This is a genomic window from Pantoea sp. R13S299, assembly GCF_048515925.1.
GTDB lineage: Bacteria > Pseudomonadota > Gammaproteobacteria > Enterobacterales > Enterobacteriaceae > Pantoea.
The window spans coordinates 1,833,546-1,890,726 of the sequence record NZ_JBLYEF010000001.1; the positions used below are offsets into that span (position 1 = coordinate 1,833,546).

The 57,181-nt window shown below is 55.5% G+C and carries 53 protein-coding genes and 1 tRNA gene (1 of these 54 running past the window's edge); 30 read left to right on the forward strand and 24 right to left on the reverse strand.

Annotated elements, in window-relative coordinates; genetic code table 11:
- The 6 genes from metG to sanA form a co-directional block, all read left to right on the forward strand.
- A protein-coding gene (metG, locus tag ACN1CO_RS08840) for a methionine--tRNA ligase (RefSeq protein ID WP_419138650.1) crosses the window boundary here: on the forward strand, positions 1–149 show its final stretch. The gene continues 1,885 nt to the left of window position 1, outside the view; 149 of the gene's 2,034 nt are visible here — the last part of the coding sequence; the start codon falls outside the window, past its left edge; the stop codon is at positions 147–149.
- A 222-nt stretch (positions 150–371) separates the two neighbouring features.
- Positions 372–764 carry a CidA/LrgA family protein gene (locus ACN1CO_RS08845; protein ID WP_419138651.1) on the forward strand — a complete coding sequence of 131 codons (393 nt, stop codon included), beginning with the start codon at positions 372–374 and terminating at the stop codon, positions 762–764.
- Positions 757–1,449: a CidB/LrgB family autolysis modulator gene (locus ACN1CO_RS08850; protein WP_090959457.1), complete on the forward strand. Its 693-nt coding sequence runs from the start codon at positions 757–759 to the stop codon at positions 1,447–1,449. Before ACN1CO_RS08845 ends, ACN1CO_RS08850 begins: the two co-directional genes overlap by 8 nt.
- A 120-nt stretch (positions 1,450–1,569) precedes the next feature.
- The gene (cdd, locus tag ACN1CO_RS08855) at positions 1,570–2,460 is read left to right on the forward strand and encodes a cytidine deaminase (protein ID WP_419138652.1); all 891 of its coding nucleotides are present in this window, start codon (positions 1,570–1,572) and stop codon (positions 2,458–2,460) included.
- Positions 2,461–2,729: 269 nt separating this feature from the next.
- Positions 2,730–4,427, forward strand: coding sequence for an NAD-dependent malic enzyme (locus tag ACN1CO_RS08860; protein ID WP_419138653.1), 1,698 nt, complete (start codon positions 2,730–2,732; stop codon positions 4,425–4,427).
- Positions 4,428–4,562: 135 nt separating this feature from the next.
- A complete protein-coding gene (gene sanA, locus ACN1CO_RS08865; protein ID WP_419138654.1) occupies positions 4,563–5,282 on the forward strand; it encodes an outer membrane permeability protein SanA in 720 nt (239 codons plus the stop codon).
- A gap of 457 nt (positions 5,283–5,739) precedes the next feature.
- On the opposite strand, the gene mglC is transcribed toward sanA, so the two are convergent.
- The 7 genes from mglC to ACN1CO_RS08900 all read right to left on the reverse strand — a co-directional run bounded on the left by mglC (position 5,740) and on the right by ACN1CO_RS08900 (position 13,980).
- Entirely contained in the window at positions 5,740–6,750 is a 1,011-nt protein-coding gene (gene mglC / locus ACN1CO_RS08870) for a galactose/methyl galactoside ABC transporter permease MglC (protein ID WP_419138655.1), read from the reverse strand.
- A 19-nt stretch (positions 6,751–6,769) separates the two neighbouring features.
- Positions 6,770–8,290, reverse strand: a complete 1,521-nt coding sequence (gene mglA / locus ACN1CO_RS08875; RefSeq protein ID WP_419138656.1) for a galactose/methyl galactoside ABC transporter ATP-binding protein MglA — start codon at positions 8,288–8,290, stop codon at positions 6,770–6,772.
- A 68-nt stretch (positions 8,291–8,358) separates the two neighbouring features.
- Positions 8,359–9,354, reverse strand: a complete 996-nt coding sequence (gene mglB, locus ACN1CO_RS08880; RefSeq protein ID WP_419138657.1) for a galactose/glucose ABC transporter substrate-binding protein MglB — start codon at positions 9,352–9,354, stop codon at positions 8,359–8,361.
- A gap of 309 nt (positions 9,355–9,663) precedes the next feature.
- Positions 9,664–10,704, reverse strand: coding sequence for an HTH-type transcriptional regulator GalS (gene galS, locus ACN1CO_RS08885; protein ID WP_013358509.1), 1,041 nt, complete (start codon positions 10,702–10,704; stop codon positions 9,664–9,666).
- A gap of 147 nt (positions 10,705–10,851) precedes the next feature.
- A complete protein-coding gene (gene yeiB / locus ACN1CO_RS08890; RefSeq protein ID WP_419138658.1) occupies positions 10,852–12,012 on the reverse strand; it encodes a DUF418 domain-containing protein YeiB in 1,161 nt (386 codons plus the stop codon).
- 50 nt (positions 12,013–12,062) lie between these two features.
- Positions 12,063–12,728: a GTP cyclohydrolase I FolE gene (folE, locus tag ACN1CO_RS08895; RefSeq protein ID WP_061062924.1), complete on the reverse strand. Its 666-nt coding sequence runs from the start codon at positions 12,726–12,728 to the stop codon at positions 12,063–12,065.
- Positions 12,729–12,852: 124 nt separating this feature from the next.
- Positions 12,853–13,980 (reverse strand): YbfB/YjiJ family MFS transporter, encoded by a 1,128-nt coding sequence (locus ACN1CO_RS08900; RefSeq protein WP_419138659.1) that lies wholly within the window; start codon positions 13,978–13,980, stop codon positions 12,853–12,855.
- Between the two features lie 117 nt (positions 13,981–14,097).
- Between ACN1CO_RS08900 and ptrR the strand changes: the two genes are divergently transcribed.
- From ptrR to fghA, 3 genes are all read left to right on the forward strand, one after another.
- Entirely contained in the window at positions 14,098–15,009 is a 912-nt protein-coding gene (gene ptrR, locus ACN1CO_RS08905) for a putrescine utilization regulator PtrR (RefSeq protein WP_419138660.1), read from the forward strand.
- A gap of 100 nt (positions 15,010–15,109) precedes the next feature.
- Complete coding sequence (locus ACN1CO_RS08910) at positions 15,110–16,234, forward strand: S-(hydroxymethyl)glutathione dehydrogenase/class III alcohol dehydrogenase (protein ID WP_003854127.1); 1,125 nt, start codon at positions 15,110–15,112, stop codon at positions 16,232–16,234.
- Between the two features lie 12 nt (positions 16,235–16,246).
- On the forward strand, positions 16,247–17,089 hold the full coding sequence (fghA, locus tag ACN1CO_RS08915; RefSeq protein ID WP_419138661.1) for an S-formylglutathione hydrolase: 843 nt from the start codon (positions 16,247–16,249) through the stop codon (positions 17,087–17,089).
- A 90-nt stretch (positions 17,090–17,179) separates the two neighbouring features.
- On the opposite strand, the gene ACN1CO_RS08920 is transcribed toward fghA, so the two are convergent.
- From ACN1CO_RS08920 to ACN1CO_RS08940, 5 genes are all read right to left on the reverse strand, one after another.
- Positions 17,180–17,968, reverse strand: coding sequence for an ABC transporter ATP-binding protein (locus tag ACN1CO_RS08920; RefSeq protein ID WP_419139005.1), 789 nt, complete (start codon positions 17,966–17,968; stop codon positions 17,180–17,182).
- On the reverse strand, positions 17,968–19,044 hold the full coding sequence (locus ACN1CO_RS08925) for a FecCD family ABC transporter permease (RefSeq protein WP_179895265.1): 1,077 nt from the start codon (positions 19,042–19,044) through the stop codon (positions 17,968–17,970). Before ACN1CO_RS08925 ends, ACN1CO_RS08920 begins: the two co-directional genes overlap by 1 nt.
- A gap of 349 nt (positions 19,045–19,393) precedes the next feature.
- Positions 19,394–20,860: an amino acid permease gene (locus tag ACN1CO_RS08930; protein ID WP_419138662.1), complete on the reverse strand. Its 1,467-nt coding sequence runs from the start codon at positions 20,858–20,860 to the stop codon at positions 19,394–19,396.
- 116 nt (positions 20,861–20,976) lie between these two features.
- The gene (gene yieE / locus ACN1CO_RS08935; protein ID WP_419138663.1) at positions 20,977–21,843 is read right to left on the reverse strand and encodes a DNA-binding transcriptional regulator YeiE; all 867 of its coding nucleotides are present in this window, start codon (positions 21,841–21,843) and stop codon (positions 20,977–20,979) included.
- A 9-nt stretch (positions 21,844–21,852) separates the two neighbouring features.
- A complete protein-coding gene (locus ACN1CO_RS08940) occupies positions 21,853–22,227 on the reverse strand; it encodes a YkvA family protein (RefSeq protein ID WP_419138664.1) in 375 nt (124 codons plus the stop codon).
- Between the two features lie 106 nt (positions 22,228–22,333).
- Here ACN1CO_RS08940 and ACN1CO_RS08945 point away from each other — a divergent pair, with 106 nt between their 5' ends.
- Positions 22,334–23,389 (forward strand): YeiH family putative sulfate export transporter, encoded by a 1,056-nt coding sequence (locus tag ACN1CO_RS08945; protein WP_419138665.1) that lies wholly within the window; start codon positions 22,334–22,336, stop codon positions 23,387–23,389.
- Positions 23,390–23,440: 51 nt separating this feature from the next.
- Complete coding sequence (nfo, locus tag ACN1CO_RS08950; RefSeq protein WP_419138666.1) at positions 23,441–24,286, forward strand: deoxyribonuclease IV; 846 nt, start codon at positions 23,441–23,443, stop codon at positions 24,284–24,286.
- Between the two features lie 116 nt (positions 24,287–24,402).
- On the opposite strand, the gene fruA is transcribed toward nfo, so the two are convergent.
- From fruA to ACN1CO_RS08970, 4 genes are all read right to left on the reverse strand, one after another.
- Positions 24,403–26,115: a PTS fructose transporter subunit IIBC gene (gene fruA / locus ACN1CO_RS08955; protein WP_419138667.1), complete on the reverse strand. Its 1,713-nt coding sequence runs from the start codon at positions 26,113–26,115 to the stop codon at positions 24,403–24,405.
- Positions 26,116–26,131: 16 nt separating this feature from the next.
- Positions 26,132–27,070, reverse strand: coding sequence for a 1-phosphofructokinase (gene fruK, locus ACN1CO_RS08960; protein WP_090959394.1), 939 nt, complete (start codon positions 27,068–27,070; stop codon positions 26,132–26,134).
- Positions 27,067–28,197 (reverse strand): fused PTS fructose transporter subunit IIA/HPr protein, encoded by a 1,131-nt coding sequence (gene fruB / locus ACN1CO_RS08965; protein ID WP_419138668.1) that lies wholly within the window; start codon positions 28,195–28,197, stop codon positions 27,067–27,069. Before fruB ends, fruK begins: the two co-directional genes overlap by 4 nt.
- A gap of 272 nt (positions 28,198–28,469) precedes the next feature.
- Positions 28,470–28,724: a YkgJ family cysteine cluster protein gene (locus ACN1CO_RS08970; protein ID WP_419138669.1), complete on the reverse strand. Its 255-nt coding sequence runs from the start codon at positions 28,722–28,724 to the stop codon at positions 28,470–28,472.
- Between the two features lie 163 nt (positions 28,725–28,887).
- Here ACN1CO_RS08970 and yeiP point away from each other — a divergent pair, with 163 nt between their 5' ends.
- The 9 genes from yeiP to yejF all read left to right on the forward strand — a co-directional run bounded on the left by yeiP (position 28,888) and on the right by yejF (position 39,709).
- Positions 28,888–29,460, forward strand: a complete 573-nt coding sequence (gene yeiP / locus ACN1CO_RS08975; protein ID WP_003854146.1) for an elongation factor P-like protein YeiP — start codon at positions 28,888–28,890, stop codon at positions 29,458–29,460.
- Positions 29,461–29,535: 75 nt separating this feature from the next.
- Positions 29,536–30,507: a CobW family GTP-binding protein gene (locus tag ACN1CO_RS08980; protein ID WP_419138670.1), complete on the forward strand. Its 972-nt coding sequence runs from the start codon at positions 29,536–29,538 to the stop codon at positions 30,505–30,507.
- Between the two features lie 45 nt (positions 30,508–30,552).
- Positions 30,553–31,260 carry a phosphatase PAP2 family protein gene (locus ACN1CO_RS08985; protein WP_419138671.1) on the forward strand — a complete coding sequence of 236 codons (708 nt, stop codon included), beginning with the start codon at positions 30,553–30,555 and terminating at the stop codon, positions 31,258–31,260.
- A 512-nt stretch (positions 31,261–31,772) separates the two neighbouring features.
- A complete protein-coding gene (gene mepS, locus ACN1CO_RS08990) occupies positions 31,773–32,348 on the forward strand; it encodes a bifunctional murein DD-endopeptidase/murein LD-carboxypeptidase (RefSeq protein ID WP_090959377.1) in 576 nt (191 codons plus the stop codon).
- 219 nt (positions 32,349–32,567) lie between these two features.
- Complete coding sequence (locus ACN1CO_RS08995; RefSeq protein ID WP_419138672.1) at positions 32,568–34,130, forward strand: cyclic di-GMP phosphodiesterase; 1,563 nt, start codon at positions 32,568–32,570, stop codon at positions 34,128–34,130.
- A 40-nt stretch (positions 34,131–34,170) separates the two neighbouring features.
- Positions 34,171–35,979 carry an extracellular solute-binding protein gene (locus tag ACN1CO_RS09000; protein ID WP_419138673.1) on the forward strand — a complete coding sequence of 603 codons (1,809 nt, stop codon included), beginning with the start codon at positions 34,171–34,173 and terminating at the stop codon, positions 35,977–35,979.
- Between the two features lie 11 nt (positions 35,980–35,990).
- The gene (yejB, locus tag ACN1CO_RS09005; RefSeq protein WP_419138674.1) at positions 35,991–37,085 is read left to right on the forward strand and encodes a microcin C ABC transporter permease YejB; all 1,095 of its coding nucleotides are present in this window, start codon (positions 35,991–35,993) and stop codon (positions 37,083–37,085) included.
- Complete coding sequence (locus tag ACN1CO_RS09010) at positions 37,082–38,104, forward strand: ABC transporter permease (protein ID WP_419138675.1); 1,023 nt, start codon at positions 37,082–37,084, stop codon at positions 38,102–38,104. The genes yejB and ACN1CO_RS09010 overlap by 4 nt, the downstream gene beginning before the upstream one ends.
- Entirely contained in the window at positions 38,105–39,709 is a 1,605-nt protein-coding gene (yejF, locus tag ACN1CO_RS09015) for a microcin C ABC transporter ATP-binding protein YejF (RefSeq protein WP_419138676.1), read from the forward strand.
- Here the strand turns inward: yejF and ACN1CO_RS09020 are convergent.
- The 3 genes from ACN1CO_RS09020 to rsuA all read right to left on the reverse strand — a co-directional run bounded on the left by ACN1CO_RS09020 (position 39,696) and on the right by rsuA (position 42,273).
- Entirely contained in the window at positions 39,696–40,016 is a 321-nt protein-coding gene (locus tag ACN1CO_RS09020; RefSeq protein ID WP_010248336.1) for a hypothetical protein, read from the reverse strand. The two genes, yejF and ACN1CO_RS09020, sit on opposite strands and share 14 nt — an antisense overlap.
- Before the next feature lie 291 nt (positions 40,017–40,307).
- The gene (locus ACN1CO_RS09025; protein WP_419138677.1) at positions 40,308–41,504 is read right to left on the reverse strand and encodes a Bcr/CflA family multidrug efflux MFS transporter; all 1,197 of its coding nucleotides are present in this window, start codon (positions 41,502–41,504) and stop codon (positions 40,308–40,310) included.
- Positions 41,505–41,553: 49 nt separating this feature from the next.
- Positions 41,554–42,273 carry a 16S rRNA pseudouridine(516) synthase RsuA gene (rsuA, locus tag ACN1CO_RS09030; protein ID WP_419138678.1) on the reverse strand — a complete coding sequence of 240 codons (720 nt, stop codon included), beginning with the start codon at positions 42,271–42,273 and terminating at the stop codon, positions 41,554–41,556.
- Between the two features lie 155 nt (positions 42,274–42,428).
- On the opposite strand from rsuA, the gene ACN1CO_RS09035 reads away from it, so the two are divergent.
- Together ACN1CO_RS09035 and rplY are read left to right on the forward strand one after the other, a co-directional pair.
- Entirely contained in the window at positions 42,429–44,183 is a 1,755-nt protein-coding gene (locus ACN1CO_RS09035) for a DEAD/DEAH box helicase (RefSeq protein ID WP_419138679.1), read from the forward strand.
- Between the two features lie 142 nt (positions 44,184–44,325).
- Entirely contained in the window at positions 44,326–44,610 is a 285-nt protein-coding gene (gene rplY, locus ACN1CO_RS09040; RefSeq protein ID WP_179895243.1) for a 50S ribosomal protein L25, read from the forward strand.
- 119 nt (positions 44,611–44,729) lie between these two features.
- On the opposite strand, the gene yejK is transcribed toward rplY, so the two are convergent.
- Positions 44,730–45,734: a nucleoid-associated protein YejK gene (yejK, locus tag ACN1CO_RS09045; protein ID WP_419138680.1), complete on the reverse strand. Its 1,005-nt coding sequence runs from the start codon at positions 45,732–45,734 to the stop codon at positions 44,730–44,732.
- Positions 45,735–45,892: 158 nt separating this feature from the next.
- Between yejK and ACN1CO_RS09050 the strand changes: the two genes are divergently transcribed.
- The 6 genes from ACN1CO_RS09050 (at position 45,893) to ACN1CO_RS09075 (ending at position 51,494) form a co-directional block, all read left to right on the forward strand.
- Positions 45,893–46,120: a YejL family protein gene (locus ACN1CO_RS09050; protein WP_419138681.1), complete on the forward strand. Its 228-nt coding sequence runs from the start codon at positions 45,893–45,895 to the stop codon at positions 46,118–46,120.
- Positions 46,121–46,142: 22 nt separating this feature from the next.
- The gene (gene yejM, locus ACN1CO_RS09055) at positions 46,143–47,897 is read left to right on the forward strand and encodes an LPS biosynthesis-modulating metalloenzyme YejM (RefSeq protein WP_419138682.1); all 1,755 of its coding nucleotides are present in this window, start codon (positions 46,143–46,145) and stop codon (positions 47,895–47,897) included.
- Positions 47,898–47,970: 73 nt separating this feature from the next.
- Positions 47,971–48,047: transfer RNA gene (locus ACN1CO_RS09060), tRNA-Pro, on the forward strand.
- Positions 48,048–48,499: 452 nt separating this feature from the next.
- Positions 48,500–48,703 (forward strand): hypothetical protein, encoded by a 204-nt coding sequence (locus tag ACN1CO_RS09065; RefSeq protein WP_003854174.1) that lies wholly within the window; start codon positions 48,500–48,502, stop codon positions 48,701–48,703.
- A 68-nt stretch (positions 48,704–48,771) separates the two neighbouring features.
- Positions 48,772–49,488: a 4'-phosphopantetheinyl transferase family protein gene (locus tag ACN1CO_RS09070; RefSeq protein WP_419138683.1), complete on the forward strand. Its 717-nt coding sequence runs from the start codon at positions 48,772–48,774 to the stop codon at positions 49,486–49,488.
- Positions 49,489–49,829: 341 nt separating this feature from the next.
- Positions 49,830–51,494, forward strand: coding sequence for a carboxylesterase family protein (locus ACN1CO_RS09075; protein ID WP_419138684.1), 1,665 nt, complete (start codon positions 49,830–49,832; stop codon positions 51,492–51,494).
- A gap of 154 nt (positions 51,495–51,648) precedes the next feature.
- On the opposite strand, the gene ACN1CO_RS09080 is transcribed toward ACN1CO_RS09075, so the two are convergent.
- From ACN1CO_RS09080 to apbE, 3 genes are all read right to left on the reverse strand, one after another.
- Positions 51,649–53,301 (reverse strand): multidrug ABC transporter permease/ATP-binding protein, encoded by a 1,653-nt coding sequence (locus ACN1CO_RS09080; RefSeq protein WP_419138685.1) that lies wholly within the window; start codon positions 53,299–53,301, stop codon positions 51,649–51,651.
- A 96-nt stretch (positions 53,302–53,397) separates the two neighbouring features.
- A complete protein-coding gene (alkB, locus tag ACN1CO_RS09085) occupies positions 53,398–54,039 on the reverse strand; it encodes a DNA oxidative demethylase AlkB (RefSeq protein WP_419138686.1) in 642 nt (213 codons plus the stop codon).
- On the reverse strand, positions 54,039–55,088 hold the full coding sequence (apbE, locus tag ACN1CO_RS09090) for an FAD:protein FMN transferase ApbE (protein WP_419138687.1): 1,050 nt from the start codon (positions 55,086–55,088) through the stop codon (positions 54,039–54,041). Before apbE ends, alkB begins: the two co-directional genes overlap by 1 nt.
- A gap of 168 nt (positions 55,089–55,256) precedes the next feature.
- On the opposite strand from apbE, the gene ACN1CO_RS09095 reads away from it, so the two are divergent.
- Positions 55,257–55,367: a response regulator gene (locus ACN1CO_RS09095; RefSeq protein WP_207308297.1), complete on the forward strand. Its 111-nt coding sequence runs from the start codon at positions 55,257–55,259 to the stop codon at positions 55,365–55,367.
- A gap of 149 nt (positions 55,368–55,516) precedes the next feature.
- Positions 55,517–55,711, forward strand: coding sequence for a hypothetical protein (locus ACN1CO_RS09100; RefSeq protein WP_419138688.1), 195 nt, complete (start codon positions 55,517–55,519; stop codon positions 55,709–55,711).
- A gap of 17 nt (positions 55,712–55,728) precedes the next feature.
- Here the strand turns inward: ACN1CO_RS09100 and ompC are convergent, their stop codons facing one another.
- Entirely contained in the window at positions 55,729–56,841 is a 1,113-nt protein-coding gene (gene ompC, locus ACN1CO_RS09105; protein ID WP_419138689.1) for a porin OmpC, read from the reverse strand.
- Positions 56,842–57,181 lie beyond the last annotated feature (340 nt).

Consider the following 57,181-nt stretch of genomic DNA (forward strand, 5'->3'; position numbering starts at 1 on the left):
AAATGACCATTATCGTGGCCAACCTCGCGCCGCGTAAAATGCGCTTCGGTATTTCCGAAGGCATGGTGCTGTCAGCGGGTCCGGGCGGAAAAGATTTGTTCGTGCTGTCCGTCGACAGCGGTGCTGTGCCGGGTATGCCGGTTAAATAATAGCTGGCGGCTTAAACCGCTTAGCGCAGTGCTGCTGTAACCCTTCGCGCCTTCTCTCTGGCGCGAAGGGTTATCTTTCCTCCTCTGTCTTCGCACTTCCCCATCCCGCTTCGTTTCCCGCAATTGTTGGCCTGGTCCTGCCACATCGCCGCATAAATGTGATCGCTAGCACGCTAAGCGGTTAATGCGTATGATGAAGCTCAGTGAAAACAGGAGCCTGCCATGCTCACCGTGCTGTCTGTCTGCGGACGTTATCTTCGCGCCTTTATCATCATTTATCTCTGCTTATACGCCGGCATCGGCATCGCTTCGCTGCTGCCTATTAAACTGCCCGGCAGCATCCTTGGGATGTTAATTCTGTTCGCGCTGCTGGCCTCGCAGATCCTGCCGGTCAGTTGGGTGAAACCGGGCTGCCATCTGCTGATTCGCTACATGGCGCTGCTGTTTGTGCCGATTAGCGTCGGGGTGATGAGCTACACCGATATTCTTTCCGCGCAGTTTGGCCCCATCGTTGTCTCCTGCGTCGTCAGCACCCTGCTGGTCCTCTCCATTGTTGGCGTAAGCGCCCACCAGCTTCACAGCCGCCGTCCGGCCGGAGAGTCTGCCGATGAGTGAAATGTGGTGGTCACTGCCACTGACGCTGGCGGCCTTTTTTCTGGCGCGCAAGCTGGCAATACGACTAAAAATTTCGCTGCTTAATCCGCTGCTGGTCGCGATGGCGATTATTATCCCGATACTGCTACTGTTACAGCTGCCCTACTCGCGCTATTTCGCGGGTAGTGAGATTCTCAATCAGCTATTGCAACCGGCCGTGGTTGCGCTGGCCCTGCCGCTGTATGAGCAGATGCATCAGATCCGCGCCCGCTGGAAGTCGATTATTGGCGTCTGTTTTATCGGCAGCCTGACCGCCATGACGTCAGGCACCGCCATTGCCCTGTGGATGGGTGCCACGCCTGAAATTGCCGCCACTATCGTGCCTAAATCCGTCACCACGCCGATTGCAATGGCCGTCTCCGGTTCGCTGCACGGCATTCCTGCTATCAGCGCCATCTGTGTGCTGATTGCCGGGGTACTGGGTGCGGTGTTCGGACACACGGTACTGAATCTGCTGGGCGTGAAATCTAAAGCAGCGCGCGGACTAGCGATTGGTAATGCGTCACATGCCCTCGGCACGGCGCGCGCTGCCGAACTCGATTACCAGGAAGGCGCATTCAGCTCACTGGCGCTGGTGATCTGCGGCATCATCACCTCACTGCTGGCGCCGTTTATTTTTCCGCTGCTGATGCACTGGTTTGGCTGAAAGTTTGCGAGAGATCTCGCAAAGTTGAAACATGCAACACAGGTTACATTGTCAGAGCGATGTGGATCACATATAAACCGGTGACTGGCACATCGCCCTGCTGAATTTAATGAGGCTCACATGCAATCCCGTTTCCTCTCTGCTTTTGAGGCATTGCCGTCAACGCTGCAAACTGCACTTGCTCCCCTGCTCAACGATCCTGACTTCCATGCGGTGCTGAGCGCCGACCAGGTCGCCTCACTGCAACAACAGACTCAGATGGATGCCGATGCGCTGGCGCTGGCGCTGCTGCCCCTGGCGGCGTCCTGTGCCGTTGCTACCGTATCGCATTTTAACGTCGGGGCGATTGCCCGTGGCGTCAGCGGCAACTGGTACTTCGGGGCCAATATGGAATTTGTCGGCACGCCGATGCAGCAGACGGTGCACGCCGAGCAGAGCGCCATTACCCATGCGTGGCTGCGTGGCGAATGCCAGCTTGAGACCATTACCGTTAACTACACGCCATGCGGTCACTGCCGTCAGTTTATGAACGAGCTGAACAGCGGCACCAGCATTCGCATCAGCCTGCCGCAGCGTGCAATCAGCACCCTGGCCGATTATCTGCCGGACGCCTTTGGACCACGCGATCTCGACATCACGACCTTCCTGATGGACAAAGTCGATCACGGTTACATGGCTGAGGGCGATGAACTGGTACAAGCCGCAGTTGCCGCTGCCAATGCCAGCCACGCGCCTTACAGCCAGTCCCACGCGGGTGTTGCGCTGCTGACCGAAGATGGCGCGATTGTCGCCGGTCGCTATGCGGAAAACGCCGCGTTTAACCCGAGCTTCCCGCCACTGCAGGCGGCGCTGGTCCTGCTGAACATGCAGGGCGGCGATGTCCGTCAGATAAAAAAAGCGGTATTAGCGGAAGTGGAAAATGCCACGTTAAGCCAGTTCGCCGCCACGCAGGCGACGCTTGCAACATTTGGCTGCGGTGAGCTGCTGCAGGTAACGCTGTACAAAGCATAACCCGCTGTCAGAGAGGCCACAGTTTTGTGAGCTTTTATGAACAAACGCTGTACTTCTGTGGGAAATTTCATAGGATCTGGCGCCAGAATTCACGTCATCACAAATTACTCTGAATAATTCAGGTTGCAGGATGGCAGCACGGTCGTGAATGTTTCCGCAGCGGTTACCCTGCCGCTGCCGGGCCTGCAGTCTGAGCTATAACGGGTAAGAAAACTGGCGCTACCTTTCCGGCGTGACGCCAGACAACACTGCAACCGGAGCATCACTGCATGGAACTCGACTACGAAAGTAAACGCCCGCTGTATATCCCTTATGCTGGCCCGATTTTGCTGGAATTTCCCCTGCTGAACAAAGGCAGCGCCTTTAGCATCGAAGAACGTAACGAATTCAACCTCAACGGTCTGCTGCCAGAAGCGGTGGAATCGATTGAAGAGCAGGCGCAGCGTGCCTGGCGTCAGTTCCAGGACTTCAAAAACAATAACGATAAGCATGTCTACCTGCGCAACATCCAGGACACCAACGAAACGCTGTTCTACCGCCTGCTGGATAACCATCTTGAAGAGATGATGCCAATCATCTACACCCCGACCGTCGGCGCAGCCTGCGAACACTTCTCTGAAATCTACCGTCGTGCACGTGGCGTGTTCATCTCCTACCCTAACCGCGCCCACATCGAAGATATGCTGCAGAATGCCACCAAGCAGAATGTGAAGGTGATTGTGGTGACCGATGGCGAGCGCATCCTGGGCCTTGGCGATCAGGGCATCGGCGGCATGGGTATCCCGATTGGTAAGCTTTCACTTTATACCGCCTGTGGCGGCATCAGCCCGGCGTATACCCTGCCGGTGGTACTGGATGTCGGCACCAACAACCAGCAGTTGCTGAACGATCCGCTCTATATGGGCTGGCGTCATCCGCGCATTACCGGCGAAGAGTATGATGAGTTCGTGAACGAATTTATTCAGGCTGTTAAGCGCCGCTGGCCGAAAGTGCTGCTGCAGTTTGAAGATTTCGCCCAGAAGAACGCCATGCCGCTGCTGAACCGCTATCGCGATGAAGTCTGCTGCTTTAACGATGATATTCAGGGCACCGCCGCCGTAACCGTAGGCACGCTGATTGCCGCCAGCCGCGCAGCCGGAAGCCGCCTGTGCGAGCAGAAAGTGGTGTTCCTGGGTGCCGGTTCTGCGGGTTGTGGTATCGCTGAACAGATTATCGCGCAGATGAAATCAGAAGGTCTGAGTGATGATGAAGCCCGTGGCCGGGTGATGATGGTGGATCGCTTTGGTCTGTTGACGGACAAGCTGCCTAACCTGCTCGATTTCCAGAGCAAGCTGGTGCAGAAGAGCGAAAACCTGCAGCAGTGGGATATCACCAATGATTCCATTTCGCTGCTGGACGTCGTGCGCAATGCGAAGCCCGATATTCTGATTGGTGTTTCCGGCCAGCCGGGTCTGTTCACCGAAGAGATCATCCGCGAAATGCACAAGCACTGTAAGCGCCCTATCGTGATGCCACTGTCGAACCCGACATCACGCGTGGAAGCGACGCCTGCCGATATCATCGCCTGGACTGACGGTGCCGCGCTGGTCGCAACCGGTAGCCCGTTCTCGCCGGTAAGCTGGAATGGTAAGACCTACCCGATCGCGCAGTGCAACAACTCCTACATCTTCCCGGGCATTGGCCTGGGTGTGATTGCGTCGGGTGCCAGTCGCGTCACCGATACCATGCTGATGACCGCCAGCCGCGCGCTCGCTGACTGCTCACCGCTGGTGAATGAAGGTGAAGGCCCGGTGCTGCCTGAGATCAAAGACATTCAGGGTGTGTCGAAGATTATCGCGATGGAAGTGGGTAAAGCTGCTCAGCTGGCGGGTGTCGCGGTGGTGACCTCAGAAGATGTGTTGTCACAGGCAATCGCCAACAACTTCTGGCTGCCGCAGTATCGTCATTATCGTCGCACCTCGATTTAATTGTCAGACTGCCGGATCGCATCTGATCCGGTAGTGTTCAAAAAGAGCACAGCCAGCCGGCAGTAACTTGCTTCGCTGCGACAGCTCAAGTAGCCTTGTCCCATCTCAATATTCTGACATCGAGTCTCCAGGCGCATGCTGAAACGCGTTCTCATTGGTCTGCTTTTCATCATCTTACTGATGATGGCAACGGCGCTCGGCCTTGATCGCTGGATCAGCTGGAAAACTGCGCCTTTTATTTACGAAAATGTCGCTTCTTTGCCGCATCGTCAGGTGGGCGTGGTACTGGGTACGGCTAAATATTATCGTACCGGCGTCATCAATCAGTATTATCTCTATCGTATGCAGGGCGCGCTGAATGCTTACAACAGCGGCAAGGTCAATTACCTGCTGCTGAGTGGTGATAACGCGCTGCAAAGCTATAACGAGCCCATGACGATGCGCCGCGATCTGATTAAAGCCGGCGTCGATCCGGCCGATATCGTGCTCGATTATGCGGGGTTCCGCACGCTGGATTCGATAGTCCGCACCCGTAAAGTGTTTGATACCAACGATTTCATTATTATTACGCAGCGTTTTCATTGTGAGCGCGCGCTGTTTATCGCCTTACAGCTGGGTATTCAGGCGCAGTGTTATGCGGTGCCCTCACCCAAGAACATGCTGAGCGTACGTTTCCGTGAGGTTGGTGCCCGGCTGGGCGCGCTGGCGGACCTTTTCCTGCTCAAGCGCGAACCCCGTTTCTTAGGGCCTCTGGTGCCGATTCCTGCTGTACGCGATGTTCCTGAAGATGCGCAGAGTTACCCTGCGGTGACGCCGGAGCAGCTGCTGGAGCTGGAACAGAAGCTGCGGAAATAGCTGGCGCTCAACGGCTTAATGAAACTGTGCTGAAAGCTGTTATGTGCGCTGAGCTGCAGTCTGGCAGTAAGGTACAAGACTCAGGGAGCATACGCCTTTCGCAAAGACGCAAAAGACGCCATCCCTGGCAGGCTCAGCGCGGCCCATCCCTGGCCCGCTATGCTTTGCTGCAGGCGTATGCTCCCATCGTTTTAAGTGGGTGAGTCGTCTGTTTGAATTCCCTGAGGCTTAGGCGAATCTAACAGCAATAGATAAGCCTGAAGCGCAGGGAACACGGTCAGAAGAGGAAAACGTCCCGCGCCAGGGACGGCGCGGGCCGAGCATGTCATGGATGACGGCTTTTGCGTCTTTCCGATCTGACCCTGTTCCCTTCGCATACTCCTTGTCACAGCAACGGCCCCGGCACTACCCATAAAAAAAGCGACCCTAAGGTCGCTTTTTTAGCGTTGAATAAGACTTACTTCTTACGAGAATATTTCAGTGAATCCAGCGCAACGGCGAAGATGATGATGCCGCCTTTGATGATGTACTGCCAGTAAGGGTTGACGCCGATATAGGTCAGACCGTAGTTGATAACGGTGAAGATCAGCACACCGGTTACGACGCCTGCCACGCTACCCACACCACCGGCGAAGGAGACGCCGCCGACCACACAGGCCGCAATCGCATCCAGCTCATACATAAAGCCGAGGTTGTTGGTGGCAGAGCCGATACGACCCGCTTCCAGCATCCCGCCGAAGGCGTAGAACACACCTGACAGGGCATAAATCATGATCAGGTTCAGGTTAACGTTAACGCCTGAGACTTTCGCCGCTTCCGGGTTACCGCCGATAGCAAAAATGTTTTTGCCGAAGCGGGTTTTGTTCCACAGCACCCAGACGAAAATAATGGCAATCACAGCGTAGAAAGTGATGAACGAGAGTTTGAAATCGCCAAAGCGTAAGAAGCCCTGGGTAAATTTCGAGAACCCTGCATCAAAACCGGCAATCGGTGAGGCACCCACAAAGTCGTAATAGAGTGAGTTAATACCGTAAACGATAATCATGGTGCCCAGCGTGGTGATAAATGGCGTTACCTTCAGGTAAGCAATAATCACACCATTGACCAGACCAATCACACCGCCAATGATGCACACGGTCAGAATAACCAGTGGAATCGGCACGGTATCCAGCGTCGGGAAGACCTTGTTCGCGTTATCCATCGCCTGCAGCAGCGTCGCGGCGACGACCGCTGCCAGACCAACCTGACGTCCGGCTGACAGGTCAGTACCCTGGGTCACAATCAGACCCGCCACACCCAGTGCAATAATAATGCGCACCGAAGATTGGGTCAGAATATTACTCAGGTTCATTAAACTTAAGAATGATGGATCCTGGAAAATAATAATAGCCAGCAATACCAGCAGCACGACATAAATGCCGCCATCTTTTAACCAGGTTAGCGCATTCTTTTTTGTAGTCGCTTTCATGTTAACAGCCCTTGCTTCATTAAAGGTGTAATGACGCTAAACGCAATATTTCGTTCTGCGTGGTCGTTTTGGTATCAACTATGCCTGCTACCAGACCATTACTCATTACCAGAATACGATCGGTAATGCCTAACAGCTCCGGCATTTCGGATGAGATAATAATGATGCCCTTTTCTCTTTTCGCCAGCTCAGCAATCAACTGGTAAATTTCGAATTTCGCACCAACATCAATACCGCGTGTTGGTTCATCAAGCATCAGGATTTCAGGCTGGGTCAATAACCAGCGGCCAATAATCACTTTTTGCTGGTTACCGCCCGAAAGCGAACCAATTTGAGTATGGTGGCCTGGGGTTTTAACGCGCATTGAATCGATCACCCATTGGGTATCACTCTTCATGCGTTTATTATCCAGCAGTCCCATACTGTTTTTATATTTTTTGATATTGGAAATAAGCGAGTTAAAACCAATATCCAGGTAAGCATAAATACCGGTCGAACGACGCTCTTCAGTCACCAGCGCAAAACCATGGTTAATAGCTTCGTTGGCGCTGTGATTATTAATCGGTTTACCATGCAGTTTAATGGTGCCGCCCGATTTTTCGCGAATGCCAAATAGCGTTTCGACGATATCAGTACGTTTGGCGCCCACCAGCCCGGCAATGCCGAGTATCTCCCCTTTACGCAAATCAAATGAGATATCGCGAATAGACGGCTGACGCAGTGACGTCAGATTGCGAACCTCAAGAATCGTCTCGCCTGGCACGTTGGTGCGGTCAGGAAAACGCTGGTTCAGTGAACGGCCGACCATCATCGAGATGATCTTATCCATATCCAGCCCTTCCAGCGGCTGAGAGGTAATCCACTGACCATCACGCAGAATCGTGATCTCATCACACAGCTGGAAAATCTCTTCCATCTTGTGCGAAATATAAACAATGCCACAGCCGCGATCTTTCAGCTTACGAATAATCGTGAACAGGTGATTAACCTCTTTCTCGGTTAACGACGAAGTCGGCTCATCCATAATCACAATTTTCGCGTCATAGGAAAACGCTTTGGCAATTTCAATCATCTGCATCTGTGATACAGAAAGATTGGCAACTTTGTCGCGCGGATCAATATCGATATCCAGCTCGTCAAAAATCGCTTTAGTGTCCTGGTACATTTTATCCTGATCGACAAAGAAGCCTTTGCGCGGATAACGCCCCAGCCACATGTTGTCCATCACGGTACGCTGCAGTACCAGGTTTAATTCCTGGTGCACCATCGACACGCCGTTTTCCAGCGCCTCTTTGGAGCTTTTATAGTCGATCTCGTTACCCTGAAACAGGATACTGCCGGTATCTTTTTTATAAATACCAAACAGGCATTTTAATAATGTGGATTTCCCGGCACCGTTCTCGCCCATTAATGCATGAACAGAGTGAGGCCGCACTTTCAAATTAACATTATCTAACGCTTTTACGCCGGGAAATGATTTTGAGACATTCGTCATTTCCAGCAAATATTCTCGCTGCGCGGTCGTGTTATCACTGGCCATATTTTACCTGGCTAAAAAACGGTGGTGACATAAAAAAGGCGCGACAGCGGTCGCGCCCGTAATCGATCTTATTTCACGAACTGAGACAGATTTTCTTTATCAACCGGCACGTAAGGAACGCGGACGATTTTATCAACCATCTTGAAGTTAGTGCCGTCGGTTGCCGCTTTGCCGTTTGCCAGGTTGTTGGCAATATCCAGCGTCGCTTTCGCCTGGTTTTCCGCATCGTTCAGCACGGTACCGGCCAGTGCACCCGATTTAACCAGCGCCAGCGCTTCTGGCAGGGCATCGACACCGAAGACCGGGATTGAGGTCATGTTGTGCGCTTTCAGCGCTTCAACTGCACCCATCGCCATCGCATCGTTATTGGCAATCACGACTTCGATTTTCTTAGAGTTAGGACCTGACAGCCACGCATCCACTTTATCTTTGGCCTGAGCGGTATCCCACATTGCAGTATCCATCGCTAACTGCTGGGTTTTCAGACCATCTTTGTTCAGGGTGTCGATCACATATTTGGTACGGGCTTCTGCATCAGGATGGCCCGGCTCGCCTTTCAGCAGCACGAACTGAATCACGCCATCTTTGTTCAGATCCCAGGCTGGGGTCGCTTTCCAGTGTTTCTCGATCAGCTGACCCTGAATGATGCCAGACTCTTTAGAGTCGGTACCCACATAGTAAGCTTTGTCATAACCGGCCAGCACTTTGGCATTCGGTTCTTTGTTGAAGAACACAACCGGCACGTCGTTGGCACGCGCTTTGTCTACGATGACGGCAGCGGCAGCCGGGTCAACCAGGTTAATCGCCAGCGCTTTCACGCCTTTTGCCATCAGCACGTCAACCTGATCGTTCTGTTTGGACTGGTCGTTCTGCGAGTCATTCATCAGCAGCTGTACGCCACCGATCGCTTTCGCTTCTTTCTCGATGTCTTTGCGCACCATTGACATGAAGTTGTCATCATATTTGTAAATGGTCACGCCGATACGGGTGTCAGCTGCGTGAGCGGTTGCACCAAACATCATGCTGGCAACCAGTGCTGTAAGCGTGAAAACCTTCTTATTCATGGTATCTCCGGTTTTATTATGCAGGGTCTTTATAGCGCTACCGCGTAACATGCGGGAGAGCAATCGGTAAAACAGATCGGCGCGCTGGCTAACGTAATGAAGAGGTTGAGCCACTGAACGCCGTCTAAAACCTGACTTCCCTGTACCAAAATGCTTCCATGAAGAGGGGTTGAACCCTTTAACCGGCTACTGAGACCACAACTGATGCCGTTACACTGGCGTTACATAATGTTTCAGTCCGGTAAGACGCTGCCATCATAGTGAGAGCAATGTTAATTAACTGTGAATGTAATCACAGATTGAAAACGGTTACATGCCTGAATCACCTGAATTAGTGACGGACTCCACATTTTGCCGCTGCGCCACCGAATGACGCCGCACCAGGGTTGGCATAAAGATGTGTGTTGCGGTGTCATCCAGCAGTCCGGCGGCGCCCTGCAGCGCCAGTTCAGTGGCAATTTTTGCCATAGATACAATGGGATACCGAACGGTGGTTAACTGCGGGTCGGTATAACGTGAAATCGGGATGTCATCAAAGCCAATGACAGAAAAATGCTGTGGCACCTGGATGCCGTTGTCTTTCAGCGCAGTGAGTGCGCCCGCCGCCATGCCATCGTTATAGGCAAACACCGCAGTGAGGTTGAGATTGCGCCCCAGCAGCTCCACCATCGCCGCTTCGCCGCCCTGCATGTCAGGCTCTGCGCTGGCGATCCAGCTCTCCTGCGGCCGAATGCCCTGCTCTGCCATCGCCTGCATCCACCCTTCACGGCGCTGCGCCACATCCTCGATGGGATGACTGGAGCAGAGGTAGCCAATGCGGCTATGCCCTTGTTGTAACAAGGTTCTTGAGGCCATCAGCGCGCCAGTGACGTTATCCAGGCTGACGCTGCGGTGTTCGAATCCGGGGACGATGCGGTTGATGACCACCATCCCTGGAACGTGCTGCATAAAGTCCGCCAGCTCCGCGTCGGGCAGCGTTTTCGCGTGCACCACCAGAGCGCTGCAGCGCTGACGGATCAGTACTTCAATGGCATGACGCTCTTTCTCTTCCTGATGCCAGGAGTTGCTGATTAACACATGTTTGTGCACGCGCTGCGCCACGGTATCCACTGCTTTAACCAGCGCCCCGAAGAAGGGATCGGAGACATCCATCACCACCACCCCAATCGTATCGCTGACCTGCGTTGCCAGCGCCTGGGCGTTGGCGTTAGGGCGATACCCCAGCGCTTCAACCGCCTGTAACACGGCGTCGCGGGTGTCAGAGGTCACGGCGTTGCTCTGATTGAGGACGCGCGACACGGTCGCCACTGACACGCCAGCCTGACGGGCAACATCACGAATAGTTATCATGCAGCAGTTCCAGAAAGGAAAAATAGGGCATCACGCCGGGTTGTACACCGGCGCTATTCTGTCAGGGGCAGGAGGCGTACAGCGTGAATTGCGTCACATCAATGAAAACGGTTACATACAATTCTGTAACCTTTGTGATGGCGGTCATTATCTGGCGTTATCGGTAATGCGTGATTTACCGGCTGAGAGCAGCGTAAACCGCCGCCACAGCCATTCCAGTGGACCCTGTGCGAAGAAATGTAACCAGATGAGTGAAAACAGGATATTGATGAGCCACACCGCAGGCACCATCAGCACCAGTTCCAGCCGGGTGAAGTGCATATAGAAGCCAAAGCGATAGAACAGCGTGGTACAGATTAGTGACTGCAGCAGGTAGTTGGTCAGCGCCATGCGGCCCACGCACTGGATGGCGTAGCTGATGCGCCAGCGCGCGATCTGCGGCCAGTAGGCCAGACAAAGCGCAGCATAGCCCAGGCTAATCAGCGGGCTGGCGAGATCACGCGGGGCCTGCAGGTAAAACGCGGTCCAGCGGAATTCCCAATGTAACAACCATTGCGCTGCCACACCGGCCACCGCAATAGAGAATCCCATCGTCAGCAACAGCGCCGCCGCCTGACGGTAATGCTGTGCAGCAAATTCGCCCGTCAGCCAGCCGCTGCGCAGCAGTGCGCCACCAATCATCATCAGGCCTGCCAGCTGCCAGCCATACTGCGCTGCCAGCGCCATCAGCCCTGACGAGAGATGATCCAGCCGGTTCTGTATCGCTTCCCAGCCGCCGGTAAGTTTCCAGTACTGCTCATATTGCAGATCGGCTGCGCCCGGCAGCCAGGAATTAGTCGGTTCAGGCGCGGAGATCGACCCAAATACCAGCAGCACGCCGCAGCCCACCAGGTAGAGCAGAATGCCGGTATTCATCAGGCTACGGGTGGAAGGGACATCGCGCAGTACCCGCCACACCACCAGTCCGATGATGCCGTAATCCAGCAGGATGTCGCCTTCCCAGAGAAAAATTCCATGCACAAAACCGATCAAAACCAGAATGGAAAGACGTGCGGTGAGCCAGCGACTGCCGCGCGGCAACTGCATTTGCAGACCCGCACCAAACAACAGCGCAAACAGGGTGAGAAATTTGAGCTGAGCAAAAGCGTCAGAGAGCGCCCAGGTCCAGGCATCGGAGAGGCTGACGCTGCCCTGCCAGGCGGGATTCAGATAAGCGGCAGAAGGCAGGCCAAAGCCGACAATATTGAGCAGGAGAATGCCGAGAATGGCACATCCACGAATGAAATCCAGCGCGTGATAGCGTTGCATGCGGCACCCTGCATTGATGAGGCGGGCAACATTATGCGCCCGCCGTTGACTCAACTATGGCGCACCGCGCGCAAAAATTCCTGACGGGTATTCTGACTGGACTTAAACAGGCCGCCCAGCGACGTCGTGGTGGTGGCGCTGGTGGCATCTTTAACGCCACGGGCTTTGACACAGTAGTGCACCGCATCAATCGAGACAGCCACATTATTGGTGCCCAGCAGCGTTTGCAGAGCGACCAGAACCTGCTGCGTCAGACGCTCCTGCACCTGCGGACGCTGGGCGAAGAACTGCACGATGCGGTTGATTTTCGACAGACCAATCACCTTTTCTTTGGGAATATAGGCGACGGTGGCTTTGCCATCGATAATCACAAAGTGGTGTTCACAGGTGCTGGTCAGGGTGATATCACGCACGGTCACCATCTCATCAACCTTCATCTTGTTCTCAATGACGGTGATTTTCGGGAAGTTGGCATAGTCGAGACCGGAAAAAACTTCATCCACATACATTTTGGCGATGCGATGCGGCGTTTCCATCAGGCTGTCATCTTCAAGATCCAGATTCAGCAGCTGCATAATCTCGGTCATGTGCCCGGCAATCAGGCTCTTACGCGTTTCGTCATCTATGTCGCGCGTCGGTGCACGTAACGGCGTTTCCAGTCCACGTGCAAGCAGCGCTTCGTGAACCAGGGCAGCTTCCTGACTTAGGGTGCTCATCTACTCTTCTCCGGCTGGTGTTGCGCCCGCATGCTTTTGCCCGCGGGCCCTGTAATCAGGCGCGTATTGTGAAACTTTCTTTGCAGGGAATCCAGCAATCAATCAGATTGGTGATGAAAGCTTTTCACTCAATTCTTCGCCAGACCAGCAGGCCTGCCCAGACCAGGCTGACCCCGGCCACCCACAGGGCTGGCTCCAGCCGATGTAACAGGGCCGTGGAGAGAAAAGAGAGCAGCGGGCCGACCAGCTGTCCGACCGCGTAGCCGGTAGTCAGCAGGCCAGCCATGTAACGCAGATGATTGGGCGCCAGTTCACGGGCGCAGAGCAGCGACAGCTGAACCACGCTCAGGAAACCGCCTCCCACCAGCAGCGCACCGGCCAGCAGGCCACTGAAACCTGGCAGCAGTGCCGCAGCAAATACGCCCAGTGCCTGTGCCCAGAGCACTACTGCCAGGCGGACGTGGCTGCGTCCCCAGCGCCGCGTCAGGATACCCAGCACGATGCCGATCATCGCCGCGCCGCCAAATATCGGCCAGACAAACTGCGCGAAGATGCCATCAGGGAAACGCGTCGCGGCCATCTGCGACAAAAAGGTGGCAGGCAGAATGTAGCCAAAGCCCGCCAGACTGTAACTCAGCACCAGACGTTTAAGGTTGCGATTCAGCACCAGCGGTTCTGGGGCCTGCTCCGGGCGATGCAGTTCGCCTCGTCGCGGCAGGTTACGGGTAATGAGCGCAATCAGCAGCAGCGCCAGCGCACCGTAGGCCGCCCAGGCCAGACCGGCAGAGACCTGAAATGTGTGCAGCGCTACCCCCAGCAGACCGCTGACAAAAATGCCGCAGCCCGGCCCGGCAAACACGGCTGCCGACAGCCCTGCCCGGCCATGGCGATGCAACTGTTCATTACTCCAGGCCGCCACCAGCACCATCGCCCAGCCGCTGGCCCAGCCAATCAGAAAGCGGATGGCGCCATGCAGCCAGGGGCCGGTTGCCAGTGCCGAGAGCAGCGTCAGGATTACTGCGCCCCATACGCCCGCCTGCAGCCGTAGCTCGACCCGCCGGTGCGCACGCATCGCATCAAACGATCCACACAGGTAGCCAAGATAGTTGAGCGCAGCCACCAGGCTGGCACTGGTGAGTGTCAGCTGGTGTGCCTGAATCATCAGCGGCACCTGCGGCGTAAAGGCAAAACGCCCAATGCCCATCGCCACGAATAAAGTTAAAAACGCGCTGAGCGCGACACGTAACGCCATTGCTGAACTCCTGTTGTTCTGCCCTGAGATCTCTTCTGACTTGCTAACAGCATGCAGGATGACTAAACTCACGGAAAGTGAATAATATTAACCAACTTGCTTACGGGAAGAGAAGATATGGATTTAGTTCAGCTGCGTATGTTCTGTTCCGTCGCCGAAACAGGGTCTCTGGCGCGCGCAGCAGAACAGCTGCATCGCGTCCCCTCTAATCTCACCACGCGGCTGCGCCAGCTGGAAGAAGAATTGGGTGTGGATCTCTTTATTCGTGAGAAGCAGCGCATTCGCCTGTCGCCGATGGGCCATAATTTCCTGAATTATGCGCAGCGTATTCTGGCCTTAAGCGAAGAAGCGATGAGCATGACCCGCACAGGCGAACCGGCGGGCAACTTTGCGCTCGGCTCCATGGAGAGCACCGCTGCGACCCGCCTGCCTGGTCTGCTCGCCGCCTATCACCAGCGCTTTCCTAAAGTCGCACTGTCGCTGATCACCGGCACCTCGGGCGAAATCATCGATCGGGTCCGCGAAGGCACCCTGGCCGCCGCGCTGGTGGATGGCCCGGTGTCCCATGACGATCTCAATGGCTGCATCGCCTTTCGCGAAGAGATGATACTGATCACCGGCCTCGATCATGCGCCAATCGCCACCGCGCGCGACGTGCAGGACGATACCCTGTTTGCCTTTCGCAACAGCTGCTCTTACCGGGTGAAGCTGGAGAGCTGGTATCGGGACAGCCAGACCGCACCCGATAATGTGATGGAGATTCAGTCCTATCACGCCATGCTGGCCTGCGTGGCAGGCGGTGCGGGCGTAGCGATGATCCCGGCCTCGGTGCTGAAGCAGATGGCGGATCGGTCACGGGTGCAGGCGCATACGTTACCTCCCGCTTATCGCGACACCGCCACCTGGCTGATGTGGCGACGCGACGCCTTTACGCCGAATGTTGAAGCACTGAAATACCTGATTATTGAACAATTTGACGATCGTCCGCTCAACGATGAGCTGATTTACCCATTACAGGCGGCGGAATAAGCGTTCCACGCTATGTTTAAGAGCCTGACCCACCAGGCTTTGAATCATCACGACCACCCGGCGCCACCGCGCGTCACAATCTGACTGGAAGAGGGATTGCATGAATATGATCAAAACCCGTGCCGCTGTTGCCTGGGCTGCTGGCGAACCGCTGAAAATCGAAGAAGTTGATTTAATGCCACCGCAGAAAGGTGAAGTGCTGGTGCGTATCGTCGCGACCGGCGTCTGTCATACCGACGCCTACACCCTGTCCGGCACCGACCCGGAAGGCGTTTTCCCGGCGATTCTTGGCCATGAAGGCGGCGGCATCGTCGAAGCCGTGGGCGAAGGCGTGACCAGCGTTGAAGTGGGTGACCACGTCATTCCGCTCTACACGCCGGAGTGTGGCAAATGTAAGTACTGTCTGTCAGGCAAAACGAACCTCTGCCAGGCCATCCGTGCCACCCAGGGTAAAGGCCTGATGCCGGACGGCACCACCCGCTTCTTCAAAGATGGCAAGCCGATTTTCCACTATATGGGTACGTCGACCTTCTCTGAGTACACCGTCATCCCGGAGATCTCACTGGCGAAAATCAGTAAAGAAGCCCCGCTGGAAGAAGTTTGTCTGCTGGGCTGTGGCGTCACTACCGGCATGGGCGCGGTCATGAACACCGCCAAAGTGAAAGAAGGCGATACCGTTGCGATCTTCGGTCTTGGCGGAATCGGTCTTTCTGCGGTCATCGGCGCGAAAATGGCGAAAGCCGGCCGCATCATCGCGATCGACCTCAACACCAGCAAATTCGATCTGGCTCGCAAGCTGGGTGCCACCGATCTGATTAACCCGAAAGATTACGATAAGCCGATTCAGGATGTGATTGTCGAGCTGACCGACGGTGGCGTGGACTTCTCGTTTGAGTGTATCGGTAACGTTAACGTGATGCGTTCCGCGCTGGAGTGCTGCCACAAAGGCTGGGGCGAGTCTGTGATTATCGGCGTCGCGGGTGCCGGTGAAGAGATCTCCACCCGTCCATTCCAGCTGGTAACCGGTCGCGTCTGGCGCGGTTCCGCCTTTGGCGGCGTGAAAGGCCGTTCACAGCTGCCTGGCATCGTGCAGGATTACCTCGACGGTAAATTTGCCCTGAACGACTTCATCACCCACACCATGCCACTGGAAGAGATCAACGACGCCTTTGATTTGATGCACGAAGGAAAATCGATTCGCTCGGTCGTGCACTTTAACAAGTAATCAGGAGGCGTTATGGCATCCACTCTGGAGCTACTGGAAGAACACCGTATTTTTGGCGGCTGGCAGCAGCGCTGGCGTCATCAGTCAGCCGTACTGAACTGCCCGATGACCTTCAGCATCTATCTGCCGACCCCGCACGGTGATGCACCGCCGCCGGTGGTCTGGTTTCTGGCCGGGCTGACCTGCAACGATGAGAACTTCACCAGCAAAGCGGGCGCGCAGCGTGTTGCGGCGGAACTGGGTCTGGTGCTGATTATGCCGGACACCAGCCCGCGCGGTGACGGCGTGGCGAACGATGAGGGATACGATCTGGGCCAGGGCGCGGGATTTTATCTCAATGCCACCCAGCAGCCCTGGGCCAGCCATTTCCGCATGTTCGACTATCTGAGCAGCGAGTTGCCCGCCCTGATTGCGGATAACTTCAAGGTCAGTGAACGTCAGTCGATTATGGGTCACTCCATGGGCGGGCACGGCGCGCTGATGCTGGCGCTGCGTCTGAGTAATCGCTTTGCCTCGGCGTCTGCCTTTGCGCCAATTGTGAACCCGATGCAGGTGCCGTGGGGCCAGAAAGCGTTTCAGGCCTATCTGGGCGACGATCGTGCGGCGTGGCGGGAATATGACAGCTGCCATCTGATGACGCAGGTGTCGCATCGGCTGCCGATGCTGATCGATCAGGGTGACAACGATCAGTTCCTGGCCGATCAGCTGCAACCGGAGCGGTTAGACGAGATCGCTAAAGAGGTGGGCTTCCCGCTGACGCTGCGTATTCAGCCGGGTTATGACCATAGCTACTTCTTTATTGCCAGTTTTGTGGAAGATCATCTGCGCTTCCATGCACAGCATCTGCTGGCGTAGCAAATAATCAGGGCCGCGATTGCGGCCCTGAACTTTTCTGCATGCTGTACTACCGCAAATGCTGGCTTAACGCCTGGTCCTGCCCGATTCTCAGACCAGTGCCGGACCGGTCAGCCCGTCGATCATCACCTGCGGAATGCCGCGCGAGCAGTGTTCGATACGTCCATTCACGCCATACACTTTTGCCAGCGTAGCCGGGGTAATCACTTTATCCGGCTGCCCTTCTGCCACCAGTGCGCCCTGCTTTAGCATCAGCGCATGTTGCGCATGACGCAGCGCGATGTTGATGTCATGCACCACCACCACCGTCACGATGTTGCGCTGGGCAGTTTCGCGGCGAACCAGATCCATGACGTGGAACTGGTAGTTAAGATCCAGCGCGCTCAGCGGTTCATCCAGCAGCAGCAGCTTAGGGCGACGGATCAGTGACTGCGCCAGCCCAACCAGCTGTTTCTGTCCACCAGAGAGTTGATCAAGGTAACGCATCGCCAGATGGGCAATGCCAAGCTGCTCCAGCAGATGCATGATTTCCGCTTCGCTGCTGGCGCTGTGCAGGCCACCGGAGGCACGCTGCGCCACGATGATCGATTCCAGCACATGCAAATGCACGCCCGCAGGCAGTGACTGCGGCAGATAAACCACGTTCTTCGCACGACGGGCAAACGGCTGGGTCATGAGATCTTCACCGTTGAGCCACATCTCACCCTGGCCTTTATTCAGACCGGCCAGCGCGCGCAGCAGCGTCGATTTACCACAACCATTCGGCCCCAGCAGCACGGTGATCTCGCCGCGCGGCAGCGGCGAGATATTGAGATTATCAATGACTTTATTTTTGGGATAACCGGCACTGAAGCCGCGTAACGTCAGACCCTGTTCCATCATACCGTCCCCCGATGACGCAGAATAATACTCAGGAAGAACGGCACGCCAATCAGTGAGGTGACGATGCCGACCGGGATGATCACGCCGGGGAGCAGGTTTTTCGAGGCGACCGACGCCAGCGACAGCACCAGCGCACCGACCAGCGCACTGGCGGGCAGATAGAAGCGGTGATCTTCACCAAACATCATGCGGGCAATGTGGGGGGCGACCAGGCCGATGAAGCCGATCGGTCCGACAAATGCCACGGCCAGTGCCGAGAGAATACTGATGCGCAGCAGCGTGGTCAGGCGCAGACGACGCACATCAATGCCAAAGCTCACCGCACGGTCTTCGCCCAGACGCAGCGCCGTCAGCTTCCAGCTGCTCATCATTGAAAACGGCACCAGGATGACCAGCGCCACGGTCAGCACGCCCAGTTTCTCCCAGGAGGCACGCGCCAGGCTGCCCATCGTCCAGAACACCAGGCCCTGTAACGTGTCTTCGCTAGCGATGAACTGCATCATCGAGACCAGCGCGTTAAAGGTGAAGACCAGCGCAATACCGAACAGCACCACGCCCGCCGAGGAGACCTGCGTCCAGCGGGTCACAGCATCCAGCATCAGCGCGGCAAACAGCGCAAAGACAAAGGCGTTGGCAGAGATTAACCACTGATCCGGAATGCCGGGAATACCCACGCCAAGGATGATCGCCAGCGCGGCACCAAATGCCGCCGCCGATGAAACACCGAGCGTAAACGGACTGGCCAGCGGGTTATTCAGGATGGTCTGCATCTCTGCACCGGCGAGGCCCAGCGACAGACCCACCACCAGTGCCATCAGCGCATAGGGCAGACGAATGTCCCAGACAATAACGCGAGTGCCGGCATCGACGCTGTCGGGGCTGAGTAGCGTATTCCACAGCGTTTCAAGTGAGAGTCCGGCCGGACCGAGCGTGAAGTCGAGGATCAGCGAGGCAACAATTGCCACCAGTAATACGCCAATCCAGATCAGGCGGCGGCGTAGCACCTGATGGTAATTTTGCATGGTGTGGTGAAGCGTCTCTTCCCCCGCCAGCAGCGAAGTTTCGGTAGTCATGTTTGAACCCTGTGTGGCTATCACGTCAGAAAACGCAGCCACAATAGTGCAGGTGATAATAATTATCAATTCGTGAACATAAGCGAGACGTGAAAAAACAGTAAAAAATGGTGTTGTTATAGGCAGGATACCGGCAGACACGGCGCTTTGAGGCTGCTCCAGTACTTAAAGCGATGGGAGCATATGTCTGGAGCAAAGCATCGCGGGCCAGGGATGGCCCGCGCTGAGCATGCCAGGGATGGCGTTTTTTGCGTCTTTGCGAAAGACGTATGCTCCCTGAGCATGTGGCTCATCTGCAACCTCAAAGCGCTGTGGCAGGCAGCTGCCTCAACAGCGCCAGCGCAAAGATCTAATCTTTGTGAACCGGGAACTCCATCTCGCTGTACTTCACGAAACGGCTTCCGCGCGTCAGCCTGTAACCTAACCAGATAATCAGGAACAGCGGAAGACCGATATAGGTTGCCGCTACGCCGTACCAGTCGATGCTGTCGTTGAGAAATGCCTGATAGTTCTGACCCAGCGTGATGATCAGGCAGAGCACGAAGGCAAAGATCGGTCCCAGCGGGAAGAAGCCGGAACGGTAAGGCAGATCGTTCAGATCTCGTCCCTGGGCGACATAGCCACGACGGAAGCGATAGTGGCTGATAGCAATACCCAGCCAGGCGATAAAACCGGTCATGCCTGATGTATTCAGCAGCCACAGATAGACTTCCTGATTGCCAAACTTAGAGGTCAGGAAACACAGCCCGGCCACGACGGTCGTCGCCCATAACGCATTGCGCGGCACGCCGCCCTTTGAGAGCTTCGCGAAAATGCGCGGCGCTTTGCCTTCGGAGGCCAGGTTGTACAACATGCGTGTTGAAGCGTACATACCGGAGTTACCCGCTGACAGCACCGCCGTCAGGATCACCGCATTCATCACGGCTGCCGCAGAGAGCAGACCGGCGTTCCGGAACACCAGAGTGAACGGGCTGACACTGATATCATCAACGTTGTTATGCAGTAACTGCGGATCGGTGTACGGCAGGATCAGACTGATAATCAGGATGGCGAACACATAGAACAGCAGGATACGCCAGAAAATCTGCCGCACCGCGCGCGGGATATTTTTCGCCGGGTCTTCAGATTCGCCCGCCGCGATACCGATCAGCTCGGTGCCCTGGAAGGAGAATCCCACAATCATTGCCACGCCAATCATCGCCGCAAAGCCACCCGCAAATGGCGCATCGCCCACCTGCCAGTTCTGCCAGCCTGCATGCTCCGCACCGCGCATAATGCCGGTGATCATCAGCACGCCCACGATGATAAAGATAATCACGGTGGCGACTTTAATCAGCGAGAACCAGTATTCCGCCTCCCCAAAGCCTTTCACCGAGATGTAATTGAGCAGGAATATCAGCGCCAGGAACAGCGCGCTCCAGATCCAGCCAGGCGTGCCGGGGAACCAGTAGGTCATCACCAGCTGGGACGCCACCAGATCAACCGCGATGGTCACCGCCCAGTTGTACCAGTAGTTCCAGCCGAGCGCGAAACCAAAGCCCTCTTCGACATATTTCGCGCCGTAGGTGGCGAAAGAACCGGATACGGGCATGAAGGCGGCGAGTTCACCGAGACTGGTCATCAGGAAGTAGACCATCAGGCCGATCAGCATGTAGGAGAGAAGTGCCCCGCCGGGACCAGCCTGAGCGATGGTTGCGCCAGAGGCGACAAACAGGCCGGTACCGATGGAACCGCCGATGGCGATCATCGTCAGATGACGGGCTTTTAACGCACGTCGTAATGCAGGTTGTTGTGTTGTTTTTGAGTCATTATGCATGTGTTAACGCTACGCTGGGTAAAAATGAGGCGAGATTGTAGCAGCCAGACCGCCTCTGTATAGCGATGCCATGCTGTTATAAGTTAAGTTCATGATCGCGCCCGAATTATTAGCAGTCACTCACGGCAATAGGACAAAAAGCGCGTCAGTGCCTTTGAAATATGCTTCTGCCGGTGATGAATGCGGTAGAGCGTTCGGGTCAGACGTGGCAACGGAATCGCCAGCTCTGTCAGCGTGCCCGCCTCCAGCAAATCGGCAATCACCCGGCGAGAAAGACAGCTGATCCCCATGCCGTGTCGCACCGCATGCTTGATCGCTTCGGAGTTGCCCAGCTCCATGCCCAGCTGAAAACTTGGCAGGTGCGACAGCAGTAGATAATCGACGATTTCACGGGTACCGGAGCCGCGTTCGCGCAGGATCCACGGCGCTTCCGCCAGGGTTTTCAGCGTCACCGGCTGTTGCAGAATCGCGGCGTCTGGCGCAGCAAACACCACCAGCTCATCTTCCAGCCAGGGTTCGCTGACAAGTTCGGTCATGTGGCACGGTCCTTCAATCAAACCCACATCGACGCGAAAATCGGAAACCGCCTGAATCACATCCTGACTGTTGCCAACGCTCAGCTCCAGCGGCAGACCGGGAAAATCGCGACGATAGGCGGCCATCATGCCCGGCAGCAGGTAGTTACCGATAGTGCTACTGGCGAAGACGCGGATCGCGCCGTTATCCTCTTTGAACAATTGCTCAATTTCGCCCGCCTGCTCCAGCAGCCCGACCGCGCGCGGATAGAGCAGCCGCCCATGCTCATTCAGCACCAGCCGTTTGCCGACGCGGTCAAACAGCTGTACACCAAGCTGACTCTCCAGATCGGCCAGCGCTGCGCTGACCGCCGACTGCGACAGCGCCAGCAGTTGCGACGCCTGGGTCGTGGAGCCGCTCTTAAGCACTTCGGTGAACACTTCGATTTGCCGCAGCGTTATGTGCATCGTTGCCTCTTAACTCAGTGAATGCCTGACAAGGTAAATGATTAACGCCAGCCAGATCAGTCCAATCACCACCAGCCAGCCTGTAATTTTCTTTCCGCGGGAACGCTGAGCCTGCGCCCGCTCGTTGCTGCTAATGCGCACCTCTCGCGGTAGCAACCGCAACAGCACCATGACGCCCGTCGGGATGATCACCGCGTCATCCAGCAGACCCAAAAACGGGATGACATCCGGGATGAGATCGATCGGACTGACGCCATAGGCGACCAGCCCCAGCATCCCCAGCTTGTTCCACCACGGCGTGCGCGGATCGCGAAAAGCGAACCACAGCACAAACACATCTCTTTTGATCAGCGTCGCCCAGCGGCGCAGACGCGAAACTATCATGATCACTGCCTTATCGTTTATTCTGGTCAATTATAAATATATTATCAATTTCACTTTTAAGCCAGTGACCCTCATGATCAGGTCTCAACCACGAGGAGTGACCATCATGACCGAACTGAGCATCGCTAAAACGCATCATCCCGTTACGCTCTGGTTCCCCGGTCTGCTACTGACCGCCGCGATTGCCGCGGCTGCCAGTTGGCTGGCGCAGCAACCGGCCATTGCCGCGCTGGGGCTGGGTTCACTGACCCTGGCGATTATGCTGGGTATTCTGGTCGGCAACAGCGTCTATACGCCGCTGGCGTCGCGCTGCGACAGCGGCGTGGTGCTGGCTAAACAGAAGCTGCTGCGACTGGGGATCATTCTGTTTGGCTTTCGCATCACCTTACAGCAGATCGCCGACGTGGGTTTCAGCGGTATCCTGATTGATGCGCTGACGCTGAGCAGCACCTTCTTAGTCACCTGCCTGCTGGGCATCCGGCTGCTGAAGCTGGATCGCGATACCGTCTGGCTGATTGGTGCAGGCAGCAGCATCTGCGGGGCGGCGGCCGTACTGGCGACCGAGCCGGTGGTGAAAGCCGCGCCGTCGAAAGTCGCGGTGGCTATCGCGACCGTGGTGCTGTTCGGTACGCTGGCCATCTTTATCTATCCGCTGCTGTGGCCGCTGGCGCATCACCTGTTTCCGGGCCTGAGTGCGGCACAGTTTGGGGTTTTCACCGGCTCTACTATCCATGAAGTCGCGCAGGTGGTAGCCGCCGGACACAGCATCAGCCCGGATGCCGAGAACAGCGCCGTGATTGCCAAAATGCTGCGGGTGATGATGCTGGCGCCGTTCCTGCTCTGTCTGAGTGCGGTGTTACGCGGTAAACGCAAAACGAGCAAAGCACGTCAGCCGGTGACGTTTCCCTGGTTTGCCCTGCTATTTATTGCGGTCGCACTGTTTAACTCGCTGCAGCTGCTGCCTGCCACGGTGGTTGCCACGCTGAATGAGTTGGCGGGTCTGCTGCTGGCGATGGCGATGGCGGCACTGGGATTAACCACCCGTTTCGGGGCATTACGTGAGGCGGGCGTTAAACCGCTGCTGCTGGGCGCGCTGGTGTTTGGCTGGCTAATCGCGGGCGGCGGCACTATCAATCTGCTGGTGCAACATTTCATGGGCTAGCGGCATCGGGTATCATGCCGTTTCATCCGTGCATAGCCCCAGGAGAAAGGCATGAAATATATTGGCGCACACGTGAGTGCGGCAGGTGGCGTGGATCAGGCCGTGATCCGCGCCCATGAAATAGAAGCCACCGCCTTCGCCCTCTTTACTAAAAATCAGCGTCAGTGGAAGGCCGCCCCGCTCTCCACTGAGGTGATTGATGCTTTTCGCGCCGCCTGCGAGACGTATAAATACAGTCCGCAGCAAATCCTGCCGCACGACAGTTTTCTGATTAACCTCGGTCATCCGGTTGAAGAGGCGCTGGAGAAATCCCGCGCGGCCTTTATTGATGAACTGCAACGTTGTGACCAGCTCGGCCTGACGCTGCTGAACTTCCATCCCGGCAGCCATCTGCATCAGATTGAAGAAGAGGCCTGTCTCAAGCGGATTGCGGAGTCGATCAATATCGCCCTCGACCAGAGCCAGAATGTCACCGCCGTGATTGAGAATACCGCCGGTCAGGGCAGTAACCTGGGGTTCCGCTTCGAGCACCTCGCCACCATTATTGAACTTGTCGAAGATAAGTCGCGTGTCGGCGTCTGCATTGATACCTGCCATGCGTTTGCTGGCGGTTATGACCTGCGCACCGAAGCGGACTGCGAAGCGACCTTTGCAGAGTTTGAGCGCATTGTCGGCTTTAACTATCTGCGCGGCATGCATCTTAACGATGCCAAAAGCGCCTTCGACAGTCGCGTTGACCGTCATCACAGCCTGGGTGAAGGGAATATCGGCAAAACGGCGTTTAGCTGGCTGATGAAAGATCCGCGGTTTGATGGCATCCCATTGATTCTGGAAACCATTAATCCTGATATCTGGAAAGATGAGATTGCCTGGCTGAAAGCCGAACAGCAGGGATAGAGAAAGGGGAGCGTATGCTCCCATCGCTTTAATTTCGAGAGCCGTCTGTAAAAGCAAACAGGGAGCCATCCGGCTCCCTGTTATTTTTACTTCAGCAGATTATGCATTTCTGCAAATCAGGCTTTCGCCAGCTGCTCTTCCGGACGTTTCAGTACCGCATAGCTCAGACCTGCAATCGCGGTGCCGATGATAATCGCCATCAGATAGCCGATAACCGGGGTAATCGCGCCAGGGATCAGCAGGACAAACAGTCCACCGTGCGGTGCCATCAGTTTCGCGCCAATCGCCATGGAGATTGCGCCGGTCGTTGCACCGCCTACGATACAGCAAGGCAGAACGCGCATCGGGTCACGGGCCGCGAATGGAATCGCACCTTCTGAGATAAAGCAAAGACCCAGAACCAGTGCCGCTTTACCCCCTTCCTGCTGACCTTTATTGAACTTTCGACGGGCAACCAGTGTTGCCAGACCCATCGCCAGCGGTGGCACCATACCGGCTGCCATGATGGCGGCCATTGGTGCATAGGTCTGCGAACTCAGTAAGCCGACGCCAAATGCGTAAGCCACTTTATTCACCGGACCACCCATATCGGTACACATCATGCCGCCCAGAATCGCACCCAGCAGGACCGCATTCGCCGTACCCATGTTAGCCAGCCAGTGCGTCAGACCACTCATGATGCCTGCAACCGGTTTGCCCACCACGTAGATCATCAGCAGGCCGGTGATCAGGCTGGCGAACAGCGGGATAATCAGTATCGGTTTCAGCGCTTCCATACTTTGCGGCAGTTTAACTTTGCCGCTGATCAGCTTCGCCGCATAACCGGCAATAAAGCCCGCGATGATACCGCCTAAGAAACCGGCGTTGATGCTGGTGGCAATCATACCGCCAATCAGACCTGGCGTCAGACCCGGACGGTCAGCGATGGAGAAGGCGATAAAGCCCGCCAGCACCGGAACCATCAGGGCAAAGGCGCTGCCACCACCGATTTGCATCAGCGCAGCGGCCAGTGTGCCCTGCTCTTTAAAGGCTGTGATACCAAAAGCGAACGACAGGGCGATGCTCAGACCACCCGCGACCACCATCGGCAGCATATAAGACACACCGGTCAGCAGGTGACGATAAGCCCCTGCTCCGCCTTTCTTCTCTTCTTCACTCTCATTGCTCTGTCCGCCAGCCGCCGCTTTGTACGGCTTCGCTTCTGCAACAGCTTTATCCAGTTCCTGCGCGGTTTTCTTCAGCGCCAGACCGGTTGAGGTGCGGTACATCGGCTTCCCGGCAAATTTCGCCAGATCGACTTCGATATCGGCTGCGACGATCACCAGATCGGCGGCTGCAACTTCTTCCGGCGTGATGGCGTTACCAGCACCCACTGAACCGCGGGTTTCCACTTTCACCCACCAGCCGCGACGGGTCGCTTCAGCCTGAATGGCTTCGGCAGCCATAAAGGTGTGCGCCACGCCAGTCGGACAGGCAGTAACAGCAACCACGCGTTTCTGTGCGCCAGCCTGAGCCGGTGCAGCAGCTGGTGCGCCTGCAGGTGTTGCCACCGCAACAGGAGCCTGCCAGGTTTTGGCTTCGGCTTTTGCACGGTTCAGGAAAGTTTCAGGCTCACGTACTGCCAGCTGGATATCACCCAGCCAGACCGCTTTGCCGTTCAGTGCCGCGTCGTCCGGCACGTTTTTGCCCAGCACAATCGCGAGTTCAGCGTCGGCAGGGTTATCAGTCAGTGTCAGGCCCGCAGCAGCGGCAGCCGCCGCCAGACGTTGTTGCGCCATGTATGCGGAAGCCAGTCCCAGTGTAGGGTCTTTAATCAGCAGCGTTTTCATTATCGCTCTCCTGCTGTCAGTTAACGGGTTGTAAGTCGACGCGCGCCATCATTGCGGCCAACTGAGTACGATCGGAAACGCCAACGTTGCTCTGGCTCACGGCCATCGCCGCCACGGCAGTCGCAAGACGCAGCGTGTGTTCGCTGGATTCGCGCATCAGCAGGCCATAAATCAGGCCGCCAACCATCGAATCACCGGCACCCACGGTGCTGACGACTTCACACACCGGCGGTTTAGCAATCCATTCGCCTGAAGCGTTGACCCACAGCGCGCCTTCAGCGCCCAGCGAAATCACCACATGGGCGATGCCCTGCTCGCGCAGTTCGTGCGCAGCACCAATCACATCCTGCAGGGTTGGCAGTTTGCGGCCGGCCCAGATTTCCAGCTCACGGCGGTTAGGTTTAACCAGCCACGGTGCGGCTTTCAGTCCTGCCACCAGCGCCTCGCGGCTGCTGTCGAAGATGATGCATGGGCAGTGGGTGCGCAGTTCGGTCATCCAGCGGGTAAAGGCATCGTGATCGACACCTTCTGGCAGGCTGCCGCTGACGCAGACCATATCGAACTGGCCCAGCCAGGTCAGAGAATCCGTCGTAAAACGATCCCAGTCCTGAGCGGTGACCTGAAAACCGGAGAAATTCAGATCGGTCACGTCGCCGGTCTGTTCAGTGAGTTTAACGTTGATACGGGTACGGCCTGGCACCACCTGGAAACGGTTAGCGATGCCCAGCTCGCTGAACAGCTGCTGGAAACCGTCCTGATTCTCTTTACCCAGGAAGCCACCCACGGTGACATCGATACCCAGATCTTTCAAAACTTTAGCAACGTTGATGCCCTTGCCCGCCGCGTGCAGCCCGGTGGTTTTCACCAGATTGACTTCGCCGCGTTCAATTTCAGGGGTATATCCCACCAGGTCATACGCCGGATTCAGCGTGATGGTGGCGACGCGTCTGCTCATGATGCCCCCTCACCCAGACCGCTGGTGATCGCTTCTTCAATGGCGTTCAGCGCCTGCTGTGCATCGTCGCCGCTGGCGGTGAAGCGCAGGCGATGGCCTTTCTTCACGCCCAGTGCAACCACTTTCATCAGGCTGCGGCCGTTAGCCGGTTTACCGCTGCCGTCGAGATTAGTCACGGTGATGTCGCTGTTAAACTGCTTGATCACGCTGACCAGCGCGGTGCCCGGACGGGCATGCAGGCCATGTTCGTTGCGAATAGTGTATTCAGCAGTCAGCACGTCAGCCTGCTCATCAACCTCACTGGTCAGCAGTGCGTAGACGCCTGCCGCATCAGCTTTCAGCAGACGATCTGCTTTGCCCTGTTGCAGCAATGCGCTGAGGTAACCCAGCACTTCCAGCGGACGTTCATCGGTCGCAGAAACGCTGATTAACAGCGCCGCTGATTCGCCCTGATGCTCAAAGGCATGTTCAGCGCGGCTGATGGCCACGCCGCTGCGCAGGTTACCGAGGCTGCTGTCGCTGAGCCAGATGCCCTGACCCAGATTCAGCGGAGCCGTTGAGACCACGTCTGCGACGTAGCTGGAATCCACCACGCCTGCGGACTGCAGTCGGCCGGCGTTCATCGCCTGCAGGGTGATCAGATCGCTGGCTGCGACGTTGAGCGTAATTAATGAGGTGTCGAAGCTGAACTCGGCGGCTTGTTTCTCGCCCATCAGCAACGCACGAAGGTCTTCAGCAGAGGCGGTTTTAAGCTGTTCGGCAATGGTGTCATCGCTCAGAACATGCGTCAGCTGACGCAGCAACGCCAGATGTTCATCCGACTTAGCGGCAATCCCGATAGCAACGTAGGCGGTCTGATCGTCCCCCCAGGCAATGCCCTGCGGGAACTGAAACACCTGAACACCGGTTTTCAGCACCATATCGCGGGTATCGGTGGTGCCATGAGGGATTGCGATGCCGTTGCCGAGGAAGGTTGAGGTCTGCTGTTCGCGTGCCAGCATGCCGTTGACATAGCCTTCCGTCACATTGCCCGCCGCGGTTAACGCGGCAGCAACCTGACGAATGGCCTCTTCTTTATTCTGGGCGCTGGCTCCGGTATGGATGGCCTGCAATTCGAGCTGGAACATAATTCTCCTCGCTTGCTGAGATTGAATCGTTTCAGCCAGTGGGGATTTTTTTACGCCATGCTGTTGAAAACAGGTGGCGCGGTCACCGCTGAAACGTTTCAGGGATTGTGGTACAGCAACTATACGGAGGCAAGAAAATGCGCAAACGGCGTAACAGATTTTTGACGTTACGCACATTTCGGGGGGGTTAAGGCGAATAAAAAGTAAACAGGCTGACGCGGTTGCTGTAAGCCAGAGATTACCGGACTAAAAACTTCAGCAGCGTCAGCGCCTCAGGGCGCGGTATCTGCTTCAAGTTGCAGCAGATAGATCATCGCCTGATGGCGCGAATCGCCGCACATGCTATGTGCTGGTTGCAGACCTGCACAGACGGCAGGACGCAGTGGTGAGCCAAACAATTTGCAGCGAAGTGTGTCATCAAGCTGGACGCAGGCCGTGTTCGCGGGCTTACCGTCAGGCATGCCAGGAATCGGTGAAGAAATAGAGGGCGCTGTGCAACAGGCACCGCATTGGCTACGGCATTGCATGCTGTGCTCCGGCAGAGAAAGTCGCGGCGACAATAGCAGTCCGTGACAGCAATTGCCATGAAAGCCGCGGCCTGACACAAAATTTCGCATCCGCCATATTGCCAGTTTTCCACGGCGCGAGTAACGTTGCGCGCACTTCACTCTCAAGATAGCGAGAACAGCAATGCCAAAAGCCAATGAAATCAAAAAAGGGATGGCCGTCACCCACAACGGTAAACTGCTGCTGGTTAAAGACATTGATGTCCAGAGCCCCAGCGCACGCGGTGCCGCCACCCTGTATAAAATGCGCTTTACCGATGTCCGCACCGGTTTAAAAGTCGAAGAGCGCTTTAAAGGCGACGAGATTATTGATGCGATTTCGCTCAGCCGTCGCAGTGTGACCTTCTCTTATATAGATGGTGACGAATATATCTTCATGGATGATGAAGATTACACCCCCTACTCTTTTAAACAGGAGCAGATTGAAGAAGAGCTGCTGTTTATCCCTGAAGGCGGCATCCCAGGTATTCACGTGCTGACGATGGAAGGCCAGGTGCTGGCGCTGGAACTGCCACAAACCGTAGATATGGAAATTGTGGATACCTCACCAGGCATTAAAGGCGCTTCCGCCAGCGCCCGCACCAAACCGGCCGGAATGAGCACAGGTCTCTCCATCCAGGTTCCGGAATACCTCAGCAATGGTGACCGTATCCGCATCCATATTGCTGAACGCCGCTATATGGGTCGTGCAGACTAACCACTCAACTGCTGCCAATCGTGATAGTGTTATAGTATTACATTATCACGCTATTCCCGGGCAGGAGTCGGACCCATGACACGCGTTAATCTGATTACCGGTTTTCTGGGCAGCGGCAAAACCACGCTGCTCTGCCATCTGCTGGCAGCCCGGCCCGCCGGTGAAAAGTGGGCCGTGCTGGTCAATGAATTTGGCGAGATCGGAATCGATGGTGCCCTGCTGGCCGATCGCGGTGCCACACTTAAAGAGATCCCCGGCGGCTGCCTCTGCTGCGTGAATGGCCTGCCAATGCAGGTCGGACTGAATATGCTGCTGAAGAGCAAGCCCGATCGGCTGCTAATAGAGCCTACCGGCCTGGGTCATCCCCGTCAGGTGACAGAGAGGTTAAGTGCGCCGGTTTATCAGGCGTGGCTGCAACTGAGGGCCACCCTGACGCTGCTGGATGCGCGCCAGCTCGCCGATCCCCGAATCGTTGCCAATGAAAACTTCCGCGATCAGCTGGCTGCCGCCGATATTATTATCGCCAATAAGCGTGACTGCTGGGATGAAGAGGATCGTCAGCGCCTGGCTGACTGGCAGCAGCAGATGCAGCCTCCGCGTCCATTAATAGAAACAGAATTTGGTCAGATCCCGCTTTCCCTGCTGGATACGCCTTATCAGCCCCGTGAACTTCCCGTGCCACATCATCATCATCATCCGGTCAATCCCGCGAGTGGTCTGGCAGCATTACGACTGGATGGCGAGGCGCGCTGGCGTCGGGCACTGAACCACGGCCAGGACTATAGCGCCTGCGGCTGGTTGTTTGATGCTGATACGCTGTTCGACAGCGGTGCGCTGCTGGAATGGGTCCGGCAGGCACAGGTAGATCGCATTAAAGGCGTAATGCGCACAGCAGAAGGCACAATGCGTATTAACTGCCAGGCAAAAGACCTGCAAAGTGAGACGCTCACCTCACCGCCACCCGATAGCCGCATTGAGATCATCCATTCTCAGCAGGCTGACTGGAATCGGCTACAATCGGCGTTGTTGAAGTGCCGTTTACGCTAAGACAGGTATTGTCGGCGGTTATTTTTTTTAAATGAGTTTTTGATTATGCGCGCAACCCGCCTTATTACTATCCTGCTGCTTAATGCACTGGGCGTAGTGCTATTTCTTTCGTGGTATCTGCCGCCTGAACATGGTTTCTGGTTTGGTATCGATAAATCTGTTTTCTTTGGCTTCAATAATCAGATGGTGACCCATCCGCTGTTCGCGCTGATCGTCGCTATCACCAATTTCCGTGGTTTTGATGCAGTGTCACTGCTGGCGATGGGCCTGCTTTATCTGTCGATCTGGCGGCGGGAAACGCCACAGGCGCAGCGCCGGATGCTGGCTATTGGCATCACCATGCTGCTTACCGCGGTCGTGCTAAATCAGCTCGGCCACTTGCTGCCGGTGAAACACTCCAGTCCGACCCTGTTCTTTGAGAACGTGCATCGCGTCAGTGAACTGACCGGTATTCCCGCGAAAGATGCCTCGAAAGACAGCTTCCCTGGCGACCACGGTATGATGCTGATTATTTTCGCCTGCTTTATGTGGCGTTATTTTGGCTTCAGCCGTTTTTTAATTGCCGCCGCTATTGTGATTCTATTTTCACTGCCGCGCGTCATGGCGGGTGCACACTGGTTTACCGATATTGCCGTCGGCTCACTGTCGGTAATATTAGTGGGCCTGAGCTGGTGGCTATTAACGCCAGCCAGTGATGTGCTGGTTAACTGGTTTTATCGCAAATTACCGGGCAAATATAAGCCCGTCATGTAAATGTTAAGCGCGGTCGGTTAAATCGCCCTGGTCTTAACCCTCCGCGCTTATAAAAAACAGCTCATCACTATTAGCCTGCTAATTAAAATCACGAAAAGAAAAGGTTATGACCCTGCTGGCAGGCTAAATAGTCACCAATTCCCTCTGTCAATAAAGAAAAATCTAAAAACAGGCTCTATGCCCTGAATTAGCGCCCCTTTCACCGCCTGTTCTCTTCATCATTTGACCACAATTGTAGCTAAAGTAGTCAGTGTGTTACGGTTTGATTCTCATCAAAAAAACCTATATGAAATTGATTAAAAGCACTCGCCACGGCGTCTGTAATCAGTTAACCTCAGTCGCAGTGAGGCTACAGCGGCAGAAAATTCGGATTTTTTACCGTTAAAGTGTGTCCATTAACACATTTTAGTAATTAAGGATTTGTCTTAGTCTGTTGCGCTTATTAATCTCCCTGTTTTGTCATCTGGCTGGCGACAATTTTGTCGTAAGGAAATCGAAGGAAAACCCGAATAATGGTCAAGTCTCAACCAATACTGAGATATATCTTGCGGATCGTGCCCGCCCTGGCGCTGGCAACACTCCTCTCAGCTTGTAGCAGTACCCATAGTAGTCAAAACGCGAATAACGAGAATCATGAAGTTAACAACCACAATGGTTTTTTACTTCAGGCGTCTCAGGATGAGTTTGAAGAAATGGTGCGTAATGTCGACGTTAAGTCGCGCATCATGGAACAATACGCCGTCTGGAAAGGTGTGCGCTATCGCCTCGGTGGCGATACCAAACGCGGGATCGATTGTTCCGCCTTTGTACAACGCACCTTCCGCGATCAGTTTGGCTTAGAATTACCCCGTTCTACCTCTGAGCAACAGGACACCGGCAAAGAGATTACCCGCGGTAAACTGCGCCCTGGCGATCTGGTGATGTTTCGTGCCGGTTCAACGGGCCGTCACGTAGGTATCTATCTGGGTAACGATAACTTCGTTCATGCCTCCACCAGCAGTGGCGTCATGATCTCCAGTCTCAATGATGACTACTGGAAAAAGCGTTATCGTGAAGGACGCCGTGTATTAAGTCGTAACCCGACCTGATTATCACCTTCGATCTTCTCTCAGCCAGAGAACATGAAACGCTGCTTATGCAGCGTTTTTTTTCGTCCCTTATTTTTACCGACAGCAGATAGATAAGATAAAAGCATTGTCATTCAGATTAATAACGAGACTTTTCAGACACTCTCGTTATATTCTCGGTCGCTTAAACCGAAGCAGTCGTGCGCAATAACATAATAATAATTTGATCAGGAGCACCTCATGCCACTGTCGGGGGCGCTACGGCGCCACGCCACTTATCCTCGCCGCATCGCATGGAGTAGCGCGATGGCCGGCGGCTTATTCTTTCTGTTATTTACCGCACTGTCGCTTCACCAGACCTGGCAGAAGCGCGAACGACAACATCAGCAATTGCTGGAGAACAGTCGCACAGCCTTACAGCAAACGCTCTCCAGCCTGCTCAACAGTACCCTAAGTCCCCTGCTTCCCTTTACCCACACTGCCTGTCATACCATTAATCGTGAACTCACTTCACGCGCTGCCTTTGCCGGTAACCTTCGCGCCATCCTGCTGGTTAATGACGGGAATGCCTTTTGCTCCTCGGCCACCGGCAGTTTTAATCTGCCGATTAATGTCATTGCGCCTCATAGTGATATTTCGCACGATTTCGATTTGCAACTGATGCCAGGCACGCCATTACAACCGAATAAACCGGCGCTGGCATTGTGGATTAAAAATCCCGGCAGCCTGCAGTCAGGCGTATTCGCGACGCTGAATATCACCCTGGCGCCCTATCAGCTGCTGGCGTCACGGCATCCGGAAATTACCGGTATGGCACTGATGGCCCAGCGCAGCGCCTTAACCAGCTGGCAGTCCGGCGTCATTGAGAACATAAATCTGCCGCAGCCACTGATCCGGCAGGCACTGACAGGTTATCCGCTGCAGTTTGTGTTGTACGGCTCCACGCTGGCATTCAGCGACTACCAGAATATCCTGCTGTGTGGCCTGCTGCTGTCGCTGCTGGTTGCTGGCGGCTGCTGGTTGTTGCTGTCAGTTTATCAGCGTCCGGGTAAAGAGCTGATTCGGGGCATGAAGCGCGGCGAGTTTCACGTTGAATATCAACCGCTGGTTACCTCCCATGATGGTCATCCTTATGGTATGGAAGCGTTGCTGCGCTGGACTCACCCGACCAAAGGTCCGATCCCGCCCGATGTGTTTATTCCGTACGCCGAGTCGCAAAACCTGATTATTCCGCTGACCCGACATCTGTTTCAGCTGGTTTCACGTGATGCACACCTGCTGTGTCATACCATTCCCCGTCATGCCTGCCTGAGCCTCAATATTTCGCCTCTGCATCTGACTGACAACGACTTTCGTCAGGATGTGCTGCACTGGCTTGATACCATGCCTGCGGACCACTTTAATTATGTGTTTGAGATTACCGAGCGGGCCATGGTGCGCGGCGAAAACGTCGGAGAACTGTTCGACTGGCTGCATCAGCAGCAGATCCATATCGCCATTGATGATTTTGGTACCGGTCATAGCGCGCTGATCTATCTTGAACGTTATGACTTTGATTACCTGAAAATCGACCGCGGCTTTGTTCAGAGCATCGGTACCGATACCCAGACCTCACCGGTGCTGGATACCGTGCTGCAACTGGCGAAGAAGCTGAACCTGAAAAGTGTGGCCGAAGGCGTGGAGACCGGCGAGCAGGCGGCCTGGCTGATTAACCGCGGTGTGACCCATCTGCAGGGTTACATCTATAGCCGTCCGCTGAGGCCTGAAACGCTGATAGACTATTTCCGGCGTCATAAAGCCTGACACGGCCTGCCTGGACGCCGGACATTTAACAGGAGAGAGCATGTTGTTTCGTTCCGGACTTCTGCTGCTGTGCAGCCTGCTCATCACCCCGCTGCTGGCTGCTACGGTCCTGCAAAGCTACGCCTTCACTCAGGCCGGTGAAGCGAAATATCCGCCTGGCTTCAGTCATTACGACTACGCCAATCCCGACGCACCCAAAGGCGGCAGCATGACTCAGGCGGTGGTCGGCACTTACGACAACTTCAACCGCTACGCCTCACGCGGTAATCCGGGCATTAACACCGGCACGCTTTATGACGGGCTTTACACCAGTTCAGACGATGAACCGGGCAGCTATTATCCGCTGATTGCCGAGTCGGCACGTTACGCCAGCGATTTTTCGTGGATTGAGATCCATCTGAATCCCCGCGCGCGTTTCCAGGATGGCACACCGATCACCGCCCGCGACGTGGCGTTCACCTTTCAGAAATTCATGACTGAGGGCGTGCCCCAGTTCCGCGTCGCCTATCGCGGCGTTAACGTTAAAGCGCTGAACGATCTCACCGTTCGCATCGAGGCACAGAAGCCGGATAAAGATCTGCTGCTGGGGTTACTGACGCTGCCGGTGATCGCGGAGTCGTTCTGGCACGATAAGAAGTTTAACGAGCCGCTGAGTGCACCGCCGTTGTCCAGCGGACCCTATCGCATTACCCGCTGGAAGCTGGGCCAGTTTATTGAGTTTAGCCGGGTGAAAGATTACTGGGCTGCCGACCTGCCGGTGAATCGCGGACGCTTTAATTTCGATCGTATGCGCTATGACTATTATCTGGATGACAATGTGGCGTTCGAAGCCTTTAAAGCGGGTGCTTACGACTGGCGTGAAGAGACCTCGGCGAAGAAATGGGCCACCCAGTATCGCGGCCGCAATTTCGACGAGGGCAGCATCGTTAAAGAGACGATGCCCAATGAAGCCGCTATCGATACCCGCTGGCTGGCATTCAACAATGAAAAACCGCAGTTCCAGGATCGTCGCGTGCGCCAGGCATTCTCTCTGATGTTTGATTTCGAGTGGATGAACAAAGCGCTCTACTACGGGGCGTGGCATCGCGCCAGCAGCTACTTCCAGAACACAGAGTATGCGGCCAGCGGCGTGCCGGATGCACAGCAACGGGCGCTGCTTGAACCCTGGCGCGCGCAACTGCCGCCTGAGCTGTTCAGTCAGCCTTATCAGCCGCATAAATCCGATGGCAGCGGCTATGACCGCGCCAGTCTGTTAACAGCGTTTGAGCTGCTAAAACAGGCGGGCTGGCAGATTAAAAATCGCCGCCTGGTCAACGACAAAACCGGTCAGCCGTTTACCGTCGAGTTGCTGTTGCGCAGCGGCTCAAACAACGACTGGGCGTTACCATTGCAGCACAACCTTTCGCGGCTCGGCATCACGCTGAATCTGCGGCAGATCGACAGCTCGCAGTATCTGCGCCGCCTGCGTGAAGGCGACTACGACATGATTGCCACGGTCTATTCAGCGATGCCGATTCCGACTTCCAGCCTGCAGATCCTCTGGCAGTCCGACTACATCACCTCGTCGTGGAACACCGCGCGGGTTAAAGATCCGCTGGTCGATCATTTTGTGAAACAGATTGTGGCGCATCAGGGTGATCCCACTGCGCTGCGGCCGCTGGCACAGGCGCTCGATCGGGTGCTGCTGTGGAATGCGTATATGATCCCGATGTGGTACAACGCTGAACAGCGGCTGGCGTACTGGGATAAGTTTTCTCATCCTGCCCTCAAGCCCGCCTATAGTGTCGGACTGGAAAACTGGTGGTACGACACAAACAAAGCCGGACGCCTGCCGGCCAGCAAACGCTAAGGAGATGACCGTTGGCCGCTTACTTTCTGCGCAGATTACTGCTGATCATCCCGACCTTATGGGCGATCATCACGCTTAACTTTTTTATCGTGCAAATCGCGCCCGGCGGTCCGGTCGATCAGGCGCTGGCAAATATTCAGTTCGGCCAGACAACCGGCCTGCCCGGCAGCGGCGCGGAGAGCGCCAGTTCACGCGCCAGCTTCAGTCATCTCAATCCTGCCGACAATCAGTACCGTGGTGCACGCGGACTGGATCCTGAAGTGATTGCTGCAATCAAAAAGCGGTACGGCTTCGATAAACCGCTCTGGCAGCGCTACGGCGAGATGCTGTGGAATTACCTGCGTCTGGATTTTGGCGACAGCCTGTTTCGCAGCGCCTCGGTGATCGGGCTGATCAAGGAGAGCCTGCCGGTCTCGATCAGCCTGGGACTCTGGAGCACGCTGATTATCTATCTGGTGTCGATTCCGCTGGGGATCCGCAAAGCGGTGCGCAATGGCAGCGCGTTTGATGTCTGGAGCAGCGCCTTTATTATCATCGGCTACTCCATTCCGGCTTTTCTATTCGGCATCATGCTGATCGTGCTGTTTGCCGGTGGCAGCTATCTGGACTGGTTCCCGTTGCGTGGGCTCACCTCTGCGCAGCACGAGACGCTGCCCTGGTATGGCAAAGTGCTGGACTACTTCTGGCATATCGCCCTGCCGGTACTGGCGACGGTGATTGGCGGCTTCGCCACGCTGACTATGCTGACGAAAAACGCCTTTCTGGATGAGATCCGCAAGCTCTATGTGGTGACTGCACGCGCCAAAGGGGTACCCGAGCGCCGTATTCTCTATCACCATGTGTTTCGCAATGCGATGCTGCTGGTGATCGCTAGCTTCCCCGCCACGTTTATCAGCATGTTCTTTACCAGTTCGGTGCTGATCGAAGTGATGTTCTCGCTCAACGGGCTTGGGCTGCTCGGTTATGACGCGACGCTGCAACGTGACTATCCGGTGATGTTCGGCACGCTCTATATTTTCACGCTGATCGGTTTACTGATGAATATCCTCAGCGATCTGACCTATACGCTGGTCGATCCCCGCATCGATTTCGGGAGCCGCTCATGACGCTCTCTCCGCTGAATCAACAACGCTGGCAGCGCTTTCGTCTTATCCGGCGCGGATACGGGTCGCTGTGGATCTTTCTGGTTATTTTTCTGCTGTCGATGGGTGCTGAGCTGATTGCCAATGACAAGCCGTTACTGGTGCATTACCAGCAGCGCTGGACGGTGCCGCTGCTGTTTGACTACAGCGAAACCGACTATGGTGGCGTGCTGGCGACAGCGGCGGATTATCAGGATCCCTGGCTGCGGCAGCGCATTGAGCAGAACGGCTGGGCTCTCTGGGCACCGATTCGTTTCAGCGACAGCACCATCAACTTTGCTACGCAGGTGCCCTTCCCCTCTCCGCCCTCTGCACAGAACTGGCTCGGCACGGACGCCAACGGCGGCGATGTACTGGCCCGGTTGCTCTATGGCACGCGCATCTCTCTGCTGTTCGGCATGCTGCTAACGCTCCTCTCCAGCGTCATCGGGATTGTGGTCGGCGCAGTGCAGGGTTATTTCGGCGGCAGGATTGACCTGATTGGCCAGCGGATGATTGAAGTCTGGTCCGGTATGCCGTCGTTGTTTCTGCTCATCCTCCTCTCCAGCGTGATCCAGCCAGGCTTCTGGTGGCTGCTGCTGGTCACCGTGGCTTTCGGCTGGATGAGCCTGGTGAGCGTGGTCCGGGCCGAATTTCTGCGTACCCGAAACTTTGATTACATCCGCGCGGCGCAGGCGCTGGGCGTCAGCGACGGACGGATTATGCTGCGCCACATGCTGCCTAACGCGATGGTGGCTACCCTGACCTTTCTGCCGTTTATTTTGTGCGGATCGATCACCACACTGACCTCACTCGACTTTCTCGGTTTTGGTCTTCCGCTGGGTTCGCCCTCGCTGGGCGAGTTACTGCTGCAGGGCAAGAATAACCTGCAGGCGCCCTGGTTGGGCCTGGCGGGCTTTTTCACGCTGGCGATCCTGCTTTCGCTGCTGATATTTATCGGCGAAGCGGTACGCGACGCCTTTGATCCGGGCAAAGGAGCCTGAATGACGACGCCATTGCTTGCTATCAATCATCTCTCCGTCGCCTTTCGTCAGGGCGGGCAGCTTCGCCAGGTCGTGAATGACGTGTCACTGCGCATCGACGCGGGTGAAACGCTGGCGCTGGTCGGCGAATCGGGTTCCGGCAAGAGCGTCACGGCGCTGTCGGTGATGCGACTGCTGCATGAAGCTGCGGTGGTTTATCCCCGCGGCGAGATTCTGTTTAACGGTGAAGATCTGCTGCGCGCCCGCGAGCAGCGTCTGCGGGGTATTCGCGGCAACCAGATCGCGATGATTTTTCAGGAGCCGATGGTGTCGCTGAATCCACTGCACACCGTGGAGAAGCAGCTGTATGAAGTGCTGTCGCTGCATCGCGGAATGCGTCGTCCGGCCGCACGCGGTGAGATTCTCAGCGTGCTCGATCGGGTCGGTATCTGGCAGCCCGCCGCCCGGCTCAATGATTTCCCCCACCAGCTTTCAGGCGGGGAGCGCCAGCGGGTGATGATCGCCATGGCGCTGCTGACCGAGCCGCAGTTGCTGATTGCCGATGAGCCGACAACGGCGCTGGATGTGACAGTGCAGGCGCAGATCCTGACGCTGCTGCGCGAACTGCAGCGGGAGCTGAACATGGGCATGCTGTTTATCACCCATAACCTGAATATCGTGCGTCAGCTGGCGGATAATGTCAGCGTGATGCGCAACGGTCACATCGTAGAGCAGAACCGCTGCCAGACCCTGATGAACAAGCCGCAGCACCCTTACAGCCAGCAGTTGCTGGCCGCCGAGCCGGAAGGAAAAGCACTGCCGCTGCTCGCAGAGGCCCCGGTAATTCTCAGAGTTGATCAGCTTCAGGTCAGTTTTCCGCTGCGACGCGGGCTGTTACGGCGGCAAGCCAGTGAAAAACAGGTGCTTTCCGGGCTGAGTTTCAGCCTGCGGCGCGGGGAGAGTCTGGGGCTGGTAGGTGAGTCCGGCTCGGGGAAAAGCACCACCGGGCTGGCGCTGCTGCGGCTGATTGCCTCGCGCGGAGAAATCTGGTTTGACGGCCAGCCGCTGCATCAGCTGTCGCGCGGCCAACTACTGCCGCTGCGTCGGCGCATTCAGGTAGTGTTCCAGGACCCGAATTCTTCACTCAATCCGCGCATGACAGTGCAGCAGATTATTGCTGAAGGTCTGGCGGTGCATCAGCCTGAACTGAGCAGTGCGCAGCAGGAGCAGCGGGTCATCGCAGTGATGGCGGAAGTGGGGCTTGAAGCGGACAGTCGCCATCGTTATCCGGCCGAATTTTCTGGCGGTCAGCGACAGCGTATCGCCATTGCGCGGGCACTGATTCTGGAACCGGAGTTGCTGGTGCTGGATGAGCCGACTTCATCGCTGGATCGCACGGTGCAGAAACAGATTCTGACACTGTTACGTCGCTTACAGCAGCAGCGACAGCTCAGTTATCTTTTTATCAGTCACGATCTGGATGTGGTTCGCGCGCTGTGTCACCAGCTTATCGTGCTGCGTCAGGGAGAAGTGGTAGAACAGGGAGAGTGTGAAAGGTTGTTTGCTTCACCCGTGGCAGACTATACCCGCGAGCTGCTGCAGTCGGCGCAACTCAACCTGCGATAAAGGTTTCGGCAATCGCCACGCCCTGATTTTTCAGGCAGCAGTTGGTGGCGCTCTCGTCACGACGCTGAATGAACAGGCAGGGCTGCCCTTCGCACTCGGCCACTTTACAGTCGACCTGAATATCAGCCAGCACCTCTTTTAGCTGCTGCAGAATCTCCCATGCCGGAATGCCGTCATGACTGATCAGTCGCAGCGCAACGAAATCCTGCTCATCCAGCGTCGTGTCATCGGATTCGATGGCGCTGTGGTGATCGCTGGCCCAGCGAAAATGCTGTGGCAGACGATGCACAATTGAAAGTTGCAGCATGGTTTACTTTCCCCGGATGAGTTTATGTCGCAACACAGCAGCCCGGCTGAAAACGGGTTGATCACCGCCAGGAACGGACAGGCATTAATGGTGCGTCCGTTCAGAGGGCAGAAGCGCATTTTTTGCGACTTGCATCGCACTTCAGCCTATATGTACCGCGTTCACACGCCGTTAACAATCATTTTAGACGCATTGTGGTTACTTTTTTAACTAAAAATTTTCACAATAACGAAACATAACCGGCGAGATGTGCATCACTGCGGGCAATCGGGGAGAAACCACTGCGCCCGGTTAACGGGGCGCAGTGCGGGGACGTGAAGCGTAGAAGAAGAGCAGCAGAGAGATTGTCGCGCACAGGGCAATGGTGCCGACCATCGGCCAGGCGCTGTTGAAACTTACCAGCGACAGCAGCGCACCGACAAAAGCGCCTACGCCGAAACGCAGCGTGCCCGCCAGAGAGGAAGCCGTTCCGGCCATGTGCGGAAACTCATCCAGAATCACCGCCATTGCGTTCGATGAGACCATCGACACGCAACCGATAAACATCGCAATCCCCATCACCAGCGGCAGGAAGCCGAGGCTGAAAGCGCTGACAATCAGCAGCCAGATCCCCATGCAGAACTGAATCAGCAGGCCCAGCCGGAACATCGTTACCGGGCCAAAGCGGCGCACGGCGCGGCTGTTAATCAGCGTCAGCAGAAACAGGAACACCACGTTGAGGCCAAAGTAGTAGCCAAAGTTTTGCGGTGAGACATGATTCAGCTCAATGTAGACAAAGGGACCGGCATTGAGAAAGGTAAAGAGTCCGGCAAAGGAGAAGCCGCTCGACAGCATGTAACTGAACGCCCGTTTGTGGCGGAACAGCGTGACGAAATTGCCCAGCGTGGTGCGCAGATGAAAGCGCTGTCGCTGCTCCGGCTTCAGGGTCTCGCGGATCTGCGTGGTCACCAGCACAGTGGTCACAAGGGCCGCACCCGCGAGCGCCCAGAAGATGGCGTGCCAGCTCCACAGCACCAGCAGCCAGCCACCGATGATCGGGGCCAGCAGCGGCGCAATGGTGGTAATCAGCATCACAAAGGACATCATGCGCGAGAAGTCCTCTTTCGAGTAACTGTCACGCATGAGCGCATTGATCACCACACTGGCAGCAGCGGCCGACAGTCCATGCAGGAAGCGCATCAGAATCAGCTGATCGATGGTCTGTGACAGCGCGCAGGCCGCAGCGGCGCAGGCAAAGATCAGGGTGCCGAGCGCAATCACCGGCTTACGCCCATAGCTGTCTGCCAGCGGGCCATAGATAAGCTGGCCAATCGCGAAGCCAAGAATGTAGAGGTTCAGCGACATCTGTACGCTACCGGCTGACACGCCGAACTCACGCGCAATCTGCGGCATGGCAGGCAGATACATGTCGATCGACAACGGCATCAGCATGGCTAACAGACCGAGGATAACCACCAGTCCTGTTGGCGAGTTCTTTTCCTTACGCACACCTTCTCCTGCACGAATGAGTCTGGTACGGGCCGCCCGGCCCGTCCGGTTATTTGGTCTGTAACTCTTTTGGCACACCGATGCTGGCGATCTCTTCTTCTGTCAGCGCACGGTATTCGCCCGGTTCCAGATCCTCGTCCAGCACGATGTCACCGATGCGTTCGCGATGCAGCTCAACGACCCGATTGCCGACGGCGGCAAACATCCGTTTTACCTGGTGATAACGACCTTCGCTCAGTGTCAGCCGCACGTCTGTGGGGGTAATCACCTCCAGCTGTGCCGGTTTCGTCAGGCTCTTCTCGTTATGCAGCTGCACGCCCGCAGTAAACTGCGCGGCCGTATCGTCACTGACTGGCGATTCCAGGGTGACGCGGTAGGTTTTCTCGCAGTGATGACGTGGCGAGGTAATGCGGTGTGACCACTGGCCATCATCTGTCAGCAGCACCAGCCCGGTGGTGTCGATATCCAGACGCCCTGCCGCGTGCAGTTTGAATGACATCGGCTCTTCGATGAAATAGATGATGGTCGGATGATCGGGATCGTCGGTTGAGCAGACGTAACCCTGCGGTTTGTTCAGCATAAAGTAGCGTGGCCCGGTCTGCATCTGCAGTACGTTGCCGTCATAGACGACTTCGTGGTCGGGCAGCAGTTTGAACGCGGTATCGCGTACAATTTCCCCGTTGACGGTGACACGCTGGCCACGGATCTCGCGATGAGCGATGGCGCGGCTGATTTCCAGTTGCTGAGAGATGAATTTGTCGAGTCGCATGAATTCGTTTTGCCTGTTACTGCGGAGGGAATCTGAAACGGCCTGGTTAACCGTTGAAAATGTGCGGGAAGTATAACGTGATCCGCGCCAGCCTGACAGGGCGTTTACCGCTCTTTCATGGCATAATTGCCACCAGTTATACAAAAGTGAGCAACATGTCTTTTACCTTACGCCCCTATCAACAGGATGCGGTGAATGCCACCGTCGCCTATTTCCGTCGTCATCAGGAACCTGCCGTCATTGTGCTGCCGACCGGTGCCGGAAAGAGTCTGGTGATTGCAGAGCTGGCACGGCTGGCGCGTGGCCGGGTTCTGGTGCTGGCACACGTCAAAGAGCTGGTGGCGCAGAACCACAGTAAATATCAGGCTTATGGACTGGAAGCGGATATTTTTGCCGCCGGACTGCAGCGCAAAGAGAGTCAGCGCAAAGTCGTATTTGGCAGCGTGCAGTCGGTAGCGCGTAATCTCGACCTGTTCGACAGCGCCTTCTCGCTGGTGATCGTCGATGAGTGTCACCGCATTGGCGATGACAAAGAAAGTCAGTATCAGCAGATCTTTAATCATCTGCGTCAGCACAATCCTCAGTTGCGTTTACTGGGCCTGACCGCCACGCCGTTCCGGCTGGGTAAAGGCTGGATTTATCAGTTCCACTATCACGGCATGGTGCGTGGCGATGAAAAATCGCTGTTCCGCGACTGTATCTACGAGCTTCCGCTGCGCTACATGATCAAGCATCATTTCCTGGTGCCGCCGGAGCGGCTGGATATGCCGGTGGTGCAGTATGATTTCAGCCGCCTGACGGCACAGGCCAATGGCCTGTTCAGCGAAGCCGATCTTAACCGTGAACTGAAACAGCAGCAGCGCGTCACGCCCCATATCATTCGCCAGATCGTGGAGTTCGCCGAAGATCGGCTGGGAGTGATGATTTTCGCCTCGACGGTGGAGCACGCGCGCGAAATTCTGCGGCTGCTGCCTGAAAACAGTGCGCTCATCTCCGCTGAAACGCCCGCCAGAGAGCGCGATGCCCTGATTCTGGCGTTTAAAGCGCAGCAGCTGAAATTCCTGGTGAACGTCGCCGTGCTGACCACCGGTTTTGATGCCCCGCACGTGGATCTGATTGCGATCCTGCGCCCGACAGAGTCGGTCAGCCTCTATCAGCAAATCGTCGGACGCGGCCTGCGGCTTTCGCCCGGTAAAACCGACTGCCTGATCCTCGATTACGCCGGTAATCCGCACGATCTCTTTACGCCCGAAGTCGGCGCCCCTAAAGGGAAGAGCGACAACCAGCCCGTTCAGGTTTTCTGTCCTGCCTGCGGTTTCGCCAACACCTTCTGGGGCAAGGCGACCGAAGATGGCATGGTGATCGAGCATTTTGGCCGACGCTGTCAGGGCGTGCTGGAAGATGATGAGGGCGAACGCGAACAGTGTGATTTCCGCTTCCGCTTTAAAAGCTGCCCTGACTGCGGCGCAGAGAATGATATTGCCGCCCGGCGCTGTCACCAGTGCGACAAAATTCTGGTCGATCCTGACGATATGCTTAAAGCGGCGCTGAAACTGAAAGATGCGCTGGTGCTGCGCTGCGGCGGTATGACGCTGGAACAGGGCCATGACGCCAAAGGCGAGTGGCTGAAGGCGACCTATTTTGATGAGGAAGGCACCAGCGTCAGCGAACGCTTTCGTCTGCAGACCCCCGCTCAGCGTAAGGCGTTTGAACAGCTCTTTATGCGTCCGCATCAGCGCGCACCCGGCGTGCCGCTGGGCTGGCAGACGGCCGCTGATGTGCTTGCTCTGCAGCCGCTGCTGCGTCATCCCGACTTTGTCGTTGCGCGTGCTAAAGGCCAGTTCTGGCAGATCCGCGAGAAAATGTTCGATTATCAGGGTCGCTATCGCCGCGCCAATGAGCTGCGGTAATCCCGGCTGGCGGGTATATCGTTTGCTACCACCCGGCATAAGGGCTATACTGCCGCCCGCTTTTGCATGTGCATCAGCGGTATTGAATAACCTGCCTGTTACTGGGTCGCCTGTAGCAGGATTTAAATAAAGAGATATATTAATGCTCACTATCAATGCAGTAGAACGTAAAGAGCAGGGTAAGGGTGCGAGCCGCCGCCTGCGTTTAGCAAACCGTTTCCCGGCCATCATCTACGGTGGTTCTGAAGCGGCTGTTGCCATCGATCTGGATCACGACTCAGTAATGAACCTGCAATCTAAGCCAGGTTTCTACGACGAAGTTCTGACCCTGTCAGTTGACGGTAAAGAAACTAAAGTGAAAGTTCAGGCTGTTCAGCGTCACCCGTTCAAGCCAAAACTGTTCCACATCGACTTCGTTCGCGCTTAATCGCGAATTACGTTGAAAAGTAGAAGGGCCGGTTGAGAAACCGGCCCTTTTATTTTGTCCCTGATACACCAGGATAATCGACGTGTCAGGGAACAGAAGCCGGGCTCCGCCCGGCTTTTTTATTTGCTGCTGGTGCGGCGCTGGAGCTGGTCACGCAGATTGGGTGGTGTGCCCTTAATCGTCAGGGTGTCCGTGGCCGGATCCCAGAAAATACGTTCGCCCAGCAACATTGCATCGAAATTCAGGGTCAGTCCCCCGCCGCTTCCGGCAAACTTCGTCAGCTGGCGCAGCGTGCTGCGATCCGCCGGGAAGCTCTCTTCCAGCTCGTAGCCCTGCTGCTGGGTAAAAGCCTGGAAGGTTTTTTCGCCCAGCGGGGGCAGTTCGCTCGACAGATCTTCCAGCGCAATCTCCTCGCCCGCCTGCAACTGCTCGTTGCAGTAGCTGTAAACCTGCTGGCGATAGTTCTGCCGCTCCTGCTTATCCAGTTCCGATTCGTTGCAGTAGTCATCGACGGCCTGCAACAGACCGCGGTTCTGCGCCTTGGTGTCTAATCCCACTTCAGCACCCAGGAAGTCCATGAAGAAGTCAGCCACTTTACGGCCAACGCGACCGCGCAGGAAGGTCAGGTAACGGGTCGATTCCGGGTTGGTTTCCCATTCGGTTAAATCGATACGCGCCACGATATCCGCATGATTGATGTCGAGATAGTGGGTGCTGCTGATATCCATCTGCTCATTGACGCGCATACTGGACTGGCTGTTCAGCACCGCAATCAGCAGATATTCCACCGCCAGATAGCGGTAGTGGATAAACAACACCACGCCGCCTTCCGCGAACGGATATTTTGCCAGCTCGTCGCGCAGACGGCCGGTCGCGGCACGGCTAAAAGCGAGAAAATCATCGTTGCCCTTACGACAATTACGCAGCGCTTCTGCCAGTTCACTCTCTGCATTGAACAGGCCATAGGCTTTGCTTTTTGCGCTGTAAACCCGGTGTAACTCCTCCACCATCGCGTTGACCGTGTTGGTAGCAGGCAGCAGCGAATCGCGCAGCGCCAGTTCAAGCTGGTTTTCATCGCGTTTGATTAACTGATGCAGGGCAATCTGGTCGATATCCAGACTCATGGTAGACTCTCCTTTTAGCACAGGCGCGTATTCAAACACCGCCAGCATCGGCTTTCAACTCTATGCGTGAAGCGAACGTGCTGCTTTCGATAAAATTGCGGTAAAAAGTGCGCTGTTCCGGTAATATATCGCCTTTTGAAATGAGCTCAGACGACGATATGGCACAATCATCCCGTTACAGTGACGAACGCGTGGAACAACTCCTCGCGGAAATGGCCCAGATCCTGCACAAAGACAAGGCCCCCACCGATCTCTCCCTGATGGTTCTGGGAAATATGGTGACCAACTTAATTAACAGCGATATCGCCCCGGCGCAACGTCGTTCTCTGGCACGTTCTTTCGCCGATGCCCTTCAGGCATCTGTGCGTGACGATAACGCCCATTAATTGGCTGATTTGACTCTATAATATGGTAACCAACCGGCAGCGCTACCGCGAAAAAGTCTCCCAGATGATTAGCTGGGGGCACTGGTTTGCTCTGTTTAACATCTTATTCGCGCTGATTTTAGGCAGTCGCTACCTGTTGGTCGCCGACTGGCCTTCTTCGCTGGCGGGGCGCATCTACGCCTATACCAGCTGGGTTGGCCACTTCAGTTTTGTCGTTTTTGCCGCCTATCTGCTGATTATCTTCCCGCTGACCTTTGTGGTGATGTCGCAACGACTGATGCGGGTGTTATCTGCGGTGGTCGCTACCGCCGGACTGACGCTGGTGATGGTCGACAGTGCGGTGTTCAGCCGCTTCCACCTGCACCTTAATCCGGTGGTGTGGGAGCTGGTCATCAACCCCGATCAGAGCGAGATGGCGCGCGACTGGCAGCTGATGTTTATCAGCGTGCCGCTGATATTCCTCGTCGAGATGCTGTTTGCAACCTGGAGCTGGCAGAAGCTGCGCAGCCTGAATCGCCGCTCGTTTGGTAAGCCTGTTGCCGCTCTGTTTATCAGCGCCTTCTTTGCCAGCCACCTGATGTATATCTGGGCCGATGCCAACTTCTATCGCCCGATTACTATGCAGCGCGCCAACCTGCCGCTCTCCTACCCGATGACCGCCCGCCGCTTCCTTGAGCGTCATGGTCTGCTGGATGCACAGGAGTATCAGCGTCGGCTGATTCAGCAGGGCGACCCGGAAGCGGTGGCAGTCGAGTATCCGCTGAGCGACATTACGTTCCGTGATGCCGGTACGCGCAACAACCTGCTGGTGCTGACTGTCGATGGTCTGAACAACGCTACGCTTGCTAAAGCGCTGCCGGAACTGAATCAGTTCGCCAGCGAGAACGTACGTTTTACCCAGCACTACAGCGCGGGTGATACGCCGGAGAAAGGGTTGTTTGGCCTGTTCTACGGTATCTCCTCCAGTTACATGAATGGGATTCTGGCCTCCCGAACGCCGTCGGCCCTGCTGGGCGCGCTTAGCACCCAGGGCTATCAGTTTGGCCTGTTCTCTTCGGAAGGCTTTAATCCGCCGCTCTACCGTCAGGCGTTGCTGACTGATTATTCGCTGCCTGCGACAAACAGTCAGCCCAACGCCAGCACCGTAGCGCAATGGCAGAGCTGGCTGGAGAAACAGAAGGGTTCACAGGCGCCGTGGTTCTCATGGATTGCCCTGAACGGTCCTGATGTCACCGGCGACAGTGCCAAAGCCCGTCAGCGCAGCTATCTGCGCCAGGCGCCGGCCGTTGATGAGCAGATTCATGCGGTGCTGGACAGCCTGCAGGCGCGTGATTTACTGAAGAACACCGTGGTGGTGATTACCGCACAGCGTGGACTGGCACTCGATGGCGATCCTGACAGCGCCGGAAACCGCCAGACATTGCAGGTGCCGTTAGTGATTCACTGGCCTGATACCCCGGCGCAGACCGTTGATCGTCTTTCTGATCATCAGGATGTGATGGCGACGCTGATGCAGCGACTGCTGCATGTGCGCACCAATCCGGTGAACTACTCGCAGGGTGAAGATCTGTTTGCTGCACGTCGTCGCCACGACTGGGTCGCGAGCAGTGAAGAGAATAAGCTGGTGATTACCACGCCGCAGGTGACGCTGGTGCTCAACAATAATGGCAGCTATCGCGCTTATGATGCTCAGGGCAATGCGCTGAAGGATCACAAGCCAGAGCTGGCGCTGCTGTTGCAGGTTCTCACCGAGGAGAAGCGGTTTATCGCTAACTGATTAATTATCAGGCAAATAGTCGACGGGTATCTTGCATTAATAACGATAACCAGTAGACTAATCCTCCAGTGTTCGGCACGTAGCGCAGCCTGGTAGCGCACGGTCATGGGGTGTCCGGGGTCGGAGGTTCAAATCCTCTCGTGCCGACCAAATTCCCTGAAAAGCAGCCCCAAAGGCTGCTTTTTTCGTTTCTGTCATCAAACGTTAACTTTCCTCGCACCTCTCGCAAACCGATCTATACTTTGAATGTGTGGGTAACAAGAGGAGAGTTCATGACAGTTATTGAAAAAGACGATCCAACCGAAGCACCCGAGTCCGGCGATAAGCAACCTTCCCCGCCAGACCAGAAGTAACCCACAGGGCCGCGTATGACGCGGCCTTTCTATGTCTGCTTATCTATGTCTGACCTTCTTCGGTTTAACATTCAGAATAGTCCCGCATGGCAGTTAACATTCCTCTCACAATCAGCAGGTTAACGCTTGCATCAGAATCTGATCCCCCTCACAAAATCCGCCAGCCGTCGCGCTTTTTCATCAAACTGAAACAAAAATGTCACAGAAAATGACTACCCTGAACTCCCCAGAAATTGACGGATAATTTTTATGGCGATCAAAGCGAAAAGCCTGAAAGATGCGGAAGCATTACTGCATTCAGGCATTAGCAAAGTGGAACTGGCGTATGACATTGGTAGCGACGATTTCTTTCGTCTGGCAAGCCACTGGTGCGACCGGGGTGCACGTATCAGCAGGGGTCACCACCATTTCGTAGTTTCTCTGAAGAGTTTTGCCATTCCTCCTAACGACTGATTCCGGCGGGCTGCTTGCCCTGATCCATCGCGCCTGATTTAATGCCTTTTTGGCTTAAATGGTTTCGCATGCGCTATCCCGACCTGCCGCTGCCGCCTGTCCCAGGCGGCTTTATCCTGTCTGGCCACCTGAACCGCAGCGAACCCTTGCTGGCGGTGAGTCACTTTGATCCGCAAAAGTATCGTGACGCGCTGGCTGTCGAATGGGGTATTCCCCTGCCAGCCCGTCTTCAGCAGGCTGTCAGTAAACGGCGTGCCGAATATCTCGCCAGCCGTCTGCTGGTCCGGTCAGTGATGGCAGAGCTGGGGATTACTGATTTCGTTCTGACCAACGCAGCCGATCGCTCCCCCTGCTGGCCCGCTGGTATTCAGGCGTCACTGTCGCACAGTGGTGGCGTCGTCGTGGTGGCAGCAACCCGGCAGCCCCTGGCGGTTGGGGTCGATGTCGAGCGGTTCATGTCTGAGACAACAGCAATTGAAACGGCCGAGCTGTTGATGAATGAGCAGGAGGAGCAGCTATTGCGGATGCTGCCCGTCCCCTTCAATGCCGCCGCTACCCTGCTCTTCTCCCTCAAAGAGAGCCTCTACAAAGCGCTGTGGCCGCAACTGCGTCAGCCGATGGACTTTCTGGATGCGGCCCTGGTGTCGGTAGATTTCGCGCAGCAGCGCGCAACGCTGCGACTGAATCAGAACGTCGGTGGGCGTTTTACGCCAGAGACGTTACTGGAGGCAGGCTTTATATGGCGGGATAATCAGGTGATGACGCAGATCACCCATCGGCTTTAAAAACCGGCTAAACAGGACGCATAAGTCAGGATAAACACAGACGAACGAAGACGTGTCAGGCTGCCAGAACCCAGGTTTTATGCTGATGCTAGCGCGAAACAGACCAGTATACTTTTCCTGGGTCTGACATTACGTGGTGATTAGCGACCATCCCTGAAGCAGAATTCACAATAAGCGGATGCAAAACAGGTAAGATGCGTTCTGCAAGCGATAGGCATATTTCACCACCAAAAAACAGTAACTCGCGATAATTGCTGGATTTATCTTGTTTTGTGAGCCAGACATTACGGGGTACTGCGACCTTTCAGGTATAAGGAATATTTCCCTGGAACAAGGTACGCATGAAAAATTCTATACCCAGATTATCCCAGACATTTTTACTCTTTTTGGTTGCCTCTTCAGCCACTGCTCAAAATATCTCCCCTGAAATTACGACGCAATTTGGCAAAGTGAAAGGCGCTGACCATCACAATACGCTCTCCTGGACCGGTATTCCTTATGCGAAAGCTCCGGCCGGAGAACTGCGCTGGAAAAAACCGGTTTCTCCTGACGCATGGCAAACCGTCTTCGATGCGACCCGGCCCGCGACTGACTGCATCCAGGTTTCTCCGGACGGAGCCAAAGGTAACGAGGATTGCCTGAATCTGAATATCTACCGCCCGAGTGGGACCAACTCCCCGCTTCCGGTGTTGGTTTATATCCACGGTGGCAATAATCAGCTGGGCAGCTCCAGTGAATTTGCTCCGGCATTTATCGCTGAAAAATACAATGCAGTGATTGTTACCGTGAATTATCGTCTGGGCGCACTCGGCTTTAATCCATTAAAAGCCCTGAACGATGGTAACCCGCTGGATGATTCCGGTAATTACAGCTTACTCGACATCAAAAAATCGCTGGATTGGCTCAAAGCTAATATTGAGGCTTTTGGCGGTAACAAAAATAATATCACCGTTTCGGGATTTTCGGCTGGCGGCAGGGACGTGATGGCGATGCTTATATCACCCTATTTTAAAAATACTTTCGATAAAGCCATTGTTTTCAGTGGTGGCATGACCACCTCTGACAAAGATGAAGCGGAAAGCATTTTCGCACAAAGACTGGCACCTCTGGTCGTCAAACAGGGCATTAAGCCGGATGCCAGCGCGGCGAAAACCTGGCTCCTGTCAGGTTCAACAGAAGTGCGTCAATTTCTCTATCAACTCCCGGCAACAGAACTGGCAATGCTTTTTGGCGATGCGGGAATCCGCATGAATCAATTTCCGCATCTCTACCGCGATGGTGTGGTGATCCCGAAAGATGGCTTTGAGACCAAAAAATATAATGCCGTCCCCGCCATCATGGCCACAGGACAACAGGAGTTTTCTTTCTTCGCCCGTAACGACCCTATGTTTGCAGCACAAGTGAAAGACGGAACGCTTGTAAACAACACCACGTTGCTGAATAAATACACCTTTGCGAATCACTATGGCGGGCTGCTATACAGCCTGTTTAATGTTAATCAGTCTGCTGAGATGATGTATAAAAATTATAACGCGCCGCTGTATGGCATGGAGTTCCGATATGGCACGGATGCGTTTGTCACGGGTGATAAATTATCCGCCATCGGTTCTTTTCACGGCGTGTTTATGCCTTTCTGGGATAAAAATAAGTATGCTGAATATACGCAGGATGCGCTGAAGCTGAAAGGCTCTCAGGCATTAGGTCAATCTTTTAATACCTACATTAAAAACTTCCTGGCAACAGGGTCACCAAACGATCAGACCCTTCCGGAATGGAAGAAATGGACGCCGGAAAATGCCGCTGCTGGGGAATCGCTGTTAGTGATGGATGCTAACAAGCAGAAAGCCATTATCTACATGAGCAATAAGACTTATAGCTATAACGATATTCTCACCCGTATTGATCAGGACAACTCCCTGTCAGCTGCAGACAAAAATAGTGTTATCAAAAACGTGCTGAACAATCGCTGGTTCAGTGCACCGCTTGATCAACATTTCGCCCACTAATCGGATGCCTCCTGCATTGGCAGGAGGCACATCTGGCAATAGATTTTCAGTGAACGCGGCAGCTTGCTGTTGACGCTTAGAGAATTGTTAAACACAACGTTCAGCGACATGCACAGAACTTAACACGGTAGCTGCTAAGTTTTGCCATCTGCCGTCAAAGCCCGGTATCGGTGCGTTTTACCGAGTCGAGCGTGGCGAGATCGCGCTCATTTCCGGTCAGCTCCGTCAACTGGCCTTCACGCATCTCCAGCAGCCGATCGGCATGAATGAAGTAGTGATCGTCATGGCTGATAGCAAACACCGTTTTACCCGCCTGCTGTAACCAGGGTAACAACTCACGATAGAAGATACGCCGGAAGTGTGGGTCCTGATCCGCCGCCCACTCATCCAGTAGCAGCACATCGCGCTCTTCTGCCACCGCCAGCAGCAGCGCCAGTCGCTTACTCTGTCCTTTGGAGAGCCGCAGATTGAGCACCTTGTTGCCTTCAATCTTCAGCTTATCCTGCATCTTCAACCTCTCCAGCCACTGCTGAACCAATGCCGGATTGGCCGCAACGCCTTCCCGCCCGATTAGCCGGTCAAACAGATGGAGGTCGGTAAAGACCGCTGAGAACTGACTGCGCCAGACATCAAGCTCGTCAGCCGTTATCGGTTTGCCATCCAGCAGCAGCGTGCCGGACTGAGGCTGATACAGCCCGGTCAGCAGCATCGCCAGCGTCGATTTCCCGCTGCCGTTGCCGCCAATCAGAAATACCAGTTCACCCCGGCGCAGCGTCAGGTTTATCGGCCCGACCTGGAAGCCGTTATCACCATAGTGAAAAGAGACGTCGCGCAGCTCCAGCGTTTGCCAGTCAGAGGAGGCCGATGGCGCGTGGAACCCGGCCTGATAAGGGGCAAGGTCAAAGGCGTTGAGCTTACGGAAGGCAACCTGAGCGCTGAGCAACGTGGGAAGCGCGCCCACCGCGGAGAGCAGCGGCGTGCGTAAGAACAGCAGCGTCAGGGAGAAAGTGGCGGCGACAGCGGTATTGGCCCAGCCCAGACTGTTAGCCATGAAGAAGACCATGCCAATAGCGCCCAGGGTCATGATATTTGACCAGTTGACCGCACTAAGATGATAGGTATCGGCACGCACAATATGGTGACGCCAGGCACGGGCATCTTCCTGATAAACCGTGTCGTAGACCTGCTGCGCGCGAGAGCGGTTAAGCTGTAGCTCTTTGCGCCCTTCAATCACCGTCTGGTAATCGCGATAGAGGTTATCTTCGATTTCCCGCAGCTTTGCCATGTGCTGGTAAACCCGTGAGACCAGCAGCCAGCCGCCCACCAGCGTGACACCCAGCCAGACACTGGTCACCAGCAGCATTTTTGGCGATAGCCAGGCGAGATAGATCGCCGAGCCGAGGGTAATGATAACACCCTGAAACAGCTCCGGCAGACGCACAAAGGCCAGCGTAATCGCCCGCACGTCGCTGGTCAGTCCGGCCAGCAGTTGCGCACTGCCGAGCTGCTCGATGCGTTCAACCCGGCTATCAAGGATTCGCTTGATAAACTCGCCGCGCAGTCGCCAGACAAACTGATGGCCGAGCATCGTCAGCGCCAGCTGCGAGGCCAGCGTCACCGCCATCAGCACCACCAGCTGTAACAGGAACTGCGGCAGTACCGCAAATGAGGTGTTAATGGCGACAATCATTTCGCGGTTGATAAAGGCGATCATGCCGATACCCAGCACGGCGCTTAACAACGTCAGGGCAATGACCCCAATAAAAGGCCAGCGGAACTGGCGAAAAACAACGCTTAACAACGTCATGCAGGCAATCCATCAGCTAAAAAACAGCCTGCAGTGTAATGGCCTGCCAAATGATAGCAATAGTTATTCTCACCACGCCGTTACTGGCGTGGCGGGTTAAAACGCGCGACGAAAGGTCAGGTTATAACGCCAGGGGCCAGCCAGCGGATGAACGCCTGGCTTCAGCGGCAGGATGCCGTGATAACGCAGGCGCGACGGCCCGCCCCACACCACAATATCACCATGTTCCAGCAGCACTCGCTGGGTGCTGTCGCCACGTTCGAAGCCACCAAACTGAAACACCGCCGGTAACCCCAGCGACACAGAAACGATAGGCTGGTGCAGGTCTTTCTCATCTTTATCCTGATGCAGCGTCAGCTTCGCGCCCGGCTCATAACGATTAAGCAGGCAGGCGTCAGGATTAAAGCCAGGGAATCCCGCTTCAGCTGCGGCCTGCTGCGCCAGAGTACGAAACAGCGGCGGCATGGGCGGCCATTTGCGCCCGTTGAGGTTGTCCTGCTGCTGATAATTGTAGCCGCGTGAATCTACCGACCAGCCAAAATCGCCACAGTTGGTCATCGCCACCGACATGCGATGACCGCCGGGCGTAATGCGATGGGCAAAGGGGTTCTGCTCCGCAATCGCCAGTATCTGCTGATACAGCGCCTCTGCATCCTCACGCGCGCGACGCCGCAGGATCACGGCACCTTCAGCCAGCGGCTCATGCCAGGGTTGCTCTTCACTAAAAAGATCTAACATCAGGGTTCTCCGGATTCAGCGGGGATCAGGAAAGCAGCAAACTGCGGCGACATCCAGCTGACAAATTTATCGCCCTGCTTGCTGATCAGATAGACCGCCAGATGCTGTTCTATCGCCAGCGCTTTGGCTTTCTCGGTACCCAGTACCATCAGTCCGGTGTCCCAGCCATCGGCTTCCAGCGCCGTGGTGGCGATCACCGTGGCAGAAACCAGTTTATGCTCAATGGGCCGCCCGGTAACGGGATCGATCACATGAGAAATGCGCTTGCCGTCCAGTTCATAATAGTTGCGATAGCTGCCGGAGGTGCTGATGCCGTGTCCCTGCAGACTGACGCGCGCCTGAACCGCATTCTCACGATCGGTCGGTTTCTGAATCGCGACCCGCCACGGCTGCTGCTGCGCATTAAGGCCACGGCTCAGCACGGCGCCACCCACCGAGACCAGATAATTGTTGATACCGAGCTGCTCCATCAGGCGTGCCAGATGATCGGTGGCGAAGCCTTCCCCCACCGTCGAGAGATCGACATAGAGGTCTGGCAGATCTTTCTGCAGCCACTGGCCGTCGGCGCCCTGCAGCACCCGCAGATGCTGCAACCCGGTCTGCGCACGGGCGGCGGCGATCTGTGCCGCATCCGGCGTATGAACAGGCTGTTTCGTCGGGCCAAAGCCCCATAAGTTGACCAGTGGCCCGACGGTGATATCCATCGCCCCGCCGGTTTTACGGCCGATCCGTAGCGAGGTCGTAACAATGTCCGCCATGTTTTCACTCACCGGCTGCGGTGCCAGGTCACGACTCTGGTTGAAGCGCGATAACGCGGAGTCCGGCTTCCAGGTAGAAAGCTCAGCATCATCCGCGTCCAGCTGCTGCTGAATCCGCTGCTTTAACTCCGCTTTGCGCTCGCTCTGCACACCCGCCAGACTGACCCGCCAGACGGTGCCCATGGTTTTCCCTTCCAGTACCATCGACGTTGTCGGGGCAGACTGGTCACAGCCCGCCGCCACCAGAATGAAAAGTGACATAAACAGCAGATTAATCTTATAACGCATCATTCCTCGCTTGTAACACTTTATTAGTAGCCACTACAAAGCATAAAGTTTTGGTAAATTAGCTTAAATAGAGTTGAATATTTTCCTGAATCACGAGAGCATTCACCGGTCATCTATCCTGATTCCGCCTTTCGGCAGGCGATTAACATTAATAAAAGTAAGGAGCTACAGATGATTTATATGATTCTCGTTGTTGCCCTGGGTCTGTTTGTTTACGGCAGCTATAAAGTTGTCGAACAGCGCCGTCATCGTCACATGACCCCTTCACGGCCGCGCCAGTAACAGGCTTCGCTGCACCTGTTTGGGGCAAGTGCTTCCTGACGCGCGCGGCAAGTGTATCAAAACGGGCGTAATGCCTGTGGCTATGAGAGCGGTAAAGCTGGCATGAATTCTGCACTGTTGAAACAGTGTTTATCTCTGAGAGGTGCAGAATGAAAAATTCACAGAAGTGGCAGTCAGCGTGGCATCACTGGCTGAGCTTTTCAGCCTTCACCCTGGCAGGCGTGGCGTTTGAAGGAGCACGATTCGGCAGCGTCATGTCGTCAGTGACAACCGCCCCGGAAGCAACGAAGTGGCCAAAGACTGAAGCGCTCAGCCCGGAAGATAATGCAGGAGCGCAGCCGTAACTGCGCTCCCTGACAACTTAGAACTGGTAAACCAGGCCTACACCCACCACGTCGTCGGTATTGATACCGGCCGCGTCGGTGAATGCGTTGTCGTCCAGCAGGTTGATCTGGTAATCAACATAGGTGGACATGTTTTTGTTGAAGTAGTAAGTCGCACCTACATCGATATATTTTTTCAGATTCTGTTTGCCAAAGTTCTGAACATCGGTGCCGCGTGAGGTGACATATGCCAGGGATGGACGCAGACCGAAGTCGAACTGATACTGCGCAACCAGTTCCCAGTTGTCCGCTTTATCCGCATAACCAAATGCTGAAGAATCACTGCTGCCGAAGCGGGTAGCATTGAACGAGCGGGAGTACATCGCTGCCAGATAGACGTTGTTCGCGTCATATTTCAGACCGCCAGTATACACTTCCGCTTTATCGCCACGGCCGAGAATACCTGATGTTGTGCTGTTCTGATCGTTGGTACGGTCAGACTGGAAGGTTGCCGCACCAATGCCAAAGCCTGAACCCAGATCATACGTGGTGCTCAGACCCCAGCCGTCGCCGTTCTGACCCAGTACGTCACGGCCATTCGGTGACTCGCTGCTGTTGCCATTCTTGCCCTGATACTGGACTGCGAAGTTCCAGCCATCCACCAGTCCAAAGAAGTTCGTGTTACGGTAGGTCGCCATGCCGTTACCGCGCTGATACATGAAGTTATCTGCGCCATAAGTATCGCCGCCGAACTCTGGCAGCACGTCGGTCCATGCGCCGATGTCGTAGGCGACGCCGTAGTTACGACCGTAGTCGAACGAGCCCGCATCACCAAATTTCACACCGGCAAAGCCAACACGGGTAAAGCTGTCAGCTGTCCCTTGATCTTCAGAGTTGTTCAGTGCTGCCTGGTATTCCCACTGGCCGTAACCGGTCAGCTCACTGCTGATTTCAGTTTCGCCTTTGAAGCCGAAGCGAACGTATGACTGGTCGCCGTCGGAACTGCTGTTGTCAGAGAAGTAGTGCAGACCGTCAACTTTACCGAAGAGATCTAATTTGTTGCCGTCTTTGTTATAGATTTCAGCTGCGTTTGCTGATCCTGCTGCAACCAGCAACGCAGGGATCATCAGGGAGAGAACGCGACGTTTCATTTTATTACCCTCTGTTATGTGCCTTTATTATTTGCCACTGCTAACTGAACGATTAAAAATTCAGCCGGCAGGCCATTGTTGTTTTATAGCGGGTAATAATCCACCAGGAAAATGCTACTAAATTTCCAAAAGTGTTTCATACATCGAAACAGTTATTTCATAATGTAAATATCGGGGAACTAATAAGCAGCACAGATCGGTAAAAAATGGCGCACAAATTGATAAACTCATTTTATTTTCATTGTTATCAACAGGTTACATAAGAGTATTCCGAAGCACTGAATGATAAAACTTATACGGCATCTGGTAATAGAATAGACCCCGCTATCATCATTTATTC

Excerpts from the sequence above, each read along its gene's own strand:
- ACN1CO_RS08845 (WP_419138651.1), top strand. The coding sequence starts at position 372 with ATGCTCACCGTGCTGTCTGTCTGCGGACGTTATCTTCGCGCCTTTATC.
- ACN1CO_RS08850 (WP_090959457.1), top strand. The coding sequence starts at position 757 with ATGAGTGAAATGTGGTGGTCACTGCCACTGACGCTGGCGGCCTTTTTT.
- cdd (WP_419138652.1), top strand. The coding sequence starts at position 1,570 with ATGCAATCCCGTTTCCTCTCTGCTTTTGAGGCATTGCCGTCAACGCTG.
- ACN1CO_RS08860 (WP_419138653.1), top strand. The coding sequence starts at position 2,730 with ATGGAACTCGACTACGAAAGTAAACGCCCGCTGTATATCCCTTATGCT.
- sanA (WP_419138654.1), top strand. The coding sequence starts at position 4,563 with ATGCTGAAACGCGTTCTCATTGGTCTGCTTTTCATCATCTTACTGATG.
- mglC (WP_419138655.1), bottom strand. The coding sequence starts at position 6,750 with ATGAAAGCGACTACAAAAAAGAATGCGCTAACCTGGTTAAAAGATGGC.
- mglA (WP_419138656.1), bottom strand. The coding sequence starts at position 8,290 with ATGGCCAGTGATAACACGACCGCGCAGCGAGAATATTTGCTGGAAATG.
- mglB (WP_419138657.1), bottom strand. The coding sequence starts at position 9,354 with ATGAATAAGAAGGTTTTCACGCTTACAGCACTGGTTGCCAGCATGATG.
- galS (WP_013358509.1), bottom strand. The coding sequence starts at position 10,704 with ATGATAACTATTCGTGATGTTGCCCGTCAGGCTGGCGTGTCAGTGGCG.
- yeiB (WP_419138658.1), bottom strand. The coding sequence starts at position 12,012 with ATGCAACGCTATCACGCGCTGGATTTCATTCGTGGATGTGCCATTCTC.
- folE (WP_061062924.1), bottom strand. The coding sequence starts at position 12,728 with ATGAGCACCCTAAGTCAGGAAGCTGCCCTGGTTCACGAAGCGCTGCTT.
- ACN1CO_RS08900 (WP_419138659.1), bottom strand. The coding sequence starts at position 13,980 with ATGGCGTTACGTGTCGCGCTCAGCGCGTTTTTAACTTTATTCGTGGCG.
- ptrR (WP_419138660.1), top strand. The coding sequence starts at position 14,098 with ATGGATTTAGTTCAGCTGCGTATGTTCTGTTCCGTCGCCGAAACAGGG.
- ACN1CO_RS08910 (WP_003854127.1), top strand. The coding sequence starts at position 15,110 with ATGAATATGATCAAAACCCGTGCCGCTGTTGCCTGGGCTGCTGGCGAA.
- fghA (WP_419138661.1), top strand. The coding sequence starts at position 16,247 with ATGGCATCCACTCTGGAGCTACTGGAAGAACACCGTATTTTTGGCGGC.
- ACN1CO_RS08920 (WP_419139005.1), bottom strand. The coding sequence starts at position 17,968 with ATGGAACAGGGTCTGACGTTACGCGGCTTCAGTGCCGGTTATCCCAAA.
- ACN1CO_RS08925 (WP_179895265.1), bottom strand. The coding sequence starts at position 19,044 with ATGACTACCGAAACTTCGCTGCTGGCGGGGGAAGAGACGCTTCACCAC.
- ACN1CO_RS08930 (WP_419138662.1), bottom strand. The coding sequence starts at position 20,860 with ATGCATAATGACTCAAAAACAACACAACAACCTGCATTACGACGTGCG.
- yieE (WP_419138663.1), bottom strand. The coding sequence starts at position 21,843 with ATGCACATAACGCTGCGGCAAATCGAAGTGTTCACCGAAGTGCTTAAG.
- ACN1CO_RS08940 (WP_419138664.1), bottom strand. The coding sequence starts at position 22,227 with ATGATAGTTTCGCGTCTGCGCCGCTGGGCGACGCTGATCAAAAGAGAT.
- ACN1CO_RS08945 (WP_419138665.1), top strand. The coding sequence starts at position 22,334 with ATGACCGAACTGAGCATCGCTAAAACGCATCATCCCGTTACGCTCTGG.
- nfo (WP_419138666.1), top strand. The coding sequence starts at position 23,441 with ATGAAATATATTGGCGCACACGTGAGTGCGGCAGGTGGCGTGGATCAG.
- fruA (WP_419138667.1), bottom strand. The coding sequence starts at position 26,115 with ATGAAAACGCTGCTGATTAAAGACCCTACACTGGGACTGGCTTCCGCA.
- fruK (WP_090959394.1), bottom strand. The coding sequence starts at position 27,070 with ATGAGCAGACGCGTCGCCACCATCACGCTGAATCCGGCGTATGACCTG.
- fruB (WP_419138668.1), bottom strand. The coding sequence starts at position 28,197 with ATGTTCCAGCTCGAATTGCAGGCCATCCATACCGGAGCCAGCGCCCAG.
- ACN1CO_RS08970 (WP_419138669.1), bottom strand. The coding sequence starts at position 28,724 with ATGCAATGCCGTAGCCAATGCGGTGCCTGTTGCACAGCGCCCTCTATT.
- yeiP (WP_003854146.1), top strand. The coding sequence starts at position 28,888 with ATGCCAAAAGCCAATGAAATCAAAAAAGGGATGGCCGTCACCCACAAC.
- ACN1CO_RS08980 (WP_419138670.1), top strand. The coding sequence starts at position 29,536 with ATGACACGCGTTAATCTGATTACCGGTTTTCTGGGCAGCGGCAAAACC.
- ACN1CO_RS08985 (WP_419138671.1), top strand. The coding sequence starts at position 30,553 with ATGCGCGCAACCCGCCTTATTACTATCCTGCTGCTTAATGCACTGGGC.
- mepS (WP_090959377.1), top strand. The coding sequence starts at position 31,773 with ATGGTCAAGTCTCAACCAATACTGAGATATATCTTGCGGATCGTGCCC.
- ACN1CO_RS08995 (WP_419138672.1), top strand. The coding sequence starts at position 32,568 with ATGCCACTGTCGGGGGCGCTACGGCGCCACGCCACTTATCCTCGCCGC.
- ACN1CO_RS09000 (WP_419138673.1), top strand. The coding sequence starts at position 34,171 with ATGTTGTTTCGTTCCGGACTTCTGCTGCTGTGCAGCCTGCTCATCACC.
- ACN1CO_RS09010 (WP_419138675.1), top strand. The coding sequence starts at position 37,082 with ATGACGCTCTCTCCGCTGAATCAACAACGCTGGCAGCGCTTTCGTCTT.
- yejF (WP_419138676.1), top strand. The coding sequence starts at position 38,105 with ATGACGACGCCATTGCTTGCTATCAATCATCTCTCCGTCGCCTTTCGT.
- ACN1CO_RS09020 (WP_010248336.1), bottom strand. The coding sequence starts at position 40,016 with ATGCTGCAACTTTCAATTGTGCATCGTCTGCCACAGCATTTTCGCTGG.
- rsuA (WP_419138678.1), bottom strand. The coding sequence starts at position 42,273 with ATGCGACTCGACAAATTCATCTCTCAGCAACTGGAAATCAGCCGCGCC.
- ACN1CO_RS09035 (WP_419138679.1), top strand. The coding sequence starts at position 42,429 with ATGTCTTTTACCTTACGCCCCTATCAACAGGATGCGGTGAATGCCACC.
- rplY (WP_179895243.1), top strand. The coding sequence starts at position 44,326 with ATGCTCACTATCAATGCAGTAGAACGTAAAGAGCAGGGTAAGGGTGCG.
- yejK (WP_419138680.1), bottom strand. The coding sequence starts at position 45,734 with ATGAGTCTGGATATCGACCAGATTGCCCTGCATCAGTTAATCAAACGC.
- ACN1CO_RS09050 (WP_419138681.1), top strand. The coding sequence starts at position 45,893 with ATGGCACAATCATCCCGTTACAGTGACGAACGCGTGGAACAACTCCTC.
- yejM (WP_419138682.1), top strand. The coding sequence starts at position 46,143 with ATGGTAACCAACCGGCAGCGCTACCGCGAAAAAGTCTCCCAGATGATT.
- ACN1CO_RS09065 (WP_003854174.1), top strand. The coding sequence starts at position 48,500 with ATGGCGATCAAAGCGAAAAGCCTGAAAGATGCGGAAGCATTACTGCAT.
- ACN1CO_RS09070 (WP_419138683.1), top strand. The coding sequence starts at position 48,772 with ATGCGCTATCCCGACCTGCCGCTGCCGCCTGTCCCAGGCGGCTTTATC.
- ACN1CO_RS09075 (WP_419138684.1), top strand. The coding sequence starts at position 49,830 with ATGAAAAATTCTATACCCAGATTATCCCAGACATTTTTACTCTTTTTG.
- ACN1CO_RS09080 (WP_419138685.1), bottom strand. The coding sequence starts at position 53,301 with ATGACGTTGTTAAGCGTTGTTTTTCGCCAGTTCCGCTGGCCTTTTATT.
- alkB (WP_419138686.1), bottom strand. The coding sequence starts at position 54,039 with ATGTTAGATCTTTTTAGTGAAGAGCAACCCTGGCATGAGCCGCTGGCT.
- apbE (WP_419138687.1), bottom strand. The coding sequence starts at position 55,088 with ATGATGCGTTATAAGATTAATCTGCTGTTTATGTCACTTTTCATTCTG.
- ACN1CO_RS09095 (WP_207308297.1), top strand. The coding sequence starts at position 55,257 with ATGATTTATATGATTCTCGTTGTTGCCCTGGGTCTGTTTGTTTACGGC.
- ACN1CO_RS09100 (WP_419138688.1), top strand. The coding sequence starts at position 55,517 with ATGAAAAATTCACAGAAGTGGCAGTCAGCGTGGCATCACTGGCTGAGC.
- ompC (WP_419138689.1), bottom strand. The coding sequence starts at position 56,841 with ATGAAACGTCGCGTTCTCTCCCTGATGATCCCTGCGTTGCTGGTTGCA.